This window comes from Streptomyces sp. NPDC028907, from assembly GCF_055564995.1.
Genome location: NZ_JBVHVE010000003.1, coordinates 617,255 through 672,354 on the forward strand (window position 1 = coordinate 617,255; position 55,100 = coordinate 672,354).

At 69.8% G+C, this 55,100-nt stretch carries 60 protein-coding genes and 1 tRNA gene (2 of these 61 running past the window's edge); 38 read left to right on the forward strand and 23 right to left on the reverse strand.

The window, feature by feature from the left end; genetic code table 11:
* Positions 1 to 4, reverse strand: the start of a protein-coding gene (locus ACZ4UU_RS11925; protein ID WP_468038899.1) for an alpha-ketoacid dehydrogenase subunit beta. The gene continues 1,001 nt to the left of window position 1, outside the view; 4 of the gene's 1,005 nt are visible here — the first part of the coding sequence; it begins with the start codon at positions 2 to 4; its stop codon lies off the left edge, out of view.
* A complete protein-coding gene (gene pdhA, locus ACZ4UU_RS11930; RefSeq protein ID WP_468038900.1) occupies positions 1 to 1,146 on the reverse strand; it encodes a pyruvate dehydrogenase (acetyl-transferring) E1 component subunit alpha in 1,146 nt (381 codons plus the stop codon). Before pdhA ends, ACZ4UU_RS11925 begins: the two co-directional genes overlap by 4 nt.
* A gap of 202 nt (positions 1,147 to 1,348) precedes the next feature.
* Here pdhA and ACZ4UU_RS11935 point away from each other — a divergent pair, with 202 nt between their 5' ends.
* On the forward strand, positions 1,349 to 1,834 hold the full coding sequence (locus ACZ4UU_RS11935) for an Lrp/AsnC family transcriptional regulator (protein ID WP_468039209.1): 486 nt from the start codon (positions 1,349 to 1,351) through the stop codon (positions 1,832 to 1,834).
* A 195-nt stretch (positions 1,835 to 2,029) separates the two neighbouring features.
* On the opposite strand, the gene ACZ4UU_RS11940 is transcribed toward ACZ4UU_RS11935, so the two are convergent.
* Both ACZ4UU_RS11940 and ACZ4UU_RS11945 read right to left on the reverse strand, forming a co-directional pair.
* Positions 2,030 to 2,620, reverse strand: coding sequence for a TetR/AcrR family transcriptional regulator (locus tag ACZ4UU_RS11940; protein WP_468038902.1), 591 nt, complete (start codon positions 2,618 to 2,620; stop codon positions 2,030 to 2,032).
* The gene (locus ACZ4UU_RS11945) at positions 2,617 to 4,134 is read right to left on the reverse strand and encodes a 3-hydroxyacyl-CoA dehydrogenase (protein ID WP_468038904.1); all 1,518 of its coding nucleotides are present in this window, start codon (positions 4,132 to 4,134) and stop codon (positions 2,617 to 2,619) included. Before ACZ4UU_RS11945 ends, ACZ4UU_RS11940 begins: the two co-directional genes overlap by 4 nt.
* Before the next feature lie 160 nt (positions 4,135 to 4,294).
* Here ACZ4UU_RS11945 and paaN point away from each other — a divergent pair, with 160 nt between their 5' ends.
* Positions 4,295 to 5,986: a phenylacetic acid degradation protein PaaN gene (gene paaN, locus ACZ4UU_RS11950; RefSeq protein WP_468038906.1), complete on the forward strand. Its 1,692-nt coding sequence runs from the start codon at positions 4,295 to 4,297 to the stop codon at positions 5,984 to 5,986.
* On the opposite strand, the gene ACZ4UU_RS11955 is transcribed toward paaN, so the two are convergent.
* The 3 genes from ACZ4UU_RS11955 to ACZ4UU_RS11965 are packed head-to-tail and all read right to left on the reverse strand — an operon-like array spanning position 5,983 to position 8,782.
* Positions 5,983 to 6,741 carry a TrmH family RNA methyltransferase gene (locus tag ACZ4UU_RS11955; protein WP_468038908.1) on the reverse strand — a complete coding sequence of 253 codons (759 nt, stop codon included), beginning with the start codon at positions 6,739 to 6,741 and terminating at the stop codon, positions 5,983 to 5,985. The two genes, paaN and ACZ4UU_RS11955, sit on opposite strands and share 4 nt — an antisense overlap.
* A complete protein-coding gene (locus ACZ4UU_RS11960) occupies positions 6,738 to 7,964 on the reverse strand; it encodes an HTTM domain-containing protein (RefSeq protein ID WP_468038910.1) in 1,227 nt (408 codons plus the stop codon). The genes ACZ4UU_RS11955 and ACZ4UU_RS11960 overlap by 4 nt, the downstream gene beginning before the upstream one ends.
* On the reverse strand, positions 7,961 to 8,782 hold the full coding sequence (locus tag ACZ4UU_RS11965; protein ID WP_468038912.1) for a DUF5819 family protein: 822 nt from the start codon (positions 8,780 to 8,782) through the stop codon (positions 7,961 to 7,963). The genes ACZ4UU_RS11960 and ACZ4UU_RS11965 overlap by 4 nt, the downstream gene beginning before the upstream one ends.
* A 288-nt stretch (positions 8,783 to 9,070) precedes the next feature.
* On the opposite strand from ACZ4UU_RS11965, the gene ACZ4UU_RS11970 reads away from it, so the two are divergent.
* Complete coding sequence (locus tag ACZ4UU_RS11970) at positions 9,071 to 10,204, forward strand: acyl-CoA dehydrogenase family protein (protein ID WP_468038914.1); 1,134 nt, start codon at positions 9,071 to 9,073, stop codon at positions 10,202 to 10,204.
* 31 nt (positions 10,205 to 10,235) lie between these two features.
* Here ACZ4UU_RS11970 and ACZ4UU_RS11975 read toward each other — a convergent pair whose 3' ends face one another.
* The 4 genes from ACZ4UU_RS11975 to ACZ4UU_RS11990 form a co-directional block, all read right to left on the reverse strand.
* Positions 10,236 to 10,565: a rhodanese-like domain-containing protein gene (locus tag ACZ4UU_RS11975; RefSeq protein ID WP_062721297.1), complete on the reverse strand. Its 330-nt coding sequence runs from the start codon at positions 10,563 to 10,565 to the stop codon at positions 10,236 to 10,238.
* Positions 10,566 to 10,720: 155 nt separating this feature from the next.
* Positions 10,721 to 11,623, reverse strand: a complete 903-nt coding sequence (locus tag ACZ4UU_RS11980; RefSeq protein WP_468038916.1) for a J domain-containing protein — start codon at positions 11,621 to 11,623, stop codon at positions 10,721 to 10,723.
* A 253-nt stretch (positions 11,624 to 11,876) separates the two neighbouring features.
* Complete coding sequence (locus ACZ4UU_RS11985; RefSeq protein ID WP_468038918.1) at positions 11,877 to 13,346, reverse strand: DUF2252 domain-containing protein; 1,470 nt, start codon at positions 13,344 to 13,346, stop codon at positions 11,877 to 11,879.
* A gap of 236 nt (positions 13,347 to 13,582) precedes the next feature.
* Positions 13,583 to 13,939 (reverse strand): winged helix-turn-helix transcriptional regulator, encoded by a 357-nt coding sequence (locus ACZ4UU_RS11990; RefSeq protein WP_468039211.1) that lies wholly within the window; start codon positions 13,937 to 13,939, stop codon positions 13,583 to 13,585.
* Positions 13,940 to 14,067: 128 nt separating this feature from the next.
* Here ACZ4UU_RS11990 and ACZ4UU_RS11995 point away from each other — a divergent pair, with 128 nt between their 5' ends.
* The 7 genes from ACZ4UU_RS11995 to ACZ4UU_RS12025 all read left to right on the forward strand — a co-directional run bounded on the left by ACZ4UU_RS11995 (position 14,068) and on the right by ACZ4UU_RS12025 (position 24,784).
* Positions 14,068 to 14,718: an FMN-dependent NADH-azoreductase gene (locus ACZ4UU_RS11995; protein ID WP_468038920.1), complete on the forward strand. Its 651-nt coding sequence runs from the start codon at positions 14,068 to 14,070 to the stop codon at positions 14,716 to 14,718.
* Positions 14,719 to 15,056: 338 nt separating this feature from the next.
* The gene (locus tag ACZ4UU_RS12000; RefSeq protein ID WP_468038922.1) at positions 15,057 to 15,419 is read left to right on the forward strand and encodes a DUF1304 domain-containing protein; all 363 of its coding nucleotides are present in this window, start codon (positions 15,057 to 15,059) and stop codon (positions 15,417 to 15,419) included.
* A gap of 735 nt (positions 15,420 to 16,154) precedes the next feature.
* Complete coding sequence (locus ACZ4UU_RS12005; protein ID WP_468038924.1) at positions 16,155 to 19,883, forward strand: nSTAND1 domain-containing NTPase; 3,729 nt, start codon at positions 16,155 to 16,157, stop codon at positions 19,881 to 19,883.
* Positions 19,884 to 20,557: 674 nt separating this feature from the next.
* Positions 20,558 to 20,719, forward strand: a complete 162-nt coding sequence (locus ACZ4UU_RS12010; RefSeq protein ID WP_468038926.1) for a hypothetical protein — start codon at positions 20,558 to 20,560, stop codon at positions 20,717 to 20,719.
* Positions 20,720 to 20,816: 97 nt separating this feature from the next.
* On the forward strand, positions 20,817 to 22,094 hold the full coding sequence (locus ACZ4UU_RS12015) for a glycosyltransferase (protein WP_468038928.1): 1,278 nt from the start codon (positions 20,817 to 20,819) through the stop codon (positions 22,092 to 22,094).
* Complete coding sequence (locus ACZ4UU_RS12020) at positions 22,091 to 23,488, forward strand: hypothetical protein (protein ID WP_468038930.1); 1,398 nt, start codon at positions 22,091 to 22,093, stop codon at positions 23,486 to 23,488. Before ACZ4UU_RS12015 ends, ACZ4UU_RS12020 begins: the two co-directional genes overlap by 4 nt.
* Positions 23,489 to 24,070: 582 nt before the next feature.
* Positions 24,071 to 24,784 (forward strand): ribosome-inactivating family protein, encoded by a 714-nt coding sequence (locus ACZ4UU_RS12025; RefSeq protein WP_468038932.1) that lies wholly within the window; start codon positions 24,071 to 24,073, stop codon positions 24,782 to 24,784.
* 818 nt (positions 24,785 to 25,602) lie between these two features.
* Here the strand turns inward: ACZ4UU_RS12025 and ACZ4UU_RS12030 are convergent.
* A tRNA-Leu gene (locus ACZ4UU_RS12030) sits at positions 25,603 to 25,686 on the reverse strand.
* A 505-nt stretch (positions 25,687 to 26,191) separates the two neighbouring features.
* Here ACZ4UU_RS12030 and ACZ4UU_RS12035 point away from each other — a divergent pair.
* The 7 genes from ACZ4UU_RS12035 (at position 26,192) to ACZ4UU_RS12065 (ending at position 35,642) form a co-directional block, all read left to right on the forward strand.
* Positions 26,192 to 27,073, forward strand: a complete 882-nt coding sequence (locus tag ACZ4UU_RS12035) for an FhaA domain-containing protein (RefSeq protein WP_234768350.1) — start codon at positions 26,192 to 26,194, stop codon at positions 27,071 to 27,073.
* A gap of 10 nt (positions 27,074 to 27,083) precedes the next feature.
* A complete protein-coding gene (locus ACZ4UU_RS12040) occupies positions 27,084 to 27,596 on the forward strand; it encodes an FHA domain-containing protein FhaB/FipA (RefSeq protein WP_468038935.1) in 513 nt (170 codons plus the stop codon).
* Positions 27,597 to 27,686: 90 nt separating this feature from the next.
* Positions 27,687 to 29,264: a Stp1/IreP family PP2C-type Ser/Thr phosphatase gene (locus ACZ4UU_RS12045; protein ID WP_468039213.1), complete on the forward strand. Its 1,578-nt coding sequence runs from the start codon at positions 27,687 to 27,689 to the stop codon at positions 29,262 to 29,264.
* 27 nt (positions 29,265 to 29,291) lie between these two features.
* A complete protein-coding gene (locus ACZ4UU_RS12050) occupies positions 29,292 to 30,734 on the forward strand; it encodes an FtsW/RodA/SpoVE family cell cycle protein (RefSeq protein ID WP_468038937.1) in 1,443 nt (480 codons plus the stop codon).
* The gene (locus ACZ4UU_RS12055) at positions 30,731 to 32,206 is read left to right on the forward strand and encodes a peptidoglycan D,D-transpeptidase FtsI family protein (RefSeq protein WP_468038939.1); all 1,476 of its coding nucleotides are present in this window, start codon (positions 30,731 to 30,733) and stop codon (positions 32,204 to 32,206) included. Before ACZ4UU_RS12050 ends, ACZ4UU_RS12055 begins: the two co-directional genes overlap by 4 nt.
* A 169-nt stretch (positions 32,207 to 32,375) precedes the next feature.
* Complete coding sequence (gene pknB, locus ACZ4UU_RS12060; protein WP_468038941.1) at positions 32,376 to 34,400, forward strand: Stk1 family PASTA domain-containing Ser/Thr kinase; 2,025 nt, start codon at positions 32,376 to 32,378, stop codon at positions 34,398 to 34,400.
* A gap of 201 nt (positions 34,401 to 34,601) precedes the next feature.
* Complete coding sequence (locus tag ACZ4UU_RS12065; protein ID WP_468038943.1) at positions 34,602 to 35,642, forward strand: restriction endonuclease; 1,041 nt, start codon at positions 34,602 to 34,604, stop codon at positions 35,640 to 35,642.
* Between the two features lie 92 nt (positions 35,643 to 35,734).
* On the opposite strand, the gene ACZ4UU_RS12070 is transcribed toward ACZ4UU_RS12065, so the two are convergent.
* The 6 genes from ACZ4UU_RS12070 to ACZ4UU_RS12095 are packed head-to-tail and all read right to left on the reverse strand — an operon-like array spanning position 35,735 to position 40,190.
* Complete coding sequence (locus ACZ4UU_RS12070) at positions 35,735 to 36,517, reverse strand: class E sortase (RefSeq protein ID WP_468038945.1); 783 nt, start codon at positions 36,515 to 36,517, stop codon at positions 35,735 to 35,737.
* Between the two features lie 14 nt (positions 36,518 to 36,531).
* On the reverse strand, positions 36,532 to 37,812 hold the full coding sequence (locus ACZ4UU_RS12075; protein ID WP_468038947.1) for a class E sortase: 1,281 nt from the start codon (positions 37,810 to 37,812) through the stop codon (positions 36,532 to 36,534).
* The gene (locus ACZ4UU_RS12080; RefSeq protein WP_383449695.1) at positions 37,809 to 38,447 is read right to left on the reverse strand and encodes an aminodeoxychorismate/anthranilate synthase component II; all 639 of its coding nucleotides are present in this window, start codon (positions 38,445 to 38,447) and stop codon (positions 37,809 to 37,811) included. Before ACZ4UU_RS12080 ends, ACZ4UU_RS12075 begins: the two co-directional genes overlap by 4 nt.
* Positions 38,444 to 38,641: a hypothetical protein gene (locus ACZ4UU_RS12085; protein ID WP_468039219.1), complete on the reverse strand. Its 198-nt coding sequence runs from the start codon at positions 38,639 to 38,641 to the stop codon at positions 38,444 to 38,446. Before ACZ4UU_RS12085 ends, ACZ4UU_RS12080 begins: the two co-directional genes overlap by 4 nt.
* Before the next feature lie 17 nt (positions 38,642 to 38,658).
* Entirely contained in the window at positions 38,659 to 39,384 is a 726-nt protein-coding gene (locus ACZ4UU_RS12090; protein ID WP_468038949.1) for a class E sortase, read from the reverse strand.
* Positions 39,385 to 39,413: 29 nt separating this feature from the next.
* Positions 39,414 to 40,190, reverse strand: coding sequence for a DUF881 domain-containing protein (locus ACZ4UU_RS12095; RefSeq protein ID WP_468038951.1), 777 nt, complete (start codon positions 40,188 to 40,190; stop codon positions 39,414 to 39,416).
* A gap of 141 nt (positions 40,191 to 40,331) precedes the next feature.
* Between ACZ4UU_RS12095 and crgA the strand changes: the two genes are divergently transcribed.
* On the forward strand, positions 40,332 to 40,586 hold the full coding sequence (crgA, locus tag ACZ4UU_RS12100; RefSeq protein ID WP_030047324.1) for a cell division protein CrgA: 255 nt from the start codon (positions 40,332 to 40,334) through the stop codon (positions 40,584 to 40,586).
* 280 nt (positions 40,587 to 40,866) lie between these two features.
* Here crgA and ACZ4UU_RS12105 read toward each other — a convergent pair whose 3' ends face one another.
* A complete protein-coding gene (locus tag ACZ4UU_RS12105) occupies positions 40,867 to 41,754 on the reverse strand; it encodes a rhomboid family intramembrane serine protease (protein WP_468038953.1) in 888 nt (295 codons plus the stop codon).
* Between the two features lie 120 nt (positions 41,755 to 41,874).
* Positions 41,875 to 42,408, reverse strand: a complete 534-nt coding sequence (locus ACZ4UU_RS12110; protein ID WP_468038955.1) for a peptidylprolyl isomerase — start codon at positions 42,406 to 42,408, stop codon at positions 41,875 to 41,877.
* A gap of 326 nt (positions 42,409 to 42,734) precedes the next feature.
* Here ACZ4UU_RS12110 and ACZ4UU_RS12115 point away from each other — a divergent pair, with 326 nt between their 5' ends.
* Entirely contained in the window at positions 42,735 to 43,448 is a 714-nt protein-coding gene (locus tag ACZ4UU_RS12115) for a DUF5324 family protein (RefSeq protein WP_468038957.1), read from the forward strand.
* Positions 43,449 to 44,111: 663 nt separating this feature from the next.
* Here the strand turns inward: ACZ4UU_RS12115 and ACZ4UU_RS12120 are convergent.
* The 3 genes from ACZ4UU_RS12120 to ACZ4UU_RS12130 form a co-directional block, all read right to left on the reverse strand.
* Positions 44,112 to 45,407: a tyrosine-type recombinase/integrase gene (locus ACZ4UU_RS12120; RefSeq protein ID WP_468038959.1), complete on the reverse strand. Its 1,296-nt coding sequence runs from the start codon at positions 45,405 to 45,407 to the stop codon at positions 44,112 to 44,114.
* A gap of 215 nt (positions 45,408 to 45,622) precedes the next feature.
* Positions 45,623 to 45,880, reverse strand: coding sequence for a hypothetical protein (locus ACZ4UU_RS12125; protein WP_468038961.1), 258 nt, complete (start codon positions 45,878 to 45,880; stop codon positions 45,623 to 45,625).
* 213 nt (positions 45,881 to 46,093) lie between these two features.
* A complete protein-coding gene (locus ACZ4UU_RS12130; RefSeq protein WP_468038963.1) occupies positions 46,094 to 46,474 on the reverse strand; it encodes a helix-turn-helix domain-containing protein in 381 nt (126 codons plus the stop codon).
* 269 nt (positions 46,475 to 46,743) lie between these two features.
* On the opposite strand from ACZ4UU_RS12130, the gene ACZ4UU_RS12135 reads away from it, so the two are divergent.
* The 19 genes from ACZ4UU_RS12135 to ACZ4UU_RS12225 all read left to right on the forward strand — a co-directional run.
* Entirely contained in the window at positions 46,744 to 47,058 is a 315-nt protein-coding gene (locus ACZ4UU_RS12135) for an XRE family transcriptional regulator (RefSeq protein WP_468038964.1), read from the forward strand.
* On the forward strand, positions 47,042 to 47,263 hold the full coding sequence (locus ACZ4UU_RS12140) for a hypothetical protein (protein ID WP_468038966.1): 222 nt from the start codon (positions 47,042 to 47,044) through the stop codon (positions 47,261 to 47,263). The genes ACZ4UU_RS12135 and ACZ4UU_RS12140 overlap by 17 nt, the downstream gene beginning before the upstream one ends.
* A gap of 89 nt (positions 47,264 to 47,352) precedes the next feature.
* Positions 47,353 to 47,703, forward strand: coding sequence for a hypothetical protein (locus tag ACZ4UU_RS12145; protein ID WP_468038968.1), 351 nt, complete (start codon positions 47,353 to 47,355; stop codon positions 47,701 to 47,703).
* Entirely contained in the window at positions 47,700 to 48,563 is an 864-nt protein-coding gene (locus ACZ4UU_RS12150; RefSeq protein WP_468038970.1) for a hypothetical protein, read from the forward strand. Before ACZ4UU_RS12145 ends, ACZ4UU_RS12150 begins: the two co-directional genes overlap by 4 nt.
* Positions 48,560 to 49,042, forward strand: coding sequence for a hypothetical protein (locus ACZ4UU_RS12155; RefSeq protein WP_468038972.1), 483 nt, complete (start codon positions 48,560 to 48,562; stop codon positions 49,040 to 49,042). The genes ACZ4UU_RS12150 and ACZ4UU_RS12155 overlap by 4 nt, the downstream gene beginning before the upstream one ends.
* Complete coding sequence (locus tag ACZ4UU_RS12160; protein WP_468038974.1) at positions 49,039 to 49,365, forward strand: hypothetical protein; 327 nt, start codon at positions 49,039 to 49,041, stop codon at positions 49,363 to 49,365. Before ACZ4UU_RS12155 ends, ACZ4UU_RS12160 begins: the two co-directional genes overlap by 4 nt.
* A complete protein-coding gene (locus tag ACZ4UU_RS12165; protein ID WP_468038976.1) occupies positions 49,365 to 50,414 on the forward strand; it encodes a YqaJ viral recombinase family nuclease in 1,050 nt (349 codons plus the stop codon). The genes ACZ4UU_RS12160 and ACZ4UU_RS12165 overlap by 1 nt, the downstream gene beginning before the upstream one ends.
* Complete coding sequence (locus ACZ4UU_RS12170; RefSeq protein WP_468038978.1) at positions 50,411 to 51,181, forward strand: ERF family protein; 771 nt, start codon at positions 50,411 to 50,413, stop codon at positions 51,179 to 51,181. The genes ACZ4UU_RS12165 and ACZ4UU_RS12170 overlap by 4 nt, the downstream gene beginning before the upstream one ends.
* On the forward strand, positions 51,178 to 51,474 hold the full coding sequence (locus ACZ4UU_RS12175; RefSeq protein WP_468038980.1) for a hypothetical protein: 297 nt from the start codon (positions 51,178 to 51,180) through the stop codon (positions 51,472 to 51,474). The genes ACZ4UU_RS12170 and ACZ4UU_RS12175 overlap by 4 nt, the downstream gene beginning before the upstream one ends.
* Positions 51,471 to 51,755, forward strand: a complete 285-nt coding sequence (locus ACZ4UU_RS12180) for a WhiB family transcriptional regulator (RefSeq protein WP_468038982.1) — start codon at positions 51,471 to 51,473, stop codon at positions 51,753 to 51,755. The genes ACZ4UU_RS12175 and ACZ4UU_RS12180 overlap by 4 nt, the downstream gene beginning before the upstream one ends.
* Positions 51,752 to 51,976 carry a hypothetical protein gene (locus ACZ4UU_RS12185; RefSeq protein ID WP_468038984.1) on the forward strand — a complete coding sequence of 75 codons (225 nt, stop codon included), beginning with the start codon at positions 51,752 to 51,754 and terminating at the stop codon, positions 51,974 to 51,976. The genes ACZ4UU_RS12180 and ACZ4UU_RS12185 overlap by 4 nt, the downstream gene beginning before the upstream one ends.
* Complete coding sequence (locus tag ACZ4UU_RS12190) at positions 51,973 to 52,338, forward strand: HU family DNA-binding protein (RefSeq protein WP_468038986.1); 366 nt, start codon at positions 51,973 to 51,975, stop codon at positions 52,336 to 52,338. The genes ACZ4UU_RS12185 and ACZ4UU_RS12190 overlap by 4 nt, the downstream gene beginning before the upstream one ends.
* On the forward strand, positions 52,335 to 52,544 hold the full coding sequence (locus ACZ4UU_RS12195) for a helix-turn-helix domain-containing protein (RefSeq protein WP_468038988.1): 210 nt from the start codon (positions 52,335 to 52,337) through the stop codon (positions 52,542 to 52,544). Before ACZ4UU_RS12190 ends, ACZ4UU_RS12195 begins: the two co-directional genes overlap by 4 nt.
* Complete coding sequence (locus ACZ4UU_RS12200; RefSeq protein ID WP_468038990.1) at positions 52,544 to 52,987, forward strand: hypothetical protein; 444 nt, start codon at positions 52,544 to 52,546, stop codon at positions 52,985 to 52,987. Before ACZ4UU_RS12195 ends, ACZ4UU_RS12200 begins: the two co-directional genes overlap by 1 nt.
* Before the next feature lie 87 nt (positions 52,988 to 53,074).
* The gene (locus ACZ4UU_RS12205; protein WP_468038992.1) at positions 53,075 to 53,902 is read left to right on the forward strand and encodes a hypothetical protein; all 828 of its coding nucleotides are present in this window, start codon (positions 53,075 to 53,077) and stop codon (positions 53,900 to 53,902) included.
* Positions 53,899 to 54,264 (forward strand): hypothetical protein, encoded by a 366-nt coding sequence (locus ACZ4UU_RS12210; protein WP_468038994.1) that lies wholly within the window; start codon positions 53,899 to 53,901, stop codon positions 54,262 to 54,264. Before ACZ4UU_RS12205 ends, ACZ4UU_RS12210 begins: the two co-directional genes overlap by 4 nt.
* The gene (locus ACZ4UU_RS12215) at positions 54,261 to 54,482 is read left to right on the forward strand and encodes a hypothetical protein (protein WP_468038996.1); all 222 of its coding nucleotides are present in this window, start codon (positions 54,261 to 54,263) and stop codon (positions 54,480 to 54,482) included. The genes ACZ4UU_RS12210 and ACZ4UU_RS12215 overlap by 4 nt, the downstream gene beginning before the upstream one ends.
* 14 nt (positions 54,483 to 54,496) lie before the next feature.
* Positions 54,497 to 54,697, forward strand: coding sequence for a hypothetical protein (locus ACZ4UU_RS12220; protein WP_468038999.1), 201 nt, complete (start codon positions 54,497 to 54,499; stop codon positions 54,695 to 54,697).
* 49 nt (positions 54,698 to 54,746) lie between these two features.
* Positions 54,747 to 55,100 carry the 5' portion of a hypothetical protein gene (locus ACZ4UU_RS12225; RefSeq protein ID WP_468039000.1) on the forward strand. 255 nt of this gene lie beyond the right edge of the window, so only the first 354 of its 609 coding nucleotides appear in the window; it begins with the start codon at positions 54,747 to 54,749; its stop codon lies beyond the right edge, outside the window.

The following is a 55,100-nucleotide window of genomic DNA, read 5'->3' on the forward strand; positions in this document are numbered from 1 at the left end:
TCATCGGTGCGCACCCCCGTGGGAGTCGTGCTCGGCGTCGAGCTCGGCCTTCAACTGGGCCTGCTGTTCGAGCAGTTGCGGGGTGGGCTCGGCGTATACGTGGGTGAACAGGTCCATCGGGTCGAGCACCGGGTCCTGGTTCATGCGTTCACGCAGGTCGGCGGCCATGGTCTCGGCGGCTTCCCGGGCGGCCTGGATGCCGGCCTCGTCGAGAAGGCCGCGCCCGGTCAGCTCGTGCTCCAGGAGGGCGATCGGGTCGTGCCCGCGCCAGGTCTCGACCTCGGAGTCGCCGCGGTAGCGGGTCGCGTCGTCTGCGTTGGTGTGGGCGTCGATGCGGTAGGTGACGGCCTCGATCAGCGTGGGGCCGCCGCCCGCGCGGGCGTGCCGTACGGCGTCGCTCAGCACCTCGTGCACGGCGGCCGCGTCGTTGCCGTCGACCAGGCGGCCGGGCATGCCGTAGCCGACGGCCTTGTGGGCCAGCGACGGGGCCGCGGTCTGCTTGGCGAGCGGGACGGAGATCGCGAAGCCGTTGTTCTGGACGAGGAAGACGACCGGCGCCTGCCATACGGCGGCGAAGTTCAGCGCCTCGTGGAAGTCGCCCTCGCTGGTGCCGCCGTCACCGACCATGGCGAGCGCGACCACGTCGTCGCCCTTGAGGCGGGCGGCGTGCGCGAGGCCGACGGCGTGCGGGAGCTGGGTGGCGAGCGGCGTGCACAGGGGGGCCACGCGGTGCTCGTACGGGTCGTAGCCGGTGTGCCAGTCGCCGCGCAGCAGGGTCAGGGCCTGCACGGGGTCCAGTCCGCGGGCCACGGCGGCGAGGGTGTCGCGGTAGCTGGGGAACAGCCAGTCGCGGTCCTCGAGCGCCAGCGCGGCGGCGACCTCGCAGGCCTCCTGGCCGGTGCTCGACGGATACACCGCGAGGCGGCCCTGCTTCGTGAGCGCGGTCGCCTGCGCGTTGTACCGGCGCCCGCGCACCAGCTCGGCGTACAGCCGGCGCAGCAGGTCCGGGTCGGCCTTCGTGGCCGCCTCGGTGCCGAGGACGCGGTAGGGCTCGGCGTCGGGCAGCAGCGGCGCGGGGTCCATACGGGGCTGCCAGGCGGGCGGCGGCGAGGGCCGGTAGGCACCTCGCTGCTCCATGACCGTCATGACGGCACCTCCTCGTGGGAGCGGCTACGGGAGGCGCGGCTTCGGTGACGCGCCTCACCTACCGATTGTTCGGTCGTCGGCACATTTTGGCTACAGGCACCCTCAGGCTGTGGACAAACGGTTCTCCACAGCCTCCAATGAACGCAGTACGTCCACGGCAGGAAGGTGGGGGGACATGGCGCCTGAACAAATGGCCGACAGCATGCCCGAGAGCCCGGACGGCAGCGTCCCCCTGCCACCGGCGCGCCCGCTCGACGCCATCGATCAGGACATCCTCCAGATGCTCCAGGCGGACGGCCGCGCGTCGATACGGTCGGTCGCCGAGCGGGTCCACGTCTCCCGCGCCAACGCCTACGCACGCATCAACCGTCTCGTCGAGGACGGCGTCATCCGCGGTTTCGGCGCCCGCGTCAACCACGAGCGCGCGGGTCACGGGACGTCGGCGTACATCACCCTCAAGATCGTCCAGAACACCTGGCGCACGGTCCGCGAGCAGCTCCGCCAGCTGCCCGGCGCCTCGCACATCGCCCTGGTGGGCGGCGACTTCGACGTACTGCTCCTGGTGCACACCCCCGACAACCGGGCGCTGCGCGAGCTGGTCCTCACCCGGCTCCAGGCGATCCCGGAGGTCCTCAGCACCCGCACGTTGCTGGTGTTCGAGGAGGAGGACCTGGAGCCACAGGGCTGACCACCCGCCCCGGGGCAGCCCGAGGCCATCGCCATAGCCATGAGCACCACGGCCGGCAGGGGCAGGAGCGCACGCTTTCCGCCGTCATTCGTCTGCGGCGCCCTCGTGGCTGGTCGCGCAGTTCCCCGCGGCCCTGAGGAAGCTGGGCTCACCGGGAACGCGCGCGTACTCGGGCCTCCGCACCGGCAGCGCTGGTCAGTCGGCCTGCCGCAGGCCCCCGAAGACCAGCCGCACCACCGTGTCGGCGACCTCGCGCTCGTTCATGCCGCGGCCGTCCGGGCGGTACCACTCCACGATGGAATTGATCATTCCGAAGACGAGCCGGGTCGCGAGGCGTACCTCCACGTCGGCGCGCACCTCGCCGTCCGCGGCGGCGGCCTTCAGCAGTTCGGCGACCTGGTGGTCGAAGTCGCGGCGCCGCTCCAGGGCCCACCGCTCGGTGTCGGTGTTGCCGCGGACGCGCAGCAGCAGCGTGACGTACGGCAGGTCGGTTATGAGCACCTCGACCATGCGCCGGACGACGTACTCCAGGCGGTCGGCGGCGTGGCCCACGCGCGCGTGTTCCTCGTCGAGGATTCCGAAGAGCCCGTCCAGCGCCCGGCTGACGGCGCGGCGCAGCAGCTCCTCCTTGCCCGTGACGTGGTGGTAGATCGACGACTTGGAGATGCCGGCCGCCTTGGAGAGGTGCTCCATGGAGGTGCCGTCGTAGCCGCGTTCGTTGAAGACCTGCACGGCGACGGAGAGCAACGTCTCCGGGGTGTACGTGTCGCGCTTGGCGGTGGTCATGAGGTGTTGCCCTCCCGCTTGTCGGAGGCGTACGCGTGGCGGTACAGCGCGAGGGACGGCGCGTAGCGCCCCGAGGGGTCGCGCAGGTGCAGGTCGTCCAGGAGGGCGTACGCCCAGTTGCGGCCGAGCCTGCGGCTCCACTCGAAGGGGCCGAGCGGGTAGTTCACACCCAGGCGCATCGCGGTGTCGATGTCCTCCTCGGTGGCCACGCCCTTGGCGACGGCGTCGTGCGCGAGGTCGACGATCCGGGCGACCGTACGGGCGACGATCATGCCGGGGACGTCGCCGATGACGCTGACCCGCTTGCCGAGCGCCTGGAAGAGGCCGATGGCCTCGGCGAGGGTCTGCGGCGAGGTGTCCTGGGAGGCGGACAGGGCGATCCGGGTGGCCCTGCGGTAGTCGAGGGCGAGGTCGAAGTAGACGACGTCCCGGAACTCCACCGACGTCTGGCCGTCGGCGAGCGCGAGCTGGCCGCCGCCGGGCAGCACCAGGCGGGTGCCGTGGTCCTCTTCCTCCTCGCGCACCGGAATGCCCGCCTCGCGGATCAGGGACAGCAGCTCGGCGGCGGGGCCCAGGTCGCCCTCGGCGACGACGTAGGCGGGTGGGGATGCCTTCTCCGCGGTGTGCGGCTCGTCGGGCTCGGCGTCCTCGGCGTAGTCGTACCAGCCCTGCCCGCTCTTGCGGCCGAGCCGGCCGGACTCGACCAGGCGGCGCTGGGCGAGCGAGGGCGTGAAGCGGACGTCCTGGAAGAAGGCCTGCCACACGGAGTGCGTGACGGATTCGTTGACGTCCTGCCCGATGAGGTCGGTCAGCTCGAACGCGCCCATCTTGAAACCGCCGCACTCGCGCAGCACGGCGTCGATGGTGGCCGGGTCCGCTCCTTGCGCCTCGTGGACGGCGAAGGCCTCGGCGTAGAAGGGCCGGGCGATGCGGTTGACGATGAAGCCGGGGGTGTCGGCGCAGGCGACCGGCGTCTTGCCCCAGGCCCGTGCCGTCTCGTACGCGCGCGTGGCGTACGTGACGTCCGTGGCGAACCCGGAGACGACCTCGACGAGGGGGAGCAGCGGGGCCGGGTTGAAGAAGTGCAGGCCCACGAAGCGGCCGGGCAGGCGCAGGGCGCCGCCGATGGCCGTGACGGACAGGGACGAGGTGTTCGTGGCGAGCAGACAGTCCTCGCCGACGATGCCCTCCAGCTCCCGGAACAGCTCCTGCTTGACGTCCAGGCGCTCCAGGACCGCCTCGACGACCAGGGCGCAGTCCGCGAGATCGGCGAGCGACTCGGCGGGCAGCAGCCGGGCACGGGCGGCGTCGCGGTCGGCGCCGGTGAGTCGGTCCTTCTCGACGAGCCGGTCGAGCCGGGCGCCGATCGCGTCGGCCGCGGCACGGGCGCGCCCGGGTGCGGCGTCGTACAGCCGTACGGGATGGCCCGCGACCAACGCGACCTGGGCGATGCCCTGGCCCATGGTGCCGGTGCCGACAACGGCCACGGGGCTGCTGAGGTCGAGTGCTGTCATGTGCGCGATCCTCCCGCACGGGGTTTTCCACAGATGCGGCGGACCCCCTTGAACCGACCGATCGTTCGGTTACTCTAACTCTGACTGGCTGTTCCTGCCCATGTTTCTGCCCAGGTCATGAGCTCGACGGAGAGCTCTGGAAACGAGGAGTTGGTCCCGCATGGCCGCCGAACTGACCGCCCACGAGCTGATCGCCAAGCACCGGCCGACCCTCGACCAGGCGCTGGAGGCGATCCGCACCCGCGCCTACTGGTCCCCGCACCCCGAGCACCCCAAGGCCTACGGCGAGAACGGCAGCCTGGACATGGCGGCGGGCAAGGCCGCCTTCGACGCCCTCCTCGGCACCCGCCTCGACCTCGGCCAGCCCGGCACGGACGGCTTCGTGGGCGGCGAGGTCTCCCCGTACGGCATCGAGCTGGGCGTCGAGTACCCGCACGCGAACGTCGACGAGCTGCTGCCGGCCATGAAGTCCGGCATGCGCGCGTGGCGGGACGCGGGCGCGGAGATCCGCGCGGTGGTCTGTGTGGAGATTCTCAAGCGGATCAGCGACCGGACGCACGAGTTCGCGCACGCGGTCATGCACACCTCCGGCCAGGCCTTCATGATGGCGTTCCAGGCGGGCGGCCCGCACGCGCAGGACCGCGGCCTGGAGGCGGTGGCGTACGCGTACGTCGAGCAGGTCCGCACGCCCGACACCGCGGAGTGGACCAAGCCGCAGGGCAAGCGTGACCCGCTCGCGCTGAACAAGCGGTTCACGCCGGTCCCGCGCGGGATCGCGCTGGTCATCGGCTGCAACACCTTCCCGACGTGGAACGGCTACCCCGGTCTGTTCGCGTCCCTCGCCACCGGCAACGCGGTCCTGGTCAAGCCCCACCCGCGCGCGGTGCTGCCGCTCGCGCTGACCGTGCAGGTCGCGCGGCAGGTGCTCGCCGAGACGGGCTTCGACCCGAACCTGGTCGCGCTGGCCGCCGAGCGGCCCGGCGAGGGCATCGCCAAGACCCTCGCCACCCGCCCCGAGATCCGGATCATCGACTACACCGGCTCCACGTCCTTCGGCGACTGGCTGGAGTCCAACGCCCGCCAGGCACAGGTCTACACGGAGAAGGCCGGGGTCAACTCGGTCCTCGTCGACTCGACGGACGACTACAAGGGGATGCTGTCCAACCTGGCCTTCTCGCTGTCCCTGTACAGCGGCCAGATGTGCACCACCCCGCAGAACCTGCTCGTCCCCCGCGACGGCATCCGCACCGACGAGGGCCCCAAGACCTACGACGAGGTCGTCGCCGACCTGGCCCGCTCGGTCGACGGCCTCCTCGGCGACGACGCCCGCGCGAACGCGCTGCTCGGCGCGATCGTCAACCCGGACGTCAAGGCCCGTCTGGAGGCCGCCGCCGGCCTCGGTGAGGTCGCGCTCGCCTCCCGGGAGATCGCCAACCCGGAGTTCCCCGACGCGGTGGTCCGTACACCGGTGATCGTCAAGCTGGACGGGGCGAAGCCGGACGACGAGGCCGCGTACATGAGCGAGTGCTTCGGCCCGGTGTCGTTCGCCGTGGCCGTCGACTCGGCGTCGGACGCGGTGGAGCTGCTGCGGCGGACCGTGCGCGAGAAGGGGGCGATGACGGTCGGGGCGTACACGACCGACGACGAGGTCGAGGGCGCGGTCCAGGAGGTCTGCCTGGAGGAGGCGGCGCAGCTCTCACTGAACCTCACGGGCGGGGTGTACGTGAACCAGACCGCGGCGTTCTCCGACTTCCACGGGTCGGGCGGCAACCCTGCCGCCAACTCGGCGCTGTGCGACGGGGCGTTCGTGGCGAACCGGTTCCGGGTCGTCGAGGTGCGCCGGGAGGCCTAGGGACTGTCCGGGGTCCGGAAAGCGCCCCCGGTGAGACTCCAGTGGTACAGGGTCATCGCCACGCTGGTGGCCAGGTTGTAGCTGGAGACCTGGGGGCGCATCGGCAGGGACAGCAAGTGGTCGGCACGCGCGCGCAGTTCGGCCGACAAGCCGCTGCGCTCGGAGCCGAAGGCGAGGACGGCGTCGTCCGGGAGCTTGATGCCCCGGATGTCGTCGCCCTCGGGGTCCAGGGCGAAGAGGGGCCCGGGTGGCAGCTCCTCAACCGTCAGCCGTTCCACGGCCGTAGCGAAGTGCAGGCCCGCCCCACCGCGCACGACCGTGGGATGCCAGGGGTCCAGCGTGCCGGTGGTGACCACGCCGGTCGCGCCGAAGCCGGCGGCCAGGCGGATCACCGCGCCCGCGTTGCCGAGGTTGCGAGGGTGGTCGAGGACCACGACAGGCGCGGTGCGCGGGATGTGCGCCAGCCTCTCGAGGTTGGCGGCTCGGGACGGACGTACCGCCAGGGCGGCCACGGCCGTGGGGTGCGGGCGCGGCACCAGGGACGTGTACGTCGACTCCGGGACCTCGGTCAGGAGCGCGTCGAGGGCGCCGCGTACGTCCGGCGCCAGTTCGTCGGCGAGGGCGAGCGCGGCCTCCCGGTCGACGGCGACCGCCACCGGGACCTCGGCGCCGAAGCGCACGGCGTGCTTGAGGGCATGGAAGCCGTCGAGCAGCACCGAGGTGCCGGCAAGCCGGTTCCAGGAGGTCACGGTCATGCCGTGAAGCCTACGTGCGCGTGCTCGGGGTTCTCCGGGGTGCGCGGTCCGGGAAGCTCCGTACGGTCGTCGCCGCGCCGCAGCAGCCGCGACAGGCCGCCCCGCGCGCGTGCCGCCCAGCCGCCGAGCCGGCGCAGGAACGTCGTCGGCAGGAAGACCGCGTCCGCGGCGATCATCGCCAGGGAGAAGAACGGCAGTCCGAGGACGACCGCGATCACGGCGTGCTCGGTGATCATCGCGGCGAGCAGGACGTTCTTGACCCGCCGGTTGAACAGGGTGAACGGGAAGGCGACCTGCACGATGACCGTGCCGTAGGTGATGAGCATCACCATCAGGCCACTGGACGACAGCAGCTCGGCGAGGGCGGGCCAGGGCGAGAAGTAGTCGAGGTGGAGCGGGTAGTGGACGGCGGTGCCGTCCTGCCAGCGGGAGCCCTGGATCTTGTACCAGCCGGCGGTCGCGTAGATCAGACACGCCTCGGCCATGATCACCAGCAGGGCGCCGTTGTGCACGATGTTGCCGACGACGTCGAGCAGGATGCGGGGCTCGGCGGTCACCGCACGGCGGCCCACGAACCACCACACGGCCTGCGCCAGCCAGACACCCCACAGGATCACCGGCACGGTCAGGTCGCCGTCCAGGCGGCCCGTCGCGGTGACCGCGACCAGCGCCAACCCGAGCACGCCCCACAGGATCGGACCGATCCGGTCGGGCCTGTCCCGCTCGCCACGCGCGTGTGCCTCACGCGCGAGCCGGGCCCGGCGCTCGTCCAGCGACCAGACCTGGCCGCAGCGTGTGAACACGAGGTAGACGCACATCAGGTGCAGGACGTTGTCGCCGCCGTCGCCCATGAAGATGGAGCGGTTCTGCAGCGAGAGCACGCCCACCATGAACAGCACGGACATCGTGCGGGTGCGCCAGCCGAGCAGCAGCAGCACGCTGGTCAGCACGGCGAGGGCGTAGACGCTCTCGAACCAGAACTGGCTGCTCGACCAGATCAGGGCGGTGAAGGAGCCGTTCGTGCCGATCAGCTGCTGGGCGAGGTCGAAGTCCCAGGGGCCGTCGGGTCCGTACAGCTCCTGGCGGTGGGGGAACTCGCGCAGCAGGAACAGCAGCCAGGTGGCGGTGAAGCCGATGCGGATGACGGCCGTCTGGTAGGGGCCGAGGGCGGACTCGGTGACCCGGGCGATGGCCGCGGAGATCGCGAGGGCGAAGCGGTTCACCGGACGCCCTCCTCGGCCTCGCGCAGGGCACCCGCCCCGCCCGCACCATCGGCCTTCTCCGCCGGTACGGACCACCAGGGCAGGATCCGGTCGGTCGGCTTGTCCGAGACCTGCTCGTCGCTCCACTTCGGCGGCCGCACATTGGTGGTGCGGGAGCGGACCTGGACACGTTCGACGACGCCGCCGTCGCCGGCCGCGTTCGCCCGGTCCAGGCGCAGCTCCACTATGTGCCGCAGATATGTCTCGGACAGGGCGCCGCGCAGGCCCACGGGGCGGTTCTGGGCGTCGTGCGTGGCGACGAAGAAGTCCCAGGCCCGGCGCAGCTCGTTCTGCTGGGTGTGGCTGGGCAGCAGATTGCCGTCGATGGCCCGGCCGTCCTGGGCCGACAGGTCGTACCAGCCGGTGGTGCGGGTGCCGCCGTCGGCCGTGCCCACCTCGGCGCGGACCTGAACGGCGATGTTCTGCTGGAGCGGGTTGGGAGCGAACAGCTTCCAGTTCTGTTCGAACTCCGGGTATATCCAGTCGTCGATGGCCTTGCCGTGCTGCTTGGTGACCGTGTTCGGCGGCGCGACGTGCAGGAAGACCATGCCTATGTGGACGCAGACGGCTATGGCCACGACCGCGAGGGCGAGCGCGGCGCCGATCTGGTACCGCAGGGAGAGGGCGGCCACGCCGGTGCGTGGTTCGGGGAGCTGCGGGACGGGAGCGGCGGCGACGGCAGGAGGAGCGGGCGGGGACGCGACGGCGGTCGGGGCGTCCTGCGGCTCCTCGTCCGACCCGTGCCGGGCGGCCGAGCCTGCGTCGTGCGCGTCTGCCATTTCCGCTTGTTCCCCGATTCCGGTTCCGGTCCGTCCGCCCTCAGCTCTCGCACGGGAACGGTACTCAGGCCCACCCGCCGGGCACAGCCCCTTCCGGGCCCACGTTGCCCACACCTTACGGGGGTCCTACGAGCCCGTACGCGGAGCATTCCCTTCTTCTAGAACCTGTTCTATCTTGACGCTCCGTCAGATCTGCACCTCAGATCTACACCGTCAGATCTACACCGTCGGATCTACACCGTCGGATCGATACCTTCAGATCGCCGTGCGTGTGGAAGGGCAGGGACCGTGGACTTCACCTTCACCGAGGAGCAGCAGGCGGCGGCCGAGGCGGCGCGCGGGGTGTTCGCCGGGGTCGCGCCGGACGCGGTGCCCTCCCCGGCGCTCACGCCGGGTGCCGTCGCCGAGGACTTCGACCGCCCGCTGTGGAGCCGACTCGCGGACGCGGACCTGCTGAGCCTGCTGCTCGCGGAGGAGTACGGCGGGGCCGGCCTGGACGCCGTCGCACTCTGCCTCGTGCTGCGGGAGTCGGCGAAGGTGCTGGCCCGGGTGCCGCTGCTGGAGAACAGCGCCGCAGTGGCCGCCGTCCAGGCGTACGGCGGCCCCGAACTGAAGTCCGAGCTGCTCTCCCGGTCGGGGCGCGGCGAGGTCGTGCTGACGGTCGCCGCGCACGGCCGCACCGGCCACGACCCGGCCGAGCTCGCGGTGACCGCCCGGCAGGACGGTGGCCGGTGGCTGCTGGACGGCGTGCAGACCGCCGTGGCCTGGGCGTACGACGCCGATCTCGTCGTCGTCCCGGCCCGTACGGCCGCCGACCGGACCGTCCTCGCGCTGGTGCCGCGCGGCGCGCCGGGGGTGTCGCTCGGTGAGCAGTTCTCGACCAGCGGGGAGCGGCTGGGGGAGCTGCGGCTGGACTCGGTGGGGCTCGCGGCGCGGGACGTCATCGACGCCGAGGGCGCCTGGGAGTGGCTGCGGGAGCTGCTGGCCACGGGGACGTGTGCGCTGGCGCTCGGGCTGGGTGAGCGGGTGCTGGGGATGACCTCGGACTACGCGGGCAAGCGGGAGCAGTTCGGGCATCCGATCGCCACGTTCCAGGCCGTCGCCGTGCAGGCCGCCGACCGGTTCATCGACCTGCGCGCGATGGAGGCCACCCTGTGGCAGGCCGCCTGGCGGATCGCCTCGGGAGCACCGGGTTCGCTGCCCGCATCCGCGGACGTGGCCGTGGCCAAGATCTGGGCCTCGGAGGGCGTACGGCGGGTGGTGCAGACGGCCCAGCATCTGCACGGCGGCTTCGGCGCCGACGTCGACTACCCGCTGCACCGCTACCACGCCTGGGCCAAGCACCTGGAACTGGCGCTCGGCCCCGCGGCGGCCCACGAGGAGGCGCTGGGGGAACTGCTGGCGGCGCATCCGCTCGGCTGACCCGCGGACAGCGGGCGGGCGGTGGATGCCCCTACAGCACGTACCCGGACTGTCCCTCGTCGTTCACCACGGGACGTCCCACCGCCGCCCACACCTGCATGCCGCCGTCGACGTTCACGGCGTCGACGCCCTGCTGGACGAGGTACATCGCCACCTGCGCCGAACGGCCACCAGAGCGACAGATGACATGGACGCGGCCGTCCTGCGGGGCGGCCTCGGTCAGCTCGCCGTAGCGGGCGACGAACTCGCTGATCGGGATGTGCAGGGCGCCTTCGGCGTGGCCCGCCTGCCACTCGTCGTCCTCGCGGACGTCCAGGAGGAAGTCGTCGTCCTTGAGGTCGGTGACCTCGACCGTCGGCACGGCAGATCCGAAATTCATGGCTACGACGCTACCTGAACGCTGCGCCGGCTGACCGGGGCTCCTAGGGGGAGGGTGGTGTCCGCCGTCTGGAGAGTGCGGGCCTCGTTGTGGCCGGTCACGCAGTTCCCCGCGCCCCTGGGGGCGTTTGCCGCCCCCTATCCGAGCAGGGCCGCCAGTTCTGCTTCCCTCTCCGCCACCTGGGCCAGGAGTTGCTCGGCGATCTCATCCAGCAGACGGTCGGGGTCGTCCGGGGCGAGGCGGAGCATCGCGCCGATCGCGCCGTCCTCCAGCTCCTTCGCGACCAGGGTGAGCAGTTCCTTGCGCTGGGCGAGCCATTCGAGGCGGGCGTAGAGCTCCTCGGCTGGGGTGGGGCCCTGCTCCGCGGGCACGGGGCCCGCGGCCCACTCCTCGGCCAGCTCCCGCAGCAGCGCCTCGTCGCCTCGGGAGTACGCCGCGTTGACCCGGGTGATGAACTCCTCGCGCCGGGAACGCTCGGCCGCTTCCTGGGCGAGATCGGGGTGGGCCTTGCGGGCCAGCTCGCGGTAGAGCTTGCGGGCCTCGTCACTGGGGCGCACCCGCTGCGGCGGCCGTACCGGCTGCTCCGTGAGCATCGCGGCGGCCTCCGGGGACAGCCCCTCGCTGTCCATCCAGCCGTGGAACAGCTCCTCGACGCCGGGCATGGGCAGCACCCGGGCGCGGGCCTCGTCGGCCTTGCGGATGTCCTCGGGGTCACCGGTGCGGGCGGCCGTGGCCTCGGCGATCCGGGCGTCCAGCTCGTCGAGGCGGGCGTACATCGGGCCGAGCTTCTGGTGGTGCAGTCGGGAGAAGTTCTCCACCTCGACGCGGAAGGTCTCCACGGCGATCTCGTACTCGATCAACGCCTGCTCGGCGGCCCGCACGGCCCGCTCCAGCCGCTCCTCGGGCCGCTCGGCCCCGTCCTCGGCCGTCACCTGCGCCTCACCACCCTGATCGGCTCCGCCTGCGGGCACCTCGGCACCACCGTGCGTGCCCGCACCAGCGGGCTCGGCCTGGGACTGCTCAGCTTCGGGCGTCGTCACCCGACCAGCGTAGGGGACTGCGTCAGCTGAGCCGAGGCGCGGGCACCGCCCGCACGGACAGCACCGGCGTTGTCGCTGGCCTGCTGGGGCTCGCTGGCCTGCTGGGGCTGCCGCCCCAGACCCCGCTTCGGCCCTGAAGGGGCCTCCTCCACGAGCGCCGCACGGGCTGAATGGTGCGACCGGCATCGAGAGGCGCGGCCCCCCTATCGTCGGCCAGTCACCGCACGCACCCCGACCGCACGTCCGCACCAGGTCACACCCCGACCTCCGCCGCGACCCGCCCCGCCCGAACCGCCGTGACCAGCGCGCTGTGGTCGGCCTCCGTGCGGTCGGCGTAGTTGACGGCGAACGTGGCGATCGCCTCGTCCAGTTCCTCGTTCTTGCCGCAGTAGCCGGAGACCAGTCGGGGGTCGGCGCTGTGGGAGTGGGCCCGGGCCAGGAGGGCGCCGGTCATGCGGGCGTAGTCGTCTATCTGGTCGGCGGCCAGGGCTGCCGGGTCGACGCTGCCCTTGCGGTTGCGGAACTGGCGGACCTGGAAGGGGAGTCCGTCGACCGTCGTCCAGCCCAGCAGGACGTCGCTGACCACCTGCATGCGCTTCTGGCCGAGGACCACGCGCCGCCCCTCGTGCTCCGCCTTCGGCACCTCGAAACCGGCCGTCACCAGGTGCGGGAGCAGGGCCGACGGGCGGGCCTCCTTGACCTGGAGGATCAACGACTCTCCCCGGTGGTCCAGGAGCAGGACGACGTAGGAGCGGGTGCCCACGCTGCCCGTACCCACCACGCGGAACGCCACGTCGTGCACCGAGTGCCGGGACAGGAGGGGGTGGCGGTCCTCGGAGAGCGTGGCGACGTAGCTCTCCAGCGACGCCGCCACCGCGGCCGCCTCCGCGTCCGGAACCCGGCGCAGCACGGGCGGAGCGTCGACGAACCGGCGGCCGCCGTCCTCGGTCGGCTCCGTCGACTTCGCCGCGAAGCGACCGCTGGTGTTGGCCCGCGCCTTCTCCGCGACCCGCTCAAGCGTGCCGAGCAGATCATGGGCGTCGGTGTGGGAGACGAGCTCCTCGTCCGCGATCGCGTTCCACGCGTCCAGCACCGAGAGCTTGGCCAGCAGTCGCATGGTGCGCCGGTAGGCGCCGACCGTGTCGTGCGCCGCCTTGCGGCACGCGTCCTCGTCGGCGCCCGCCTCCCGGCCCGCCAGCACGAGCGAGGTGGCGAGCCGCTTGAGGTCCCACTCCCAGGGGCCGTACAGCGTCTCGTCGAAGTCGTTCAGATCGATGATCAGGCCGCCGCGCGGATCGCCGTACAGGCCGAAGTTGGCCGCGTGCGCGTCACCGCAGATCTGGGCGCGGATCTGGGTCATGGGGGTGCGGGCGAGGTCGTACGCCATGAGTCCCGCCGAGCCCCGCAGAAACGCGAAGGGGGTCGCCGCCATCCGGCCGACCCTGATGGGGGTGAGGTCGGCAAGCCGGCCCAGGTTGGACTCCTCGACGGCGGCCACGGCGTCGGGGCGGGCGGCGTCGAGATCGAGAAGGGCGTGATCGCCGCGCGGCACCCGCCCGCGCAGCGCCTTGCCCTCCTCCTTGGGTGAGCCACCGCCGGGCCACTCGGCGAAACCGCGCACCCGGGGCAGCCGACGCGCCGCGGATGCCGCCGGCGCCTCCGAAGGCGACTCCGACACCACCGAGGCCGCCTCCGTCGCAGCACCCGCACCGACCTCGGTCATCTCGACCGCCTCCCCCGCTCACGCACTACCGCCAACACGAACATCAACTCGTGCCGACGTTACAGCCGGTGGCCGAAACGCGTCAGGCCCTGTGGACAACTCCACGGCGCCAACCGAGCAGGCTGTGGAAAACCAGGAAACGCGGCTGGGAACCCGGCTGGAAACGCGGCTGGAAGCCCTGCTGCAGAAGCCTGGAGCAGCGGGCGGCTGCGGAACGTCCTCCCGGAGGACCGACCTCAGCGGCTCCCCGCGCCGTCCCCCAGGTACGTCTTCGCCCACCCGCCCAGCTCGATCAGCGCGGGCTCCAGCGCGGCGCCCGCCTCCGTCAGCCGGTAGACCACCCGCAGCGGCGGCCCCTCATAGACCTCGCGCACCACCAGTCCCGCGGCGGCGAGTTCGGTGAGCCGGTCGGAGAGCATGCGTTCGCTGATGCCGGGGATCGCCCGGCGCAGGGCGACGAAGTACGCGGGCCCCGCGGTCAGGACGGACACGATCGGGCCCGTCCAACGCTTGCCGAGCAGCTGGAAGACCTGGGTGATCCCCTCGTCGACCCGCTTGCACGCCCCTACGTCGTGACTCTGCTCACCCGCCATGTCACCCGCCATGCCCTTCAGGGTACTGCCCTCCCGTACGGGGATGAAAAAAAGTAAGTACCTGTGTTATCCATAGTCGAGTACAAATTTTCAGTCGCTTCCCTTCCTCGGTTCCTTTGGAGACCCTCATGGCCACGCTCCTGCACATCGACTCCTCCGTCTTCCCGGCCGACGCCTCGTCCTCCCGGGCCGTCGCCGACGCCTTCCGCAACGCCTGGCAGGAACAGCACCCCGAGAGCACGGTGATCCACCGCGACCTCGCCACGAACCCCGTGCCGCACATCACCGCCGACGCCCACACCGCCGGTTTCTCCGATCCGGCCACGCACAGCGCCGAGCAGGCCGCCGCCTTCGCGGAACGCGTGAAGCTGATCGAGGAGCTGGAGCGTGCGGACGCGGTGCTGATCGGCGCCCCGATGTACAACCTGACGATCCCCTCGACGCTGAAGGCCTGGCTGGACAACGTGGTCCTGTTCGGCCGTACGGCGGGCGCCGCCCAGTCGGTCAAGGGCACCCCGATCACGGTCGTCGCCAGCCGCGGCGGCGCCTACGGGCCGGGCACCCCGCGCGCGGGCTACGAGTACGTGCAGAACTACCTGTCGGCGGTGCTGGCCGACTTCCTCGGCGCCGACCTCGACTTCATCGTCCCGGAGCTCACGATGGCCCCGGCCGACCCGGCGATGGCCGATCTGGTCCCGCTCTTCGAGGCCTCGCGTGAGCGCGCCCTCGACGAGGCCGCCGCGAAGGCGAAGCAACTGGCCCAGCGGCTCGCGGCGTAGTCGCGCCGACGAGCACGCGCGCGTAGGGCCCCGGTCGAGCGCTGCGGGCCGCTACGCGTACGCGTGCCGCGAACCCACCCACGACTCGGGCTGCGTCGACGTCACCCCGAGCCGCCGCTGGGGCGAGGGCAGGGCCGCCGGGCCTGACCCCGGCGACGAAGGAGAGCGACTCGGGGGGCATCGGTGGGCTCCCGGGAAAGGGGAGCTCCAATCTCGCGCCGAGGCGAAGGCCGCCACCTCCGGTGAACGGTCACCGTTCACCGGCCGGGAAGCGAGCCGCTTGGCCGAAAGTCCGACCGCCCCGACCGGCCCGGACGACCCACCGGCACAATCACCGTATGCATACGCTCTCTGTTGTCCTCGTCGCCCTGATGGCGCTGCTGCACGCCTACATCCTCGTGCTGGAGATGTTCCTGTGGCAGCGCGGCCCTGGCCGCCGCTTCTCCGGCTTCGACGCCGACATGGCCCGCTCCACCGCACCCCTGGCAGCCAACCAGGGCCTCTACAACGGCTTCCTGGCCGCGGGCCTGGTCTGGGGTCTGATCGCCGACGACCCGACCGGCTACCGCGTCCAGATCTTCTTCCTGTCCTGCATCGTCGTCGCGGGCGTGTACGGCGCGGCCACCGCCAACCGCCGCATCCTCTTCGCCCAGGCACTCCCCGCGGCCGTGAGCCTCGCCGCGGTCATCGCCGCCGGCTGAGTCCGGCCCCCGGGCTCTGCCGGAGGAGCAGGACCGCGTGTAAGCATCATCACACCGGGGCCGGCCAAGGCCCCGGAACGCCGAAACGGGCTCATCGTCATCACGATGAGCCCGTTTCGCACTGTGGGGAACCGACGGAATGCGCTGGTCAGGGGGTATGCAACCGTGCGAGGAGATCGTTTCCCGCGCTGCGCCGTCGGTTTTCCCGCGGCCCAGGCCAGAGGCTGGTTCAAGGATTCAGGGGTGGCGTCGGATCCGCGAGGTGCCGCGTGCGCAGCATGTCCATCTGCGGGGACCGGCGGACCAGATCGCCCCCGACGTGCCTGAGGCACTGAGCGGGCTCGGCCCTTACCGGCCGCTGCCGCTCATCTCCGGGCCCCGGCGACCCAGCGACATCGAATTCGACCGTGTCGACGCGTGCACGGGCCACGGACCCTGGAAGACGGAGCCGCTGGTTGTTGCCACCGCCGTGAGCCCACTGATTCACGAAGGTGCGCGGCTCGTACGTCCGGCCGACGGGACGCGCGTCGAGGGCCAGGAATCGGCCGGAGGCGGGCCCGGGCCCGGGAGTTGTCGGCCATCCCTCCTCTCATCAGGGAAACAAACTCGGCACCGCTGGTACGAACAGCTTCTCCGCGAACATCACAGGAGGAAAGGGTTCACGCCCGAGGAGGACGAAACGTACCTTGTGCTGCTGATCAGCATGTTCTTCTTGTATGCGAAAGAGGCTTCGCCATGGGGCGCCCCGAACTACCGGTCGACCCGGCGGCCGGTCCCGTGCAGCGACTCGCCCACGATCTTCGGGAGCTGCGCCGTTCGGCGGGTGGCGTGTCGTACCGGACCATGGCGAAGAAGGCCGGCTTCTCGGTGACGACCCTGGCGAAGGCGGCGAGCGGCGAGCGACTGCCGTCGTTGGCCGTGCTCCGGGCGTACGTCCAGGCCTGCGGCGCCGACCCCGGTCCGTGGGAGGCACGGTGGGCGGAGGCCGAGGCGCTGGCCGGGGAGGAGAGGGAGGAGGATGCCGACGCCGCACCGCCCTACCGTGGCCTCGCGCGCTTCGAGCCGGATGACCGTGAGCTGTTCTTCGGCCGGGACCGGCTGATCGACGAGCTGAGCGAGCTGGGGTGCGGGTCCGCTTTCGCCATGGTGTTCGGGGCGTCCGGCAGCGGCAAGTCCTCTCTGCTGCGGGCCGGTCTGATACCCCTGCTGCGGGAGAAGATCGCCCAGCAGGGGCGTACGGCGGTCCTTCGGATACTCACTCCGGGAGACCGGCCCGCCACCACCTACGGACATCTGCTGACGCCGGCGGCCGACGATCCGGAGAGCTGGGTGGTGGTGGATCAGTTCGAGGAGGTCTTCACCCTCTGCCGCGAGCGCGCCGAGCGGGACCGGTTCCTCGACCTTCTGCTCGCCGCGCGCGCCCCGGGAAGCCGACTGCGCGTGCTCATAGCCGTACGGTCCGACTTCTACGCACGGTGCGCCGAGCACCCGCGACTGGCTGAGGCGCTGCACGGGAGCGGGCTCCTGGTCAGGCCCATGACCGCCGACGAGCTGCGCGAGGCGGTGATCGGTCCCGCGCAGGCGGCCGGGCTCATCGTGGAGCGGACACTGACCGCACGGATCGTCGAGGACGTGCTCGACGAGCCCGGCGGACTGCCGATGCTGTCCCACGCCCTGCTGGAGACCTGGCGGCGGCGCAAGGGGCGGATGCTGACCCTGGCCGCGTACGAAGCGGCCGGCGGAGTGCGCGGCGCGATCGCGGCCAGCGCCGAGGAGGCGTACGGGGAGCTCTCACCGGCGCAGGCGCACGCCGCCCGGCACCTGCTCCTGCGGATGGTCGAGCCCGGCCAGGGCAACGCCGACACGCGCCGCCCGCTCAGCTGGGAGGAAATGGCCGGGTGGGAGGACCCCGAGGTGCGGGCCGTCGCCGGGCGGCTGACCCGGGCCCGGCTGCTGACCACCGACGACGACGGGGTGCAGCTGGCCCATGAGGCGCTCATCAGCTGCTGGCCGCGGCTGCGCGAGTGGATCGACGCGGACCGGGAGCGGCTGCGCCACCACCGGCAGCTGACCGACGCCGCCCGCACCTGGCTGGAGCACGACCGCGACCCGGGCACGCTCTACCGGGGCACCCGCCTGGCGCGGGCCGAGGAACTGTTCGCGGGCGACGACCGCGGCTACGACGGCCTGACGTCCGAGGAGACCGCCTTCCTGGTCGCCGCGGCGGAGCAGCGGGCGGCGGAGGAGCGGGCCGCCACCCGGGCCCGGCGCCGCAGCCGCACGCTCACGGCCTCGCTCTGCGCCGTGCTGGCGGTGGCCCTGGTCGTCGGCCTGACCGCCGTACGACTGCGTCAGGACAGCGAGAAGAAGACCACCGACACGGCGGCCCGCCGGGTGGCCGCGGTCGCCGAGGCGCTGCGGACCACCGACCCGCGCACGGCGATGCTGCTCGGCGTCGCCGCATGGCGCATGTCCCCGCTGCCGGAGTCCCGCCGAGCCCTGCTGGGCGCGCTGGCCCAGCCCGAACTGGGCACCTTCACCGACCCGGCGCCCGGTGACGAACCGACGCGTGTCCTCGACAGCTCCGGGCGCACTCTGCTCAGCCTCGGCGACAACACCTGGCGGACGTGGGACGTGGACACCCACCGCCGTATCGCCTCGGGGTCGGTGCCTCATGGCGCGATACTCGGCGCGGGGCCGGGCGGCCGGGTGCTCGTCATCCAGACCGCCCAGCAGACCCAGCGGTTGTGGGACACCCGGACGAAGCGCTGGATCGGGGACCCCCTGCCGTTCAGGGACAACGTGAGCTTCGGGGCGAGCGGCCGCAATTACCTGGTGACGAGCATGTTCGACGACCGGGCTCGGCTCTACTCCCTCACCGACGGCCATCTGGTCTTCCAGACCCCGGCGGCCGGCAGCGGGGAGCGCGCCGCCGCGGCAGCCGACGACGACCGGCTGTTGGCCGTCTGCCCGCGCGGCCGGGGCCCGCAGGTCTGGGACACCTCCGCGCGCAGGGTCCGGTCCGGTGCCTGGACGAGCGCTCGCGGCGTCTGTGATGGTGACCGCACCTTCCTCGGCCTCACCGGCGGCCGGCTCCTCACCCTCACCGGGGACCGGGTGCGTGTATGGGACACCACGTCGGGACGAGAGCTCGCCGACGTCGCCCACCCAGGTGCCAACGGCGCCGTCGTGAGCGCTGACGGCTCGTTCCTGGCGACCGGCGGCGGCCAGGAGATCAGAGTGTGGCGTCTGTCCAAGGGCGGCGCCCCCGTTTTCCGGCACTCCCTGGACAACGCGTCGCTCTCCGGTCTCGCCTGGGACTCCTCGCGGCCCCTGCTGCGGTACCTCGAAGGTGGCACGGTCCACACCCTCGACCTCACCACGACGCTCACCCGGGCCTGGCGCAAGAATCCGCTCGCCGGGGTCCGGCTCAGCCCCGACGGCAGGACGCTCGCCACCGCCGAACGCATCGGTGAACGCTACGTCTTCCAGCTGCGGAACACGCGCGACGGCCGTCTGCTGCGCACCCTGCCGACCCCGTCACGTCCCGTCTTCCGCACCGGCAACCCGACGGTCTCCGGGGACCTCACCGAGCCTTTGCTGTCCTTCAGCCCCGACGGAGGCACGTTCGCGTACGGAATCTCCGTCTCTATCGGGGACACGGTGCCTCAGCGTCTGACGGTGTGGGACGTGGCCGCCGGACACGCGAAGACCACGGTGGACCTGGCGACGGCGTCCACGACGCCTACGGACGCGATCGCCCTGGGACCGGGCGGTCGTACGCTCCTCACCGCACGTTTGACCGAAGACGGCTACTTCAACGAGACATGGGACACCACGCGGCAGCGGAGGACGGCGCTCCTTCCCGACCCGGGCGGCCGTGGTCTGGCCGTCAGCCCGGACGGCCGGCTCCTCGTGACCGACAACCGCGTCGTCCGAGCGGGCCGGTCCCACGCCCATGACCTCGTCCAGCACGACGGCATCGGAGCCATCGCCTTCGCTCCCGACGGCTCCAGCCTGGCGGCGGGCGACTGGACAGGGCGGGTGGCCGTCTGGGACGGCGACCTCCGGCACCGGGCGGGCATCCTGAGGAACGTCTTTCTGGCGCCCGTCGATCCGTCCTCCGACTCAGCCGAGGCGATCAGGGCTCTCGCGTTCAGTCCGGACGGCAGCACGCTTGCCGTGGGCGGCGACTCGGGGACCGTCCAACTCTGGGACATCGCAACCCAGCAACCTCTCGGTCCTTCTCTGCCCACCCCCGGTGAGAGCGTCGACACGCTCGCCTTCAGCCCGGACAGCACCATGCTGTACGCGGGCGGCAAGCACGCCCCGCTCCAGCGGTACGTCGTGGATCCTGACCGAGCGGCATCCCTTGTCTGCTCCCGTGCCGGGAACGCGGAGCTGACCCGGGCGCAGTGGCGCACCTATGTTCCGGACCGGCCGTACCGGCGTGTCTGCCCCTGACCGTCTCCGTGGATCATGAAAGTGGCCGGGTCAGCAGTGCGATCCAGCCTCGGGACTCGCGCCAATACGGCGCGAACGCCTCCCACTTCTCGGTCTGCGACATGCCGTGGAGAGGGGATCAGCGCGCGGGACAGGGTCGATGTCAGCACGGCCGTTCGACGGCAGCCGGTCTTCCGGATCTTCATGGACAGCTCTCCCGCCGGATTTCTCGACCCATTGATCAGGGCGGGCTGCTGCCCCGGCCGAGGGAGAAGTCCGGACCGGGGCAGCGACGGGTCGATCGTCAAGGGCCCGGGAGTTGTCCCCCCACCCCCATCCCGCCGTCAAACAGTCCCCCTCGCCCGCGACCCACCGCCGACGGCCGGCGTGATCCCGCCTCGCCGAAGTCCTCAGCGCCGGGTCCGGTGTCGTACGGCCTTGGCATCGGCGCCGTCCCAGAGCGTGAGGCGACTGCGGACGCCTGGTCGCCGAAGCCGAGAACCGTACGCGGGCGCCGGGCAAGCAATCTCCAGGGGCGTCCCGGCAGAGGCAGAAGCCTCTGACGCCGGCCAGTCCGCGACCGCCCACCGAATTGTCTGACCTGGCAAAAGGGACGTGCCAAACAACATTCCGGTTGCGAGCGTCGGTGCAGCAAGGCCGGATCCCGGCACCCTGAGTCACCCGGAGAAGAGCACATGTCCTCCACCGGCGCGATGACGCTCCCCGAATCGGAAGCGCCTCAACAGCCGCCGCGACGCCGCACCCGCAAGATCACCGTCGGCTCGGTCGTCACCACCCTGGCGCTGTCGGTCCTCGCGGGGCCTTCGCAGAACGCGGGCGGCAGGGCCCGCCCGTAGCTCCGCGGGCTCTGGCCGACACGGGTGCGGTCGCCTCGCCGAAGGCGAACACAGTGACACTGACCAGCCATATCACCGGAACCGGGGGACGCCGCACGTGCCCATCGCCTTCCTGCTGCACAACGCCTACGCGATGGGCGGCACCGTACGGACCACAATGACACTCGCCGACACGCTCGCCGGGCGACACCAGGTGGAACTCGTGTCGGTCTTCCGGCACCGCGAGAAACCACACCTGGGGCGGTCGCCGAACGTGCCGCTGCGGGCCCTGGTGGACCGGCGCGAGGGATCCGCGGACGGGGCGGACCCTCTCGCCCGGCGGGCCGGAGAGGTCTTCCCGAAGGGGGACAGCCGCTCGCACCAGTACCACCGGCTCGCCGAGCAGCGGGTCATCGACTGGCTGCGGGAGACGGACGCCGACGTCGTCGTGGGCACCAGGGCCGGACTCAACGCGCTGCTGGCCCGGTTCGGGCCACGACATGCCGTACGCGTCGGCCAGGAGCACGTCACCCACTACAACCACCCTCACCGACTGCGGACGGAACTCCAGCGCTGGTACGGCGGTCTCGACGCGCTGGTCACCATGACCGGGGCGGACGCGCGCGACCACCGGCACGGCATGCGGCTGCCGCGCACCCGGGTGCTGGCCATCCCCAACAGCGTCCCCGAACCCGCGGTGCCGCCGGCCGACGCGGCGGCCAAGGTGGTCGTCGCGGCGGGACGGTTGGCCCGCGTCAAGCGGTACGAGATGCTGGTCGACGCCTTCGCCCTGGCCCGTGCGGTCTGCCCCGACTGGTCCCTGCGCATCTACGGGGACGGCCCGGAGCGCGCCCGGATAGCCGGCCGGATAGCCCACCACGGGCTGGGAGACCGGGTCTTCCTGATGGGTTCGGTCACGCCCATCGAGGCCGAGTGGGTCAAGGGCTCCATCGCCGCGGTGACCTCCGCGCACGAGTCGTTCGGAATGACGATCGTGGAGGCCATGCGCTGCGGCCTGCCCGTGGTGAGCACCGACAGCCCCCACGGGCCCGGCGAGATCATCCGCCACGGTGTGGACGGCTTCCTCGTCCCGCGCGACAGCACCCGGGGCGTGGCCGACGCGCTGCTGGCACTGATGCGGGACGACGGACGGCGTGCGGAGATGGGCAGGGCCGCCCGGGCCGGCGCGGCAAAACGATTCACCCCGGACGGCGTCGCCGACCGCTACGAGCGCCTGTTCAGCGCACTGGTGGAGGAGCGGGCCGGGCGGTCCGCTCCTGAACCGCCCGGCCCGGCCGACTGGCGCGACCGTGCCACCGTGCTCGCCGCCACGGCAGGCATCCTCGCCCGCGGAGCGGTGCGCCGCGGACGGCGCAAGCTGGGGTGGGTCGGATGAACGCGGATCGCACAGCGGCCTCGGCACAGCGGATGCTGTGGATCGTGGCCGCCGGGTTCTGTCTGCTGTCGGCCGTCCTCGTACCGCTCACGCTGCCGCTCGGCTGGGACGAGATCGTGTACGCCAGCCGCTTCGGATCGTACGGTCCCGCAACCCCGTTCAGCGCCCCGCGTACCCGCGGGGTCCCCCTGCTGCTTGCTCCGATCGCCTCCTGGAGCGACTCGACGGTGCTGCTCAGGGTGTGGCTGCTCCTGCTGGCCGGCGGTGCGCTCTGGCTGGGATTCCGACCCTGGCTGCGGATCCTGCGCCGCCCGGCGGCGGTGTGGGTGGCGGCCGGGCTGTACGGCAGCCTGTGGATCACTCTGTTCTACGCCAATTCCGCGATGCCGAACCACTACACCGCGATGGGTGCCACCGGCGCGGTGGGCTGCTTCCTCGCGCCGCGTCCCCGGTACGCGGGTGTCGCCGCAGGCCTGGCGGTGGTGACACTGATGCGGCCCAACGACGGTGTGGCCGTCGCCGTGCCGCTGCTCCTGGCCGCCGTGCTGATGCCCACACTGCGCGACCACGGCCGCCTGAGGGGGCGTCTGTCGGCCCTGGCGGCCGGACTGGTGGCGGGTGCGCTCCCCTGGGTCGTCGAGGCCGAGGTGCGGTTCGGCGGGGTGCGGAACCGGCTCGCGGAGGCCGACGAGGTCCAGGGCGGCCTGCGGGCCGTCTTCTCCCTGGGCGCCCATCTCACCTCGCTGGACGGCCCGCTGCTGTGCCGTCCCTGTACGGGCGACAGCGTACGGCTGCCCGTGACGGAGTGGTGGGTGCTGCTACCGCTGCTGGTCGGCCTGGGACTGTGGGCGGAGCGCCGGGCGCGCCGGTCCGCCGCACCGCTGTGGCTGGCGGTGGCGGTGGCGGTGGCCGCGGCGGCGCCGTACTTCTTCCTCGTCCCCTACGCCGCGCCGCGGTTCCTGCTGCCGGCCTACGCCCTGCTGGCGCTCCCTGCTGCTATCGGGCTCCTCGCCGTCGTCCACCGGGCCCGCACCCGCCGTTCGCTGCCGACAGCCGCGGTGCTGGCCCTGGTACTCCTCGGGCACTTAGGCATCCAGGCCGTGCTCGTCCACCATCATGCGGGCAACCATCAGCGGGCCCGCGGAGACTGGGTCCGGATCGCCTCCGTGCTGCGCGAGCACGGGGTGCACCCGCCGTGTGTCCTCGCGGGGAACACTTCGACGATTCCCATCGCCCACACCGCGGGCTGCACTGTCTCGGAGACGGATCCCCCGGCGCACCCCAGTGCGCTGGTCCTTCGCGAGCGGAAGCCACCGCACTGGGCGCGTGACTGGCATCGATTCCCGGTGCCGGACACCTACCACCCCGGATGGACCGTCGTCGTGCGTCCATGACGGCCGGCCGTGCGCCTCGGGGCCGGTAGGGCGAGGCCGCCCCAAGGCTGACTGCGGCGCCGGCGGCTCCCGAGGTGCCACCGCCCCGGCCGTGTCCTTTGGCCGGCTGATCCCGCTGGGACGGTTTCCGCCCCGACGGCAGCGACGCTGTCCACGTGGTCACGGAACTGCGGGTCCCCTACGAGGTGCCGGTCACCGGTCCCGGTTCGTACGCCGTCTATCTGTGGCTGGAGCGGCCGGCACCGCCAGTCTGACCTGTGATTGCGCTGCTGCGGGGCTGACGGTGGCCCCACCCATGCCCAAAGTGCGCGGGACGAGCGCGCGGGCGAGGGCTTCGGCCCCGAGGGGCGGGCGGGGCGTCAAGCAGGTTGCCGGGCAGCCGCCGTACGCCGGTGGCGTCCTGCACCAGCGTGTCGCCCGCAAGGCAGAGGCGTGGAGCGACGACCGCGTTACGTCCGGACAAGTAATGTGGAACTCAGTCCTCCGGAATTGTATGCGGCGGCAAAAGGGGCCTGCCAAACAACCTCCCGGCTGTGAGCGTCGGTCGTGACATCGCTGCACGTCGAACAACCGGAGCACACCATGCCCACCAGCGTCCTGATCGCGGTCGCCTTGTCCGTCCTTCTCGGGATCCTGGTGTTCTTCACAGTGCCCAGGGACACCGAGACATCCGGCAAGAAACACGTCGACTTCCCACAGGTCCCCTGGAACATCAACCGCGGCTCGGGCGCCTATCTGACAGTGCTCGACCAGCTGCGCAACCTCGCCGAGACCTCGGCCAACGGCCGCGTCATGCCCAACGTCGACACCGAGGTGAACGTCGCCAGCACCGGCGACACGGAGAGCCAGAGTTACGCCGACATCGTGATCAGCAGCGGCAACCACATCCCCGCGGTGCATGCGATCGTACGGCTCAGCGACTTCTGCGTCGTGCGGTTCTTCTCCAGCGACACCCCGCACAACTTCGTCCTGAACCTCGCCTCCGACGTCCCCAACCATGAGGACTCCGACGACAACTGGTTCCTCGGCAAGGAGGGCTACGACGCCCTCGCCCGCGTCGCGAACCAGTCGCTGACCGCCGTCAACCTGAACGAGTTCAGCCTTGAGAACAGCCTCAGGGACCTCGGCATCCGCGGCACCGACCGCACCGCCCAGGCGCGCGGCATGCTGCGCTACATCATCGCCATCACCGAGGCCTCCCGGTTCCGCCCCATTGCCGACCGCATCGCGAACGGCATGGACAACGGGTCCGACGTCTTCGTCACCGCACAGCAGGTCGGCCTGATACGCAACTAGGCCGGCATCAGCGATGTCTTCATCGGCCACACCAACCGCACCGACCTCTCCGCCAGCACCAGCGAAGCCCATGATCTGGCCGTCGCGGCGGACATGGACGACCTGGCGGAGCGCGAACGTCGTTCACCGAGTTCGTGCTGGACGTCTCCGTACGCCCTCTCCATAGCCTGCTGGTGGAGCTGGCGGAAGTCTCCCCGGGCGTGGACGCCACCCCCGTCCGAACGTTCTCCCGCGGCCGCCGCACAAACGGCGTGGATCCGATTGATCGCCGCCCGTCGCAGCTACCGCCACACGATGCGGCGCGGCATCCACCTGCCCCTCATCGACCCGGAACCGAGCCCGACGGGTCCACTCAAGGTCTGCCGCCAGCGCACGATCACCGTCAGCCCCGAAGCCGGCGCCAAGGGCATCGAGTCAGCGGGCTCCCGCCGCGTCCGCGGCATCGCAGCATCGCGGCACAAACGATCCTGCTCGCCTTCCAGCTGGCCCACGCGAACCGCCGCAAGATCAAAAAGTGGCTGGACACCCTGTCGCTCGGCGGCGAGCGTCCCCGTCGGCGCACCCACCACCGCCGACCGAAGAAAGAGCCGAGGAGCTGGACCCCGACCGGCCACCTGGCCCCGGCGGCGTAGATCAATCCGACCCGCGGTGCAGCACAGACAAAGACAGGCCCCACCCGTGAGATAGCTCACGCGTCGGGGCCTGTGGTGTGACCTGACCAGGCTGTGTGATGCCTCACAGCGATCATGGAAACGAGAAACGGGCCCCTCCGGTGACTTCCGTCACCTGGAGAGACCCGTTTCGTCGGTTTCTCACTGTGCGCGAGGGGGGAGTTGAACCCCCACGCCCTTGCGGGCACTGGAACCTGAATCCAGCGCGTCTGCCTATTCCGCCACCCGCGCATTGGGTGTGTCCTCGGGCTCTTCCCTTGCGGTCCGGCGCCTTCCGACACGCAGAACATTAGCACGCCGTCCAGGGTGGATTCACATCCCTTAACCCCAGGCAGCCGCCGTGCGAGCGGCCCGCGGGCGCCCACCAGCACAGTCGGCACATCCCGCCCGACCACGACCGACCCACGGCGCCCTCCGCTCCGTATCAACGAGTACCTGTTCACGTATCAACCTCGTACCGGTACCACGCATCTCCCCAGGAGCCGGTCGGGGTCCACAGTCAGGTGCGGGACACTGGTCTTCGGCCGCCTCTACGATCCATGGCAAGACTGTGCCCCTGAGGAGTTCGAAGGGGAGCTCCACAGGGAACTTCGAGGGCGTCGACACCCGTCGACCGGGCCGACAGGGGGAACCAGCCGATTGACCGGCGCGTGGATACGATCAGTAAGCAGTACCAGGTAAGGCAGTACCCGCCCGGCGGGATGCAGGACGAAGCAGGCTACGGAGGAGGTGCCCCATGGGAGTCCTGAAGAAGTTCGAGCAGCGTCTCGAAGGTCTGGTCAACGGCACCTTCGCCAAGGTGTTCAAGTCCGAGGTCCAGCCAGTGGAGATCGCGGGAGCGCTCCAGCGCGAGTGCGACAACAACGCGACCATCTGGAACCGCGACCGCACGGTCGTCCCCAACGACTTCATCGTGGAGCTCAGCGCCCCGGACCACGAGCGGCTGAGCCCCTACTCCGGCCAGCTCGGCGACGAGCTCGCCGGCATGGTCCGCGACTACGCCAAACAGCAGCGCTACACCTTCATGGGCCCGATCAAGGTCAACCTGGAGAAGGCCGACGACCTCGACACCGGCCTGTACCGCGTGCGCAGCCGCACCCTCGCCGGCTCCACCGACCAGCAGAGCGGCGGCCGGCAGGCCCCCGCACCCGCCGCCCCGGCCGGGCGGCCCGGTGGCGCCCAGGGCCAGGGCGGCTACGGCTATCCGCCGGCCGCCGCACCCGCGGGCGCCCCGCCCATGCCGGCCGCGCCGCCGCCCGGCGGCCGCCCCGGCGGTTACGGCTACCCGCAGCCCGCGGGCGGCCAGCGCCCCCCCGCCGCACCCGCGGCCGGCGGCCGCACCCGCTACTGGATCGAGATCAACGGCACCCGCCATCAGATCTCCCGCGCCACGCTCGTGCTGGGCCGCAGCACCGACGCCGACGTGCGGATCGACGACCCCGGCGTCTCCCGCCGGCACTGCGAGATCCGGACCGGAACGCCCTCGACGATCCAGGATCTCGGGTCCACCAACGGCATCGTGGTGGACGGGCAGCACACCACCCGCGCTACGCTCCGCGACGGCTCGCGGATCGTCGTGGGCAGCACCACCGTTATCTATAGGCAAGCCGAAGGGTGAAGCGGGGGCAATGTCAGAGCTGACCCTCACGGTCATGCGGCTGGGTTTCCTGGCCGTCCTGTGGCTGTTCGTGATCGTGGCCGTGCAGGTCATCCGCAGCGACCTGTTCGGTACGCGTGTCACGCAGCGCGGATCGCGCCGCGAGGCCGCCCGGCCGCAGCAGGCCGCCAGGCAGGCGGCGCCGCCGCCGCAGCGCGGCCAGCAGGGCGGCGGCCGCCAGCGCCGTAACGCCCCCACCAAGCTGGTCGTGTCCGAAGGCACCCTCACCGGCACCACCGTCGCGCTCCAGGGCCAGACCATCACCCTGGGCCGGGCGCACGACAGCACGATCGTGCTGGACGACGACTACGCCTCCAGCCGGCATGCCAGGATCTACCCGGACCGCGACGGCCAGTGGATCGTCGAGGACCTGGGCTCCACCAACGGCACGTACCTCGACCGAACGCGGCTCACGACCCCCACACCGATTCCGCTGGGCGCGCCGATCCGCATCGGCAAGACCGTCATCGAGCTGCGGAAGTAGTACGACAATGAGCGAGCGGAGCGAGCACGCAGCGGCGGCCCCCAGCAGGGGTCCCGGCGCGCTCCCGACCGGAGGGTGGGCACCGTGCGGATGTACCCGGAGCCGACGGGCGAGGTGCGCATGAGTCTGTCACTGCGCTTCGCCGCCGGATCGCACAAAGGCATGATCCGGGAAGGCAACGAGGACTCCGGATACGCCGGACCCCGCCTGCTCGCCATCGCCGACGGCATGGGCGGCGCCGCGGCCGGCGAGGTCGCCTCCTCCGAGGCCATCTCCACGATCGTCGCCCTCGACGACGACGTCCCCGGCTCCGACATCCTCACCTCGCTCGGCACCGCCGTACAGCGCGCCAACGACCAACTGCGCTCCATGGTCGAGGAGGACCCGCAACTGGAAGGCATGGGCACCACGCTCACCGCCCTCCTGTGGACCGGACAGCGCCTCGGCCTCGTCCACGTCGGCGACTCCCGCGCCTACCTGCTGCGCGACGGCGTCCTCACCCAGATCACGCAGGACCACACCTGGGTGCAGCGCCTCGTCGACGAAGGCCGTATCACCGAGGAAGAGGCGACCACACACCCGCAGCGGTCCCTCCTGATGCGCGCGCTGGGCAGCGGCGACCACGTCGAACCCGACCTCTCCATCCGCGAGGTCCGCGCCGGCGACCGGTACCTGATCTGCTCCGACGGCCTCTCCGGCGTCGTGTCCCACCAGACCCTCGAGGACACCCTCGCCAGCTACCAGGGCCCCCAGGAGACCGTGCAGCAGCTGATCGAGCTCGCGCTGCGCGGCGGCGGCCCCGACAACATCACCGTGATCATCGCCGACGTCCTCGACCTGGACACCGGCGACACCCTCGCCGGGCAGCTGTCCGACACCCCGGTCGTGGTCGGCGCCGTCGCCGAGAACCAGAACCACCTGCACGACAACGGCATCATGCAGACCCCCGCCGGCCGCGCCTCCGGACTCGGCCGCCACGTACCCGGACAGGGCGGCGGAGGCGGCGAGTTCGGCCCGCCCGGCTCCGGCGACACCACCGGCTACGTCCCCACGGGCAGCTACGGCGACTACACCGACGACGACTTCGTCAAACCCCGCAAGGGCCGCTGGCTGAAGAGATCCCTCTACATCGCCCTCGCGCTCGGCGTGATCGGCGGCGGTCTCTACGGCGGCTGGCGCTGGACACAGACCCAGTACTACGTGGGCGCCAACAACGAACACGTCGCCCTGTACCGGGGGATCAGCCAGGACCTGGCCTGGGTCTCGTTGTCGAAGGTGGAGAAGGACCACCCCGAGATCGAACTCAAGTACCTGCCGCCCTACCAGCAGAAGCTCGTCAAGGACACCATCACCGAGGGCGGCCTGAAGGACGCCCAGACGAAAATCGACGAGCTCGCCCTGCAGGCCTCCGCGTGCAAGAAGCGGTCCGAGCAGCAGGCCGCCGAGAGCGAGAAGAACGCCCGGACCGGCGAGGGCGAGGCCGGAGGCACCATGGGAACCACCCGTACCTCCCTCACGTCCAAGGCGACACCGACACCGACCCCCTCGGCGTCCAAGCCCTCGACCCCGCCCAACACCACCTCCCCGACACCGACTGCGACGCCAAGCCCCGGCCCCACTCTCTCGGAGGAAGAGCAGAAGGTCGTCTCGAACTGCGGTACGCAGTAGGCAAGCCGTGAGAGGCCCCGTCACACGATGAGCAGTACTACGAACTCGCCGACGCATCACACATCCACGATCGGCGCGATCGGCGCGCCGAGCAGGCGCAACACCGAGCTCGCGCTGCTGGTGTTCGCGGTCGTCATTCCGGTATTCGCCTACGCCAATGTGGGGTTGGCGATCCATGACGAGGTACCGGCCGGGCTGCTGAGCTACGGAATCGGCCTCGGCCTGCTGGCCGGCGTCGGCCACCTCGCCGTACGCAAGTTCGCGCCGTACGCGGACCCGCTGCTGCTGCCCCTGGCCACTCTGCTGAACGGCCTCGGGCTGGTGGCGATCTGGCGGCTGGACCAGTCGAAGCTGCTGCAGTCGCTGCCCACCTACGTCACGGCCGCGCCCCGACAACTGCTGTACACCGCGCTCGGCATCGCACTGTTCGTCGTCGTGCTGATCTTCCTCAAGGACCACCGCGTCCTGCAGCGCTACACGTACATCTCGATGTTCGCCGCTCTGGTGCTACTCCTGCTGCCGCTGGTGCCCGGACTCGGAGCCGACGTCTTCGGCGCCAAGATCTGGATCCGTGTCCCCGGCCTCGGCTCCGTCCAGCCCGGTGAGTTCGCAAAGATCGTCCTCGCGGTCTTCTTCGCCGGCTACCTGATGGTCAAGCGCGACGCCCTCGCCCTCGCCAGCCGCCGCTTCATGGGCCTGTACCTGCCGCGCGGCCGCGACCTCGGCCCGATCCTCGTCGTCTGGGCGATGTCGATCCTGATCCTGGTCTTCGAGACCGACCTCGGTACGTCGCTGCTGTTCTTCGGAATGTTCGTCATCATGCTGTACGTCGCCACCGAGCGGACCAGCTGGATCGTCTTCGGTCTGCTGATGTCCGCGGTCGGCGCCGTGGGCGTGGCGTCCTTCGAACCGCACATCCAGCAGCGCGTGGACGCCTGGCTCGACCCGATGCGTGAGTACACGCTCAGCCAGGCGGGCGTCGTCGGCCACTCCGAGCAGGCCATGCAGGCCCTGTGGGCGTTCGGCTCCGGCGGCACACTCGGCACCGGCTGGGGCCAAGGCCACTCCGAGCTCATCCGCTTCGCCGCCAACTCCGACTTCATCCTCGCCACCTTCGGCGAGGAACTCGGCCTTGCAGGCGTCATGGCGCTACTGCTGCTGTACGCATTGATCGTGGAGCGCGGCGTACGCACCGCCCTCGCCGCCCGCGACCCCTTCGGCAAGCTGCTCGCCGTCGGCCTCTCCGGCGCCTTCGCCCTCCAGGTCTTCGTCGTGGCAGGCGGTGTCATGGGCCTCATCCCGCTGACCGGTATGACCATGCCGTTCCTGGCCTACGGCGGTTCCTCCGTGCTCGCCAACTGGGCCCTCATCGGCATCCTGATGCGTATCAGCGACACCGCCCGCCGCCCGGCGCCCGCCCCCGCCCCCAGCCCCGACGCCGAGATGACCCAGGTGGTCCGCCCGTCATGAACAAGCCCCTGCGCCGGATCGCGATCTTCTGCGGCCTTCTCGTCCTCACCCTGCTCATCCGGGACAACTGGCTCCAGTACGTCAAGGCCGACAGCCTGAAAGAGGACCCCAAGAACCGCCGCGTCCTCATCGCCCGCTACGCCACCCCCCGCGGCGACATAATCGTCGGCGGCAACCCGATCACCGGGCACACCGAGACCACCTCGGGCGACTTCAAGTTCAAGCGCACGTACAAGAACGGCGCCATGTGGGCGCCCGTCACCGGCTTCGTCTCGCAGGCCTACGGCGCCAACCAGCTGGAGTCCATCCAGGACGGCATCCTCAGCGGCACCGACGACCGGCTCTTCTTCCGCAACACCCTCGACATGATCACGGGTAAGGAGAAGGAGGGCGGCAACGTCGTCACCACCCTCAACGCCGCCGCGCAGAAGGCCGCCTACGACGGTCTGAAGAAGCAGGGCGGCAAGGGCGCCGTCGCCGCCATCGAACCCGCCACCGGCAAGATCCTGGCGCTGGCCTCCTTCCCGTCGTACGACCCCTCCACGATCGCCGGTGGCAGCACCGCCGACGAAGAGGCCTGGAAGAAGCTCCAGAAGAAGAACAACCCCGACGACCCGATGCTCAACCGGGCGCTGCGCGAGGTCTACCCGCCCGGCTCCACCTTCAAGGTCGTCACCGCCGCCGCGGCCCTGGAGAACGGCCTGTACACCACCGCCGACGAGAAGACGAAGTCGCCGGACCCGTGGGTCATGGAGGGCACCACCACCAAGCTGCCCAACGAGGGCAACATCCCCTGCGAGAACGCCACCCTGCGCGTCGCCCTCCAGTACTCCTGCAACACCGTCTTCGGCAAGATCGGCTCCGACCTCGGCAACGACAAGATGCTGGAGGAAGCCAAGAAGTTCGGCTTCACCGAGGAGCAGTTCACGCCGACCCGCACCAGCGCGTCGGTCTTCTCCGACGACATGAACCCCTCGCAGACCGCGCTGTCCTCCATCGGCCAGTTCAACACCGCCGCCACCCCGCTGCAGATGGCCATGGTGGCCTCGGCGGTCGCCAACAACGGCACCCTGATGAAGCCGTACATGGTCGACGAACTCCAGACGCACAACTTCGACGCCCTCGAGAAGACCGACCCCGAGGAGCTGAGCCAGCCGCTGTCGCCGGAGAACGCCCAGATCCTCCAGTCGATGATGGAGACGGTCGTCGAGGACGGCACCGGCAAGAACGCCCGGATCGACGGCGTCAAGGTCGGCGGCAAGACCGGTACCGCCCAGCACGGCGTGGAGAACAGCGAGAACCCCTACGCGTGGTTCATCTCCTACGCCAAGCTCAGCGACAACAGCTCGCCGGTGGCCGTGGCCGTGGTGATCGAGGACGACAACGCGGTCCGCGACGACATCTCCGGCGGCGGCCTCGCGGCCCCCATCGCCAAGAGCGTCATGGAGGCGGTCATCGACAGCAAGAAGTGACCCCGCTCACGTCCCCTTCACATCGGTGCACGTTGCGATACCGGTCCTGTATCGGGTTACGGGCTTGGCCAGGTCACACAAGACGAGCCGGGTACGGTATGCCCGGACGGACCACCGCCACACCCACAAGGGTGACGGCGGGACCGACGGAGAGGGCTGGTAGGTAGCTATGGAAGAGCCGCGTCGCCTCGGCGGCCGGTACGAACTGGGCCAGGTGCTCGGTCGTGGTGGCATGGCGGAGGTCTACCTCGCACATGACACCCGCCTCGGCCGCACCGTGGCGGTGAAGACGCTGCGAGCGGACCTCGCGCGCGACCCGTCATTCCAGGCCCGGTTCCGCCGGGAGGCCCAGTCGGCCGCCTCGCTCAACCATCCCGCGATCGTCGCGGTCTACGACACGGGCGAGGACTACATCGACAACGTGTCGATCCCGTACATCGTCATGGAGTACGTGGACGGCTCCACGCTGCGTGAGCTTCTTCACTCCGGCCGCAAGCTGCTGCCGGAGCGCGCCATGGAGATGACCATCGGCATCCTCCAGGGCCTCGAGTACGCCCACCGCAGCGGCATCGTCCACCGCGACATCAAGCCGGCCAACGTCATGCTGACGCGCAACGGCCAGGTCAAGGTGATGGACTTCGGCATCGCCCGCGCCATGGGCGACTCCGGCATGACGATGACCCAGACCGCCGCCGTCATCGGCACCGCCCAGTACCTCTCGCCGGAACAGGCGAAGGGCGAGCAGGTCGACGCGAGGTCCGACCTGTACTCGACCGGCTGCCTGCTGTACGAGCTCCTGACGGTCCGCCCGCCCTTCGTCGGCGACTCCCCGGTGGCCGTCGCCTACCAGCACGTCCGTGAGGAGGCCCAGGCCCCGTCGGTCTTCGACCCCGAGATCACGCCCGAGATGGACGCGATCGTGCTGAAGGCCCTCACCAAGGACCCCAACTACCGCTACCAGTCGGCCGACGAGATGCGCGCCGACATCGAGGCCTGCCTCGACGGCCAGCCGGTGGCGGCGACCGCGGCCATGGGTTCCGTGGGCTACGGCGGCTACCCCGACGACCAGCCGACCACGGCCCTGCGCGCCACGGACGCCGGCGCCACGTCGATGCTGCCGCCCATGAACCCGGACGACGGCGGCTACGGCTACGACGACCGCGTCGACCGACGCCGCCAGAAGAAGTCCAACACCTCGACGATCCTGCTGGTCGTCGCGGCCGTGCTGGTGCTGGTGGGCGCGGTTCTGATCGGTAAGTGGATCTTCGCGGGGGATGGGGTGGCCAACGACACCACGTCCGTCCCCGACTTCGTGAGCAACACCAAGACTGAAGCCAGCCAAGCGGCCACGAACGCCGAACTCAAACTCGAGTTCACGGAGAAGCCCTGTGAGGACCAGGTCAAGGGCAAGGTCTGCACTCAGGACAAGCAGCCCGGCGAGAAGGTGAAGAAGCAGTCCATCATCAACCTGGTCATCTCCACCGGCGCCCCGAAGGTGACGGTGCCGAGCGTGATCGGTCTGAGCCTGGAAGACGCCAGGACGCAGCTCGAGGGCGCCGACTACGACTTCGACATCAAGACGGAGACGCGTGAGGTGTCCTCCGACGATCCCGGCACCGTCCTCGACCAGGACCCGCGGCGGGGCGAGGAGGTCGAGAAGGGCTCGACGATCACCCTCACCGTCGCCAAGGAAGAGGAGAAGTCCACCGTCCCGGCGGTCCTCGGCAAGACCTGCGACGAGGCGAAGGCCCAGATGACGGCCAACAACCTGGTCGGCAACTGCACCGAGGTCGAGACCCAGGACCCGAACCAGGTCGGCAAGGTCATCGCGACCTCGCCGGAGGCCGGCAGCCAGGCGGACAAGAACTCGACGGTGAACATCCAGATCGGCAAGCAGGCCGCGCAGAAGGCCAAGGTGCCGAACGTGGTCGGACGCACGGTCGGCCAGGCCAAGCAGATCCTGGCGGCCAGCGGCTTCACCAACATCCAGTTCGCCGACGGCAGCGACCAGAGCGACACCGCCTTCGTCACCGACCAGGACCCGGACGCCGACCAGGAGGTCGACGACCCGGCAAACACCCAGGTGACGCTGACCACCTTCGGCGCCGGCGGCAACGGCGGCAACAACGGCGGGAACAACGGCGGCCAGATCTTCGGCGGCGTGACCGGAACGTCCGCCCGCACGGAGGACTGACCCTCACGCACACAGCTGAGCCCCGGCGCCCTGAACAGGGTGCCGGGGCTCAGCCATGCCCCTCCCGCGACCGGGCGAGGCTCGGAAACCCGTTCCCCTATCGCTCGTGCCTTCCCACTTCACGGCTCGTTGACAGGGTGGGGTGGGGAATCAGAGCTCTGCCCTGGCCATACGGCTACACCGTGAACGGAAGGGCAGAACGTGATCGACCAATCGGCACTGCTGGAGTCCAAGAGCCTGCGCGACAGCGTGCTGGAACGAACAGACGTCCTCGACAGGGTGAAGGCGCTGTCGCTGCTGCCGGACGGGATGCATGTGACCACGGCGATGGTTGCGGCGTACTTCGGGGTCACCACCGAGGCGGTCCGCCAGCTCAAGGCACGCCATCACGATGAGCTGTTGTGCAATGGAATGGTGACGCTCCAGGGCTCTGAGCTCGCACAATTCAAGCGTGACGTCTTGTCACGCTTTCCGGGAGGTTATCCACAGCCTCGGTCGAGCCTCACGCTCTACCCGCGCCGAGCCGTCCTCAACATCGCCATGCTCCTCCGCGACAGCGAAGTCGCACGTCAGGTGCGTGTGTACCTCCTCGACATGGAGTATGCGGCCCGCACACAGCCTGTGGAAAACCCGCCCCCCACCGACATCGCCTCCCTCGACGCCCGCATCGACCAGCGCATCACCCACATCCTCGGCAAGACCGTCGTGCCGATGTTCAACGCACTGATCGCCACCTCCGGCGAACACCGCCGCGAACTCATCGAGCTCCGCGAGGACATCCAGAACGTCGAGCGCAAACTGTGCTGGCACCACCGGCGGATCAGCACCCTGGAAGGAGAGTCACCGACAGACCAGGTACGCGCCTCCATCGCCGCCATGACCTGGCAGGCCTTCGAACGCCACGTCGCCGATCTGTTGCGCCGGGACGGCTGCACGGGCGTCGTCGTACGACAGGCCCACAGCGACCGGGGTATCGACATCACCGGGCACACCGCGGACGGCCACAGCGTGGCCGTCCAGTGCAAGAACCGGACCGGCCGTGTGTCCGTCCCCAGCGCCGAGATGCAGAAGTTCGCCGGAGCGGCATGCGCGATCGGGCAAGTGGATATCGCGCTCTTCGTCGCCACATGCAACTTCAGCAGCGAGGCACAAGCAATCGCTGACCTGAGCGGAGTCATCACCGTAAACCGCGACGAATTGGAGGCGTGGAGCGCAGGAGCCCGCCTCCCGGCCCTGCGATAGACATCACATGCCAAGGGCCCGAAGCCGCAAAGGTAAGTTGCGGCTTCGGGCCTCCGCCATGCTAGGTGACCGACCTCCCGCAAGGAGCTCAGTCAGCGCAACTCCTCCGGCAACGTCCGCTGCGCATCCACCTTCTCCACCCGCTCCAGCTCTCCCCACACGATGTACCGGTACCGGCTCGTGTACACCGGCGTGCAGGTCGTCAGCGTGATGTAGTGGCCCGCCTTCGTCTTGCCCGACTCCTTCGGGATGGCGGAGAGGACCTTGACGTTGTACTTCGAGGTCTCGGGAAGGATGCCGTACACCTTGTAGACGTACCACTTGTCCTTCGTCTCGAAGACGATCGGGTCGCCCTTCTCGATCTTGTGGATGTTGTGGAACTCCGCGCCGTGCCCGTCCCGGTGGGCGGCCACCGAGAAATTGCCCTTCTTGCCCGAGGTCGGCAGGGTCGCCTTGACCGGGTCGGTGTAGTAGCCGGCGACGCCGTCGTTGAGGATCTTCGACGACGTGCCCTTCTCGACCAGGATGTCGTCCCCGCTCATCGTGGGCACGTGCAGGAATCCGATGCCGTTCTTCGAGTCGAACTCGGCGGGACGGCCGGAGCCCTCGTCGTCCTGGTGGGCCCAGATGTCACGCACCTTGTCGGCCTGCTTCGCCGCCGCGCGATCAGCGACGACGTTCGTCCACCACAGCGAGTAGACGACGAACAGCCCCAGCACCAGGCCCGCCGTGATGAGAAGCTCGCCGAACACGCTGACCGCCATCGCGATCCGGCCCATGCCGCGGCGGCGCGCCGGGCGGCGCCGTGACGCGGGGGCGGCCGTGTCCTCCGCCGTGCCGTCAGAGGTGTCCGTGCCGTCGGTGGTGGCTGCCACTTTTTTCATCTGCCCTAACTGACGAGCGCATCCGGCTTGCCCTTGCTGCGCGGCCGTTCCTCGACCATCTTGCCCCAGACGATCAACCGGTACTTGCTGGTGAACTCCGGCGTACACGTGGTGAGTGTGATGTAACGGCCCGCCTTGGTGAACCCCGACCCCGGCGGAACCGGATCCAGCACACTCACATTGCTCGGCGACGTCACCGGCAGGATCGACGCCATCTTGTACACGAAGTACTTGTCCTGCGTCTCCACGACGATCGCGTCGCCCTGCGAGAGCCGGTTGACGTACCGGAACGGTTCACCATGGGTGTTGCGATGCCCGGCCAACCCGAAGTTCCCGGTCTTGGCGTCCGGCATCGCCGTCTTCAGCTTGCCCTCGCCGTAATGACCGACCATGCCCCGGTCGAGCACCTTCTTGTTGCTGACGCCCTCGGCGATCGGGACGACGACGTCCAGCTTCGGGATGTGCAGGATGGCGAAGCCCTGCCCCGGCTCGAACGTCCCCGGACTGCGCTTGCCGCTCGCCCAGTCGTCCTGAAGGCTGCTCGCCTCCTTGTCCGCCTGCGCATGCGCCCGGACGTTCGTCCACCACAGCTGGTAGCTCACGAACAGCAGCATCAGCACACCGGTGGTGATGAACACCTCACCGATCGCCCGGCTGGCCAGCACCCCCGGACTGGGCTTACGCGCCTTCGCCTGCCTACGGGCCTCCATCCGCGAGAGCGGCGCGCCGGAACTCTCCGAGCCCGAGTCCGTCTCCTCGGCCTCCGACTCCTGCCGGGAACCCCCATGGCGCCCATGACGCCGCTTGGCTGCCTTTCTACGGGCCGCACGGCCACCAGTCGGGGTTCCGGTGGCCGAAGCGACGGAAGAGGCGGCAGAAGCCGATATGGACTCGCCGGCAGAGGGCGGATCCGCTATCCGCAGCGCTACGGTCTCGTCGTCGACAGGGGGTATGTACGGCTCCGCATACGGCTCCTCGTACGACTCGTACGCCTCGTACGACTCCTCATAGGACCCGCCGCCATAACCGTCACCCCCATAACCATCAGCGGCATAACCGTCACCGCCGTAGCCATCAGCGCCATACCCCTCGCCCCCCTGGGCATGCGCACGCGCCTGCGCCTGCGAGACGTAGTCCTCCCCGCCCTGCCACTCCCCGAGCGCACCGGAGCCCTCGTACGGCTGCTGCCCGTACGAGGTGCCCTGGTCGCCGGCGCCACCGTAGGAGTCCGTGAAGGACTCCCCGTACGAGGCGCCGGACTCGCGCTCGGGGCGCAGCGCGGTCACGCCGTGGCCCTGCCCACCACCGGGGCGAGCCCCGCAGACCTCGCCACCGCACCCTGGTCGCCGCACTCCACCAGCCAGTTGGCCAGCATCCGGTGCCCATGCTCGGTCAGAACCGACTCAGGGTGGAACTGCACACCCTCGACCCGCAGTTCACGGTGCCGCAGCCCCATGATGATCCCGTCGTGCGTACGAGCCGTGACCTCCAGCTCGGCCGGCACCGTCCCCGGCTCCGCCGCCAGGGAGTGGTAGCGGGTCGCCGTGAACGGCGTCGGCAGGCCCGCGAAGACACCCTTGCCCTCATGCTCCACCAGCGACGTCTTGCCGTGCAGCAGCTCCGGCGCACGATCCACCACACCGCCGTACGCCACCTGCATCGACTGCATCCCGAGACAGACACCGAAGACCGGCACCCCGGTCGAGGCACAGTGCCGGACCATGTCCACGCACACCCCCGCCTCCTCCGGCGTCCCCGGCCCCGGCGACAGCAGCACACCGTCGAAACCGTCCTGGGCATGCGCCGTCGACACCTCGTCGTTGCGCAGCACCTCGCACTCGGCACCCAGCTGGTAAAGGTACTGGACCAGGTTGAAGACAAAGCTGTCGTAGTTGTCCACGACAAGAATGCGCGCGCTCACTCGCCCTCCACCGTCACATCGTTGAAGGGCAGCAGCGGTTCGGCCCATGGGAAGACGTAGTTGAACAGGACGTAGACCACGGCCACGACCAGAGCGAGCGAGATCAGCGCCCTCACCCACGCATTCCCCGGCAGATGCCGCCAGATCCAGCCGTACATGCCGTCCCTTCCGTCGCACCACGGCACCAGACTCACGCCGTACAGCCAACAGACTAACGGCGCAACGCCTCCGGTTTCCCGGCCTCCACAGGCTGGGTGGAGTCCAGATGGGCCCACACGATCAGCCGGTGGCTGTGCCCCCACTCCGGATCACACGTGGTCAGAGTCAGATAGCGGCCCTCACGCGTGTACCCCGACTTACGGGGCACAGCGTCGATCACCTCAATGTCCGTGGGCAGGGTTTTGTAGGGGCCTTTGTCGATCCGATACGTGAACCAGGTGGTCCCGTCGGTCAGAACCACGGCGTCGCCGGGCCGCAGCCGCGGAAAGTCCTTGAAGGGATCACCGTACGTACGCCGGTGACCCGCCACCGAGAAGTTGCCCTTCTGCCCCAGCTGCGCGGTGCTCGCGTAGTGACCGAGCCCCTTCTTCAAGGTCCCGGTGGCGGTGCCTTCGAGCACCGGCTTGTTCCACGTGAAACCAAGACGCGGGATGTACATGATCGCGAAAGGCTTGTCCGCGCTGTACGGGCCAGGACTCGGCGGACTCCCCGGCGCGCCCGCATCACGACCCGCCTCATCCCCGGCCTCACCACCAGGCGCCGCAGCAGTCGGACGCACCGCCCCCTGCGCCCACTGCTCCTGTAACCGGTCGATCTGATCGTCCATGACGTGGTCGGCCTTCACGCCGGTCCAGAACAGCACATAAGCGACGAACAGGACGATCACAGTGCCCACGGTGATACACAGCTCGCTGACGGTCCTGACGACGACACGCACCGGCAGCTCCAGAGAGGGCTAGAGCGGGCTCACTCCACAGGCTTGGCGTACTGCAGATCCACTGTGCCCGAGTAACCCGGCAGAGTCACCGTCCCGTCCTCGGTGACTTTCCAGCCGAGACCGTAGACATTGACGTACACCATGTAGTTCTGAATCGCCTGCGACGCCGCCAGCGCCTTCTGCATCCTCTCCGGATCCCCGACCGCCGTGATCTTGTACGGCGGCGAGTAGACCCGGCCCTGGAGAATCAGCGTGTTGCCCACGCAACGCACCGCGCTCGTGGAGATCAACCGCTGGTCCATCACCTTGATCCCCTTGGCACCGCTCTGCCACAGCGCGTTGACCACCGCCTGGAGATCCTGCTGGTGAATGACCAGGTAGTCGGGCTGCGGCTCCGGATAGCCAGGGAGCTTGGCCGTAGCGTCCGGCGGCGCGTCGTTCAGCGTGACCGAGATCGCCTCACCACTCAGCTTCTGCGTTCCCGCGTTCTCCTCCAGCGCCGCCAGCTTGTCGTCCTCGGCCTTCGTACTGCCGTCGTCACGCTCGGCAAGCGCCTCCACGTCGTCCCGCAGGACCGCGTTGGACTCGTCGAGCTGGCCGTTCTTGTGACTGCGCTCCTGGATGAGGTCCGACAGCTTCAGCAGCGAGGCGTCCGTACGGATATTCGTGCCCTTGGCCGTGTTGAAACTGGTGAAGAAAATGAGCCCCGCGAGAGCGAAGACGGCCGCGGTCAGCACCCGCACCGGCCGGAATCGGCCACGGACAGGACTGGATCCCGCCCCGGGGGAGTCGGCAGAATTGCTCAACGTACCCTTATCTCCTTCGGCGCCGCGGAAGCACTACGCTAACGGACGCCCGGGGGAGCAATCAGAGTCCCCTTGTACGCTGCCCCGAGCCAGCCACAGTTCCCTGCGCGGCCACGCAGCGCATCGACAGGAGAGACCCTCGTGCCGAAGTCACGTATCCGCAAGAAGGCCGACTACACGCCGCCGCCGTCGAAGCAGGCGACCGCCATCAAGCTGAACAGCCGCGCCTGGGTCGCGCCCGTGATGCTGGCCATGTTCCTCATCGGCCTGGCCTGGATCGTCGTCTTCTACGTGACGGACGGTTCGCTGCCCATCGACGCTCTGGGCAACTGGAACATCGTCGTGGGCTTCGGCTTCATCGCCGCCGGCTTCGGCGTCTCCACCCAGTGGAAGTAGCCGTCGAACGGGCGGTCACCGCACGGTGAACGCAGCTCTGCCCAGGGCTATCCGCTGAGTTATCCACAGCCGTTGTCCACAGTGTTGAAAAAGAAAAGACGATCTGTGGATAACCCATCGACTGTTGACGCCGGTGTGACGAATTACCAGCCCAGCGCCCCAACAGAAAACCTGTTCGCCCCCTGCCTGACCTGCGGAAACGCGGCTCGGTAGCAGGGGGCACAGCTGTTCCCGCACAGTGTGCACAAGATCCGGCACCCACTGTGGACAACAGGGCGCGTTAAGTGAGCTGGGCAGTCCTGAGCAGGGTCAGGAGCACTACGACGGCCAGGACCAGCGCGCATGTGCCGTACTGGATCAGTGCCCGGTGCCCACGTGGGGCGTGGACCATCGCGTAGCCCGTGATGACGCCGGCGACGAGGCCACCGATGTGGGCCTGCCAGGAGATGTTGAATCCTGGGGCGAAGGTGAAGATCAGGTTGATCACCAGCAGGGCGATGATCGGCCGCATGTCGTAGTTGAGGCGCCGCATGAGGACGGCGGTGGCGCCGAACAGGCCGAAGATGGCGCCGGAGGCGCCGAGCGTGGCGGTGGTCGGTGAGGCAAGGAGGTAGGCGAGGGCACTGCCTGCGAGGCCGGAGACGAAGTAGACCGTGAGGTAGCGGGCGCGGCCGAGGGCGGTTTCCAGGGGGCCGCCGAGCCACCAGAGGCTGAGCATGTTGAAGCCGAGGTGCCAGGGTGCCTCGTGGGTGAACATCGAGGTGACCAGGCGGTACCACTCGCCTCCCGCGACGCCTTGGGTGGGTGTGTACGGCTCCGGTGGCCATGCTCCGAGGAGGACCAGGTCGTTCAGGAGCGCGTCGCTGGTCTGGACGGCGATGAAGATCGCCAGGTTGATCCCGATGAGGATCTTGGTGAGGAGGCGGGGGTCGGCGGTGAGGGTGCCCCCTGCCAGGGTGCGGGGCTGGGAGGCGCTGGGGGCGTGGCCGGTGCCGGAGCCGGTGCGGACGCAGTTGGGGCATTGGAAGCCGACGGAGGCGTTGACCATGCATTCGGGGCAGATGGGGCGTTCGCAGCGGGTGCAGCGGATGCCGGTCTCGCGGTCGGGGTGGCGGTAGCAGACGGGCAGGCTCTGGGCGTCCTGCGGGCTGCCTGCCGGCTGGTCCATGAGGTCCCCTAGGTCGTCGTACGCGGTGCACGTCCTCATACACCGCCCCGCTCATCCTTACGGACGAGCGGGGCGTTTGGTTCCCTGCGGGAGGTGTCGGGCGCTGTTCGCGTCGTGGTCTCAGTTCTCGCGGGTCTCGATGACGACCGACTCGATGACGATGTCGTTGACGGGGCGGTCGGTGCGCGGGTTGGTCTGCACGGCGGCGATGGTGTCGACGGTCTTCTGGCTGGCGGGGTCGGTGACCTCGCCGAAGATGGTGTGTTTGCGGTTCAGCCAGGTGGTCGGGGAGACGGTGATGAAGAACTGGGAGCCGTTGGTGGCCGGGCCGGCGTTGGCCATGGCGAGCAGGTAGGGCTTGTCGAAGCGGAGGTCGGGGTGGAACTCGTCCTGGAACTGGTAGCCGGGGCCGCCGGTGCCGTTGCCGAGGGGGTCGCCGCCCTGGATCATGAAGCCGCTGATGACGCGGTGGAAGACCGTGCCGTCGTAGAGCTTGGCCGTGGACTTCTCGCCGGTGGTGGGGTTCGTCCACTCACGCTCGCCCTGGGCAAGTTCGACGAAGTTCTTGACCGTGATCGGCGCGTGGTTCGGGAGGAGCCGGACCTCGATGTCGCCGTGGTTGGTCTTCAGGGTGGCGTAGAGCTGCTCGGCCACGATCTGCCTTCCGTTGTCTGCCTGTGACTCCCCGATCCTCGCATGAACGGTGGTGTCCGGTGCCCGGCGTTCGTTCACCCGCACGCAACCGGGCTGATTCCTTGCAGAAAACCCATCGAGTCGGTCCGTGGCGGGGGCGCGGCGGGCAGATCCGTGGCATTGTCGACGACAAGCCACCGTTGCCTCGCATTGGTCCGTTATTGCACTTGATCAAGCGTATCGGCACCCATATGCCCGCCCTCACATGCCGCAGAGCGTTCCGGCAGGCATGATCCGTAAAAGGGTGGAAAGTCGAATTACCGTACGCCACCGAGGAGGAGGAACCCGTGACCCGCATCGACAGCGTGCGCGCCGCGACCGGCTCGGCGAAGGACAGCGTGCTGCACGCCGCGGAAGTGGTGGCGCCCTACGCCGACACCGCCAAGGACAGGGCTACGCACTACGCACACGAGGCACGCGTACGGCTCGCGCCGAAGGTGACGCAGGCCACCGAGCAGGCCCGCGCGCAGGCCCTTATGCAGTACGGCACGTATGTCGCGCCGCGCTTGGAGCAGGCTCGTGCACATGTGCCGCCGAAGGTCGACCAAGCCGCTCATGAGGCTGCCGTTCGTACGCGTCAGGCTGCCCGGCAGGCCGCCGTTTACTCTCGGCCGAAGCTGGAGCAGGCGGTGGCCGCGGCCGGGCCTGTGAGGGACGAGGCCACTGCGCGTGGTGCGGCCGCGTTGGCCGCGTTGCGCGGTCAGGTCTCGCCGAAGGAGGTCCAGAAGCTGGTCCGTAAGCATCAGCGGCGTGCCAAGGCGGGGCGTGCCGCGAAGGTGCTGGCGGTGCTCGGCGTTCTGGCGGGTGGCGCCTTCGCCGCTTGGAAGTGGTGGGACAAGCAGGCCAACCCTGACTGGTTGGTCGAGCCTCCGGCCGCGACCGAGGTGCCCGAGGCGGACCGTTTGTCGTCGGTGGACGGCAGCGGCCAGTCTGTCCTCGATCCTGAGGTGCAGGTGAAGGAAGCCGAGGAGGAAGAGGCCCGGCGTGACGAGGGCCTGTGATGTGATGGGCCGGTGACGGCCTGAGCATCGAACTACGCTGTGGGGCGGGAGACTTGAGGGCCTCCCGCCCCACAGCGATGTTTCACGTGGAACACCGACCGCGTTTCACCCGGCGGCTTCGAGACGGCGCGTGTTTACGCCCGCGCCGCACGATGACGTTTGCAACGGCTGACGCGCGCAAGTACCGCGCAGCTTTCCTTAACGGATTGCATCCTTCTGATTACGCGATGATGTTCGCGCCAGCTCAAACGGGACCTCTCCACAGACGCGCCCCCTCCGGCGTCACGTCCACGGTTTACGCATCCGCCGGGGCAGCCGCCCATAACGGCCGTTTGCGCAAATATCTGCAATGATGCCGGCCTCTCTCGCGTGACACACGTCACTCGGGGCTTCGCGCCCGTGCGGGTCCTGGCATGCGAAGACCGGCCAGAGGCGGTGAAGCGTCTGACCGGTCCGAGGTGTGGAGCCTAGGGGAGTCGAACCCCTGACATCTGCCATGCAAAGTCACGTAGGCCGTGACTCTAGTTTGGCCGAGTCTCGCCGAGACGCTCCGAGCGCAGGTCAACCATTGCGCGACCTACCGAATCCGAGGTTCGCCGAGACTCACCGAGCGGCACCGAGTGGGTTTTGTGGAATCGATGTGGACTCCCACCCCCGGCAGGCTCACGAGACGGCCCGCAGGTGACGGCCACCATGGAGGGCATCACGCGCGTTGGCGAGGGCCTGCTCCCCGCGGTGCGTGTACATCCACGTGACCTTCCCACCGCGCTCGTGCCCGAGGATGTACTGGACGTCGACCTCGGACATGCCGGCCTCGTGCAGGCGCGAGGCGAAGCGGTCCCGGTAGTCCGAGACGCGCGGCCACCACTCCTTGCGGCCCGTCTCGGGGTTCTTCACCATCCGGGCAATCCCTGCGGCTTTGATCGCCGGGATCCAGTACCGCCGGAAGTTGTTCCTGTTCAGCGCGCCCTCGACAGTTACCAACTTGCCGTCGACACGCCGCTTCTCACCCCCCAGCGGGGAGCGGAACATCAGCTCCTCGGCGTGCATGCCGTCCTCGACAGCGGTCACCGTTTCGGCAGGGTCCAGCCGTAGCAGCATCGTGTCCACAGCGGCGCGGCCCTTGGCCGTCAGGGGCACCGTGCGGAAACCGGCCGCCGTCTTCGGGATGCCCTGCCGCCGGAGGGTGCCGCGGTCGTCGATGACCACTTCCCGCACCTTGACCGTGTCGGCCTCCAGGTCGAGGAAGACGCGGCGGGTACCGGCGGCCTCCCCCCACCGCAGACCGGTCTCCTCCAGGAAGTCGGCGAGCGGCTGCCACCACACCGGGAGGTGTTCGCGGACGAGCGCGTACTGCTCCTGGGTGGGTGGTGTGAGGTCGTCGGGATGCCGTACAGGTGGGCTGGCCGTCTTGGTGACGTCCTGGGCCGGGTTGAAGGGGATGCGCTGGTCGCGGACGGCGTCCCGGAGGAGCATCTTCAGCAGCTCCAGCACCTTCGTCTGCGTCGCGTGCCCCTTCAACTCCTGCGCCACCCACGTCTGGAGCTCCAGGTAGGTGAAGGAGTTCAGCTTCCGCTTCCCCCACTTGGGCTGGATGTGGACGGTCCACGCGGACAGCTTCCGGTTGCGGGTGGTCGGCCGCTTCGGCTCGTTGGCCGGCCACCACTCGCTCCACCACTTGTCCAGGGTGATGGTCCCGCGCTTGGGGTCCAGGTAGGTGCCCTGGCGTACGGCGCCGCGGACGTCGTCCAGGAAGGCGTCGGCCTCCTTCTTCTTCTTGAAGTTCTTGGCCTTCTGGTCGCCGTTGGCGTCCCGGTAGCGGGCCTGCCAGGAGCCGACGCAGTCGCGCCGGCGCTTCCGTTCTCCGTGGTCCTCTGGCGGGTACGCCTCCATGCACAGCTGGCAGCCGCAGGACTTCGAGCGCAGTTGCCGTGGGTTGTTGGTGGCCCTACGAGGCACGGCTCACCGCCCTCGGGCGGACCGTGGCCAGGAAACGGCGGGCGTCCTCAGGGGTACGGAAGTTCTTCACCCGTAGGAGGCCGTCCTCGCTGCGGTAGCGGGCCCGCCATGGGCCAAGGCATTCGTCGCGTTCGGGCCGGGGGCCGTACTGCGCGGGCGGAAAGTCCTCGATGCAGTCGAGGCAGCCGCATGTCCGGCTTGCTACTTGGTACGGGCTAGGCGCCAAGGTGGATCACCTTCTCGCTCCTTCGCTGTTGAGGGATGGCGGGGAGCAGGTTGATGTCCTCCCCACACCAGCAGCGTGCACCGAACGCGGGCTGAGCGACGCCCAGTTGGAGAAGTACGGCCCGGACGGCTCGGAGTGTGTAGAGCGCGGTGTGGCTCAACTCGTCCGGGAGGGTGATGACGTTGGCGTCGGCGTCCCAGGGATCGTTGAGGCGGTTACGCGGTGTGAAGCGGACGCGGATGCACATAGAACTCCCCCGGGAGGCACGTGTGGCTAGCGCTTACCAACGGGGGAGAACGTCGGCTGTGGGTGCGACCGTACCCCCTGCTGGGTGAATATGCGACCACTGTGTGCAGGTTTCGTGCGCAGGATCTAACGGGGAGTAATGGGGTCCGTTTAGCGGAGACTCGGTACCCGGAGTAACGGTTGTACGCGACTTTTTGACCGCCCGTCAGGGCGCCTACTCGTTGCTGTCCGCTAGGGCTCTGGCCTGGATCAACATGATTCGCCGCTGCTCCTCGGTCAGCCGGTCGAGAATCCGGAGAGTCTCTTCCCGCTCGTCGGCCGTTTGCGGGGCGGGCGCCCTCTTTCCGGCCGCCGCGAGGAGCCGTTCGGCAGGGAACTTCGGGAACACCTCGGCGAGGACGCGGATGGTGGCGGCGCGCGGGACGCGCTTGCCGTGCACCCAGGTGTTGACCGCGGCGATGGAGACCTTCGCGCCGTGCGCTTCGAGGCGTCGCGCGACCTCACTGTCGGACACACCGTACGCGTCCTTCAGCGCAGCGAGGGCCTGCGCGAAGGTCTCTGCGGCCTCGCCGGCGGGGTTTTCGGGGTTCTCCACAGGGCAAGACTGCCCGCGCCCTTCTACTTTCCGCAAGTAAAAGTAGAAGGCGTGGCGTGAACTTGACGGCGCGCGGTCTCCCCACTACGCGCCGTTGTGCATGTCATATGCGACCAGACTAGAACACGCGTTCGAAGATCGCACTCGCCACGACGGATCTCGGCGAGACAAGGCGAAACCCTTGCCCTGGCTTCAACTTCTACTGTAGAAATGTCGCAACGCCCCACCAGGGGCGAATCCAGCCAACACCCCTGGCACGAGGTCCCTTCATGCCCAAGCTGAACCGCAAGGACGACGGACAACCCCTCAGAGACGCCATGGCCCGCGCCGGGCTCTCCATCCCCCAGCTCGCCGAGGCGACGCGGCGGGTGGACCCGGCAGGGAAGGGCGTCAGCGCGGCAACCGTCGGCCGCCTCGCGGGACAGGGCAAGACCGCTCGCGATCGATGCGAGTGGACCACGGCCTGGTACATCGCCGAAGCGCTCCACAAGGAGACCAACACCCCCCTCCAGGACGTCTTCGCCATGCCCTCACCTTCAACTTCAACAGTAGAAAGGTCAACCCCCGATGCCGAAGAAGGCTGACCGAGTCGCCCCCCTCCCGGCCGGTCTGGTTCCGCTGCTGACCCAGAAGCAGCTGGAGACGCACTACGGCGTCTCCGACTGGACCGTCCTCCAGTGGATCGAGGCCGGTATGCCGACGGAGCCGTTCGCGGGTCGTGGCCGGCGCTTCGACCTGGAGAAGGTCCGCAGCTGGCACGCCGAGCAGAGCCAGCTCGCCACCGCCTGATCCCCCCTGAACGCGCCGAAGGGCCGCCGGATGCGACCCGACGACCCCACGACTCGGCGCCCCTCACCAACCATCGAACGGAGGAGCCCGTGGCTCCGATCATCGCAGAACAGAGGCGGAAGACCATCGAGGGCCTGCGTGCCCTGGCGGACTTCCTGGAGTCCAACGAGGCACTGCCTGTGCCCACCTTGCAGCAGCTGAACGTGCCGATGTCGACGAACCCCGCTGTGGAGGAGTTCGCTGCCGAGCAGGGGCTGACCGTCACGTACGACGACGAGGGCAACGCGTCGACGAACGTGCAGTTCGGGCCGCTGGCTTACCACGTGTACGGCTACGTCGACTTCCATGCCCACCTGGAGCGCAACGCCGAGCGCCACGCCCGGAACTGGGCGGAGCGCAAGGGCATGGAGATCCGGCCCGCTGGGGCGGTGTCGGCATGAGCGCCCCGCTGGTCGTGAACACCAAGGACGGAACCTGCTGGACGCGCCGCGCGGTGACGCGCGACGGGCTCGCCCTGTACGCCCCGGCCGCCATCTGTCAGTGCCCCGACTTCATCATGGCGACGCTGGCCGAGCTGGCGGAGCACGGGATTGTGGGGTCGGCGGATGTGCTGCCGGTGCCGGTGGGCCCGGAGCCGCAGCCGCTCGCGCTGCCGTGGGCGCACGCCATGTCGAATGATGACCTGCACCTGTTCCTCGACGACCTCGTGTCGGCCGCGCTGAACCGGTGGCGGTCGGAGCCCGAGACCCCGGACCGGGTGACGCTGGCGGAGGTTGAGAAGGCGTGTGCGCGGTGGCGGACGCCGGGTCAGGGCTACCGGAGCGACGAGTCCGAGGTAGAGGCACTCCTGGCTCGCGTCGCCGAGCTGGAGGCGGAGCGGCACACCACGAACGAGGCCCTGTCGGACGCTGCCGAGCAGCTGCGCGCGAACCGTGACCGGCTCGACGAGCTGGAGCAGCAGCTCGCCGCAAAGGCCCGCGCGTCCGACGAGGACCCCATCGCGTACGTGCTCCCCGAGACGGCCGGCGGGCTGACGGCCCAAGAGCTGGCCCTGACCCCCGACGGGACGTACCGCTGCAAGTGCGGTCACTGGGACAACGTCCACGGGCCGTTCTGCTTCGCCGCTGTGTGTAACTGCGGGAAGTTCACGCTGGCCACCGTCGGGGAGAAGGCGACTCCGCGAGTGCCGGGGCTGCGTGAGCTCGTCGCCGGGCAACGCGCCGCCGTGGAGGACCCGCACGACAGCCCGCTGCACCACAACTACCTCAAGGGCCGGGACCTCCCGGAGGTGCAGCTGTGAGCGCCCGCGACGTCATCCGCAACGTGCTGCTCGCCCACTACGGCGACAGCCCCAACCCGGCCCTGGTCGTCGACACGCTCATGGCGAACGACCACGCCGAGGTCCTGCACGGCACCATCGCCGAGTTCGAGAAGCGCCTCGCCCTGATCCCCGCCCAGTTGGTGAGCAAGGACGCCGTCCTGGAGTTTCTGCGGAACCAGGCCACGGCCCCGGAGAAGAGCAGCCCCAACGAGGCCGACGCCACTCCCAACTTCTTCCAGCCGGACCGCACCTACCAGCGCCGCCGTTGGCACTTCCAGTGCTTGGCCGTCAAACCGGCCCCCACCGCTGCAACACCGTTCAACGGCGAGACCCGCGCCGTCGGTTTCCTCTACCGCGCCGGTGAACCGGCCACCGTCACGGCTCTGTCCCCGAACGACTGGTCGCACGGCGAGTGGACTGACGGCGCCTCCAAGTACGACCCGGAGGCCGACGAATGAGCGCCCCCACCGTGACCCCGCTGATCCTCGCGGCGAAGCACAGCCGCCCGGCCGCCGACGCCACACCTGAGACCACCCGACCGACCTTCAAGTGGCCGGACGACTGGGACCAGGTCCTCAACACCGCCATCCGCGACTGGCCCGGCGAGTGGCAGCCGAAGCGCGTCCAGAACCTCTACAGCGCCCGCTACGGCCGCGGCCTGTACCGGTGCGACGCCCGTCGCTTCCTGTCCGAGCGCGCCCGCCAGGGGCTGCTCACGCTCGTCGACCGCCCGAACGGCCGCTTCTACACCCGCACCACCAGGAAGGGCGGCACCGCCTGATGACGACGACCGTGCAGGCCGGGGAGCAGTCCCCGGCCGCCGGCCCGGTCACCCCGACCGGGCGACTCCTCCTCCACCACACCACCCCGCGGGACGTGTGGCTGGACGCCCGCCGCCAAGGCATCGGCTCCAGCGACCTGCCCGCCGTGATGAACCTGTCCGGCTTCAAGACCCCGCTGCACGTCTTCCACGACAAGCGCGGACGCCTCCCGCACGACGACGAGTTCAGCGAGGCCGCCCACTTCGGCGTGCTCTTCGAGGAGCCCCTCGCCCGCGACTGGGCGCGCCGCAACCGGACCGTCGTCGAACCGGTCGGGCTGATCGCGAACGTCGACGAGTCCTGGCAGATGTGCACCCTGGACCGGCTGTGCACCGAGTGCCCGCTCGACAGATCACAGCGGTCGCTGTGCGCGCTGGAGGTGAAGACCCGCAACGCGTTCGTCGCGAAGCTCTGGAATCAGGGCCCGCCGGACGACGTCCTCGCCCAGGTGCTGTGGCAGATCCTCGTCACCGGCCTCGACCACATCCACGTCGTGTGCCTGATCGGTGGCCAGGACTACCGGCAGTACACCGTGCGCCGCGAAGAGCACGTGAAGCTCGTCGCCTACCTGCACGCCGAGGCATCCCGCCTGTGGCACGACCACATCGTCCCCGGACGGGCCCCGGCGCTGTCCGGCGAGGAACCGCCGGACGCCCTGATCGAGCTGTACGACCGGCTCCACCCGGACCGCCAGGGCGTGGCCGTCCTGGACCGCGACGGCGACGCGCACGACGCGATGACGGATTACGTCGCGGCCGTCGCCCTGGAGCGCGCGGCCGAGCGGAAGAAGAAGGCCGCCAAGGCCAAGCTCCTCGCCGCGCTCGGCGGCGCACAGGCCGCGACGGTCCTGGACAAGCCCTTCTTCTCCATCGAGCAGTCGTACCGCAAGACGCCCGACCTGGAGCGCCTCGCCGAGGAGTTCCCCGAGGCCTACCGCACCTGCGTCGAGGACAAGCCGTTCGACCGCATCGCCATCCCCAAGTTCGTACGTGAGGAGTACGCCGCATGACGTCCCTGACCGAACGGGCCGAGCAGCACGCCAGCGGCGAGCAGCCGACCGAGACGTACCAGCCGCCGGCGCCTGCGCCTGAGCCTGAGTCGCTCCCGGACATCGACATCGAGGGCCCCGGTGCCGACGGCCCCGAACAGGTCGACGTGTTCGTCGCCTGGTCCCGCGTGATGGACGACATCCGCGGCATCAGCAAGAGCGAGGTCTACAACGCCCCTGGCACCCGCTACAACTTCCGTGGCGTCGACCGGACCGTCAACGCCTTCGCCCCGGTCCTGCGACGTCACGGCGTGCTGGTCATCCCGTCCAACGTGCAGGCGTCGTACCGGGACTTCACCAACAGCAACAAGAAGATCCAGCGCGAGTGCACCGTGATCGTCACGTGGACGATCTACGGGCCGAAGGGCGACCACTTCACCGCCCAGTCCGCAGGCGAGTCCCTCGACTCGTCCGACAAGGGCACCGCGAAGGCACAGTCCGTCGCGCTGCGCGTGCTGCTGCTGACCGCCGGCATGGTGCCCACCGGCGACCCCGACCCGGACTCGGTGCACATCGACCGTGGTGAAGCGGTCGTGCGGTCCGCCGAGGACTACCGCGACGAGATCCTCAGCCCCGACACCAGCCCTCGCCGCCTCGGGCAGATCCGGGACGAGCTGGAGCAGCATCGGATGCTCAACGCGCGGGTGCAGAACGAGACGGGCGGGTTGGAGACGCTCGACTCGATCGGCGGCCGGATGTACCGGGAGCGCACGGGCGGTGCGTCGTGAGCCCTCTACACAAGCTCCTGGACCGGGTCCTGCCGCCGACAGGCCTGCACCGCGGCCACCGCGCCGGGACCGTGCCGGAGCGCATCGAGGTGCCCCTCGACGACCTGATCGGCCCCCGCTCCTGGTACACGACACCGACCGTGACGGACGTGCCGTCCTGTGGCGTCCTCACCCAGGCCTGGAAGCCCTGCTCCGGCCTCTGCGACGGAGAGATGCCGTCGGTGCTGCACGAGGACGGCTCGTACACCTGCGGCCACTGCCTGACCACCACCCGGCCCGAGGGGGAGTCGTGAGCGCCTCGCACCAGCACCCGGACACGCTGCCCAACGCGCTCGCCTGGGCCGAGGACGCCGCCTGCCGTGGCCAGGACCTGGACCTGTTCTTCTCCGAAGCCGACGGCAAGGTCACCGAGGCGAAGCGGATCTGCGCCCGCTGTCCGGTCCGCGAGGAGTGCCTCGCCGAGGTACTCCGCGCCGAGGACGCCTCCCGCTACGGCGTCTACGGCGGACTCACGTCCCAGGAGCGAGCCAAGTTGCTCGGTCAGCGGCTGCGGCACCAGGAAGCCCGCGAATGACCGGCCAGGAGGGGAGCGGCGCCCTGGAGCTGCCGCTCCTCGACTGGCGGGACTCCTCGCACTGGGACTACTCGGGCCCCCAGCCCTGCCGCTACTGCGAGGAGCCGACCCAGATGCGCGACTCCAAGTTCAAGCCCGCTCACAAGCTCTGCGCCGAGAAGGCGCTCGCCCAACAGGCCGCCGAAGCGGCCGACGCCTACCAGATCGGACACCACAGATGAGTCGTCAACTCCGCCCCGCGGGGCCCCTGAACAAGACCGCACTCGGCGAAGCCGTCGCCGCCACACTCGGCGTCAGCATCGAGGACGGCCACCAGGCCGTCGCCGCCGTCCTCGACACCATCGCCCGCACCGTCGCCGCCGGCCACCAGGTCGCCGTCACCAACTTCGGCACCTGGGCGCCCAAGCACGTCCCTGCCCGTAAGGCGTGGAACCCGCAGACCGGCGACCCGGTGGTCGTGGAGGCAGGTACGAAGCTCCACTTCCGTGTCTCGCCGCAGCTCCAGGCGGCTGTGAAGGCCAAGGACCCGGACGCCGCGGTCATCACCAAGCGCCACCGTCGGGCGGCTGGGGGCGCCCGATGAAGCGCAGGACCGTACTCAAGGGCGGCCAGCGCGAGGAGATCAAGCAGCAGGCCAAGGACTGGTACCTCCAGGGCTGCACGATCCACTCCACGGCCGCCAAGATCGGGCGCTCGTACGGCAGCACCCGCGACCTCCTCCTGGAGGCCGGGGTCAAGCTCCGGCCCCGCGGCGGCATGCGGACCCGCTTCGGATCGGCGGACCGCTGATGGACAAGGACCGCCTCGCCCGCCTCGCCTTGGATGCCATGTCCTTCACCGTGATCGGTGACGCTGACCGTGCCAGTGACGCCATCACCGAGATCGGCACCAGCGGCGACCCGTTCGACATGTACGCGGCGTGCTGTGGCTTCGCGGAGACCGCCAAGCGCGCCATGGTCAAGGTGCTCGGCCGTGAGCCGAACCTGGCCGCTGGCGACATGTGGGTCATCGAGGACCTGAAGCCCGGTGTTCCGCACACGGACCCTGCGGAGACCTTCGCCGTCCGCTTCATGATCGCCTACGCGAACGACGACAAGGACACCGCTCCCGCCCTGTTCCGGGCCGCGCTCGCCGCAGGGCCCGAGCAGTACGTCGACTCCGTGTGCGCCCTCCTGACCAACGCCGCCGACCTGCACCGCCTGTCCGTCCGACACACCCCCGCCCGCGAGTAGCCGCGCCTCGGGGCGGTCCACCACGGGCCGCCCCGCCGCCCGGATCTTGCCGTATCGGTTCCGCAACATCACGGAGAGAGACCCCAGTTGAGCAACGAAGAGCAGGACCGCGCCAGCGGGAGCGTGCCGAACGCCTTCGGCAACGCGCTGTCGTGGGAGTGGACGCGGAAGCAGATGTCCCCATATCTGCGCCGCTCCGGGCTGCCCCTGCTCCTGTGCCAGCTGCGGAACTTCGCCAACGCCTCCGGCGAAGTCGCTTTCTCCTCCGACCGCAAGCCCATCCGCATCACCGACATCGCCGCCGCCGCGTGCTGCCGAGAGAAGGACGCCCGCCGCTACCTGGAGGCCGCGGAACGCGCCGGCGTGGTCCGGGTGGTCGGCGAGCGGAAGCGCGGCAAGGCGACTCGGTACGTGATCGTGCCGCATCCGTTCCCGGACTGGCAGGCCGCTGAGGACTACCTGAAGTCGACCGCTCGGGACAACAGCAAGCGGCCTCCGAAGTGGACTCAGGAGACGGAGACTCCCGCCGAAAGTTCGGGCCACTCCGGCCCGAACCAGAACGGGCCACTCCGGCCCGAACTTACCGACGGTACGGATCAAGAAGTTCGGGCCACTCCGGCCCGTTGGAGTTCGGGCCACTCCGGCCCGACCGGTTCGGGCCACTCCGGCCCGAATAACCCAGGAGGGTTCCCAGGGTCTTCCCATGACGGGGCTGAGGTTGTTGATCAACCTCAGGTAGATGGGCCCACCGGTGATCAACCCGAAGCCCACGAACCAGACCCAGGCGACCACACCACCTGGCGCATCTGCCCCGGCTGCCACCGCCGGATCATGCCCGACCCCCAGCGCCCCGACCGCCGCATGCACGCCCGCTGCGAACCCCAGCACGCCGAACCCGAGAGGACCGCGTCATGAGCCCCATCCGGCCCGAGAACCGCGACCGGTACCCGGCCGACTGGCCTGCGATCAGCATCCGCATCCGCCACGACCGCGCCCAGGGCCGATGCGAGTGCCGAGGCGAATGCGGGCGAGGTACGCACGTCGGCCGCTGCCCGAACGTCAACGGAGGCCACGCGTACGGCACCGGCTCGAAGGTCGTGCTCACCGTCGCCCACCTCGACCACACCCCCGAGAACTGCGACCCCGCCAACCTCCGCGCCATGTGCCAGGGCTGCCACCTGCACTACGACCGCGATCACCACCGCGAGACCGCCGCAGCAACCCGCCGCGCCGCGATCGAAGCCGCAGGCCAACTCACCTTCGGAGGCACGCCGTGAGCACCCCGTACGAGCGCCTCATGCAGGAAGCCATCCCCACCAGACCACCCGCCAAGCCACCCCACCAGCCCTGGACACCCGAAGAACAAGCCCAGCACCTCGCCGACCTCCTCGAAGCCCTCGCCGACTGGCACGACCCCAGCCAACAAGCCCAGCAGAAACGCCGACGCCACCTCGCCATCGTCCAGCCACACCAGAGCCAGACAGACGCCGCCTGACCCAGGAGCAGCACATGAGCGCCCGCATCGACCCCCTGTTCGCCATCCACGCCAGCCCCGAAGCCATCCAGATCGCCATCCACGAAGCCGAGGCCACCAGCAAGCGCTACGACCGCAAGGCCTCCGCCCTCCGCGGACTCCTCGACACCCGCCGGTCCCAGATCGCAGCCGGGACATGGCCACCCAAGGACGACAACGAGCAGCCCACGGCCTGACCGCCGTCCATCCGGTTCCGCCAGCCATCGCGCACAGAGAGAAACGATCATGAGCTTGCCCGCCCCGTTCGACCCCGACCACTTCGAGTTCCGTCTCTCGCCCGACCGCCGCCAGTTCGCCATCTGGCAGCCCGGCAACGAGCCCTGGTTCGTCCCCGAAGCCTTCATGCAGGGGCGGTGGCTCAAGCCGAACGACATGGACCGCCTCGGCTGGACCCGCTACGTCCCCGTCGACGACACCCCGCCGGCCGCCGTGGAGCCGTCCGACCGGCCGCGGCTGTTCCACCTCCAACGGGACCACGACGTCTCCGGCGTGAGCGGCACCGGCCGGGTCGCGAACGGCGTCCTGTGGCCCGACGGGACCGTGTCGCTGCGCTGGATAGGCGAACGGCCGTCCACGGTC

Coding starts and splice junctions, on each gene's coding strand:
- ACZ4UU_RS11955 (WP_468038908.1), bottom strand. CDS start 6,741: ATGACCGTGACCTCCTGGAACCGGCTTGCCGGCACCTCGGTGCTGCTC.
- ACZ4UU_RS12055 (WP_468038939.1), top strand. CDS start 30,731: ATGAACAAGCCCCTGCGCCGGATCGCGATCTTCTGCGGCCTTCTCGTC.
- ACZ4UU_RS12140 (WP_468038966.1), top strand. CDS start 47,042: ATGCCGAAGAAGGCTGACCGAGTCGCCCCCCTCCCGGCCGGTCTGGTT.
- ACZ4UU_RS12185 (WP_468038984.1), top strand. CDS start 51,752: ATGACCGGCCAGGAGGGGAGCGGCGCCCTGGAGCTGCCGCTCCTCGAC.
- ACZ4UU_RS12125 (WP_468038961.1), bottom strand. CDS start 45,880: ATGTGCATCCGCGTCCGCTTCACACCGCGTAACCGCCTCAACGATCCC.
- ACZ4UU_RS11995 (WP_468038920.1), top strand. CDS start 14,068: ATGGCCACGCTCCTGCACATCGACTCCTCCGTCTTCCCGGCCGACGCC.
- ACZ4UU_RS12135 (WP_468038964.1), top strand. CDS start 46,744: ATGCCCAAGCTGAACCGCAAGGACGACGGACAACCCCTCAGAGACGCC.
- ACZ4UU_RS12160 (WP_468038974.1), top strand. CDS start 49,039: ATGAGCGCCCCCACCGTGACCCCGCTGATCCTCGCGGCGAAGCACAGC.
- ACZ4UU_RS12010 (WP_468038926.1), top strand. CDS start 20,558: ATGTCCTCCACCGGCGCGATGACGCTCCCCGAATCGGAAGCGCCTCAA.
- ACZ4UU_RS12050 (WP_468038937.1), top strand. CDS start 29,292: ATGAGCAGTACTACGAACTCGCCGACGCATCACACATCCACGATCGGC.
- ACZ4UU_RS12220 (WP_468038999.1), top strand. CDS start 54,497: ATGAGCGCCCGCATCGACCCCCTGTTCGCCATCCACGCCAGCCCCGAA.
- ACZ4UU_RS12045 (WP_468039213.1), top strand. CDS start 27,687: ATGTACCCGGAGCCGACGGGCGAGGTGCGCATGAGTCTGTCACTGCGC.
- ACZ4UU_RS12105 (WP_468038953.1), bottom strand. CDS start 41,754: ATGGACCAGCCGGCAGGCAGCCCGCAGGACGCCCAGAGCCTGCCCGTC.
- ACZ4UU_RS12000 (WP_468038922.1), top strand. CDS start 15,057: ATGCATACGCTCTCTGTTGTCCTCGTCGCCCTGATGGCGCTGCTGCAC.
- ACZ4UU_RS12040 (WP_468038935.1), top strand. CDS start 27,084: ATGTCAGAGCTGACCCTCACGGTCATGCGGCTGGGTTTCCTGGCCGTC.
- ACZ4UU_RS12005 (WP_468038924.1), top strand. CDS start 16,155: ATGGGGCGCCCCGAACTACCGGTCGACCCGGCGGCCGGTCCCGTGCAG.
- ACZ4UU_RS12165 (WP_468038976.1), top strand. CDS start 49,365: ATGACGACGACCGTGCAGGCCGGGGAGCAGTCCCCGGCCGCCGGCCCG.
- ACZ4UU_RS12200 (WP_468038990.1), top strand. CDS start 52,544: ATGGACAAGGACCGCCTCGCCCGCCTCGCCTTGGATGCCATGTCCTTC.
- ACZ4UU_RS11985 (WP_468038918.1), bottom strand. CDS start 13,346: ATGACCGAGGTCGGTGCGGGTGCTGCGACGGAGGCGGCCTCGGTGGTG.
- ACZ4UU_RS12020 (WP_468038930.1), top strand. CDS start 22,091: ATGAACGCGGATCGCACAGCGGCCTCGGCACAGCGGATGCTGTGGATC.
- pknB (WP_468038941.1), top strand. CDS start 32,376: ATGGAAGAGCCGCGTCGCCTCGGCGGCCGGTACGAACTGGGCCAGGTG.
- paaN (WP_468038906.1), top strand. CDS start 4,295: ATGGCCGCCGAACTGACCGCCCACGAGCTGATCGCCAAGCACCGGCCG.
- pdhA (WP_468038900.1), bottom strand. CDS start 1,146: ATGACGGTCATGGAGCAGCGAGGTGCCTACCGGCCCTCGCCGCCGCCC.
- ACZ4UU_RS12170 (WP_468038978.1), top strand. CDS start 50,411: ATGACGTCCCTGACCGAACGGGCCGAGCAGCACGCCAGCGGCGAGCAG.
- ACZ4UU_RS12190 (WP_468038986.1), top strand. CDS start 51,973: ATGAGTCGTCAACTCCGCCCCGCGGGGCCCCTGAACAAGACCGCACTC.
- ACZ4UU_RS11935 (WP_468039209.1), top strand. CDS start 1,349: ATGCCCGAGAGCCCGGACGGCAGCGTCCCCCTGCCACCGGCGCGCCCG.
- ACZ4UU_RS11990 (WP_468039211.1), bottom strand. CDS start 13,939: ATGGCGGGTGAGCAGAGTCACGACGTAGGGGCGTGCAAGCGGGTCGAC.
- ACZ4UU_RS12025 (WP_468038932.1), top strand. CDS start 24,071: ATGCCCACCAGCGTCCTGATCGCGGTCGCCTTGTCCGTCCTTCTCGGG.
- ACZ4UU_RS12195 (WP_468038988.1), top strand. CDS start 52,335: ATGAAGCGCAGGACCGTACTCAAGGGCGGCCAGCGCGAGGAGATCAAG.
- ACZ4UU_RS12035 (WP_234768350.1), top strand. CDS start 26,192: ATGGGAGTCCTGAAGAAGTTCGAGCAGCGTCTCGAAGGTCTGGTCAAC.
- ACZ4UU_RS12150 (WP_468038970.1), top strand. CDS start 47,700: ATGAGCGCCCCGCTGGTCGTGAACACCAAGGACGGAACCTGCTGGACG.
- ACZ4UU_RS11940 (WP_468038902.1), bottom strand. CDS start 2,620: ATGACCACCGCCAAGCGCGACACGTACACCCCGGAGACGTTGCTCTCC.
- ACZ4UU_RS11945 (WP_468038904.1), bottom strand. CDS start 4,134: ATGACAGCACTCGACCTCAGCAGCCCCGTGGCCGTTGTCGGCACCGGC.
- ACZ4UU_RS12210 (WP_468038994.1), top strand. CDS start 53,899: ATGAGCCCCATCCGGCCCGAGAACCGCGACCGGTACCCGGCCGACTGG.
- ACZ4UU_RS11965 (WP_468038912.1), bottom strand. CDS start 8,782: ATGGCAGACGCGCACGACGCAGGCTCGGCCGCCCGGCACGGGTCGGAC.